General features: G+C 41.0%; 54 protein-coding genes (2 of these 54 cut by a window edge). 50 read left to right on the forward strand and 4 right to left on the reverse strand.

Going from position 1 to position 57,671, the window contains the following annotated elements; all coding sequences use genetic code 11:
• The 3 genes in view from ACSQ8O_RS07330 to ACSQ8O_RS07340 are tightly spaced (at most 56 nt apart) and all read left to right on the forward strand, a layout consistent with a single transcriptional unit that may run on beyond the window.
• On the forward strand, positions 1-484 hold the final stretch of the coding sequence (locus ACSQ8O_RS07330) for a histidine kinase (RefSeq protein ID WP_436241967.1). Its footprint begins 1,820 nt before the window's first position; 484 of the gene's 2,304 nt are visible here — the last part of the coding sequence; the start codon falls outside the window, past its left edge; its stop codon occupies positions 482-484.
• A gap of 5 nt (positions 485-489) precedes the next feature.
• Positions 490-2,004 (forward strand): DUF4118 domain-containing protein, encoded by a 1,515-nt coding sequence (locus tag ACSQ8O_RS07335; RefSeq protein WP_436241034.1) that lies wholly within the window; start codon positions 490-492, stop codon positions 2,002-2,004.
• A gap of 56 nt (positions 2,005-2,060) precedes the next feature.
• Positions 2,061-2,759: a response regulator gene (locus tag ACSQ8O_RS07340; RefSeq protein ID WP_436241035.1), complete on the forward strand. Its 699-nt coding sequence runs from the start codon at positions 2,061-2,063 to the stop codon at positions 2,757-2,759.
• A 253-nt stretch (positions 2,760-3,012) separates the two neighbouring features.
• On the opposite strand, the gene ACSQ8O_RS07345 is transcribed toward ACSQ8O_RS07340, so the two are convergent.
• Positions 3,013-3,729, reverse strand: coding sequence for a hypothetical protein (locus tag ACSQ8O_RS07345; RefSeq protein WP_436241036.1), 717 nt, complete (start codon positions 3,727-3,729; stop codon positions 3,013-3,015).
• Positions 3,730-3,981: 252 nt separating this feature from the next.
• On the opposite strand from ACSQ8O_RS07345, the gene ACSQ8O_RS07350 reads away from it, so the two are divergent.
• The 31 genes from ACSQ8O_RS07350 (at position 3,982) to ACSQ8O_RS07500 (ending at position 33,719) form a co-directional block, all read left to right on the forward strand.
• Positions 3,982-5,004, forward strand: a complete 1,023-nt coding sequence (locus ACSQ8O_RS07350; RefSeq protein WP_436241037.1) for an HD-GYP domain-containing protein — start codon at positions 3,982-3,984, stop codon at positions 5,002-5,004.
• The gene (locus ACSQ8O_RS07355; protein ID WP_056608875.1) at positions 5,001-5,303 is read left to right on the forward strand and encodes a helix-turn-helix domain-containing protein; all 303 of its coding nucleotides are present in this window, start codon (positions 5,001-5,003) and stop codon (positions 5,301-5,303) included. The genes ACSQ8O_RS07350 and ACSQ8O_RS07355 overlap by 4 nt, the downstream gene beginning before the upstream one ends.
• 213 nt (positions 5,304-5,516) lie before the next feature.
• Positions 5,517-6,278 (forward strand): YveK family protein, encoded by a 762-nt coding sequence (locus tag ACSQ8O_RS07360; RefSeq protein WP_436241038.1) that lies wholly within the window; start codon positions 5,517-5,519, stop codon positions 6,276-6,278.
• A complete protein-coding gene (locus ACSQ8O_RS07365) occupies positions 6,259-6,930 on the forward strand; it encodes a CpsD/CapB family tyrosine-protein kinase (RefSeq protein ID WP_338113413.1) in 672 nt (223 codons plus the stop codon). The genes ACSQ8O_RS07360 and ACSQ8O_RS07365 overlap by 20 nt, the downstream gene beginning before the upstream one ends.
• Before the next feature lie 46 nt (positions 6,931-6,976).
• A complete protein-coding gene (locus ACSQ8O_RS07370; protein WP_436241039.1) occupies positions 6,977-8,260 on the forward strand; it encodes an efflux RND transporter periplasmic adaptor subunit in 1,284 nt (427 codons plus the stop codon).
• Between the two features lie 21 nt (positions 8,261-8,281).
• Complete coding sequence (locus ACSQ8O_RS07375) at positions 8,282-9,994, forward strand: hypothetical protein (RefSeq protein WP_436241040.1); 1,713 nt, start codon at positions 8,282-8,284, stop codon at positions 9,992-9,994.
• A 12-nt stretch (positions 9,995-10,006) separates the two neighbouring features.
• On the forward strand, positions 10,007-10,201 hold the full coding sequence (locus ACSQ8O_RS07380; protein ID WP_436241041.1) for a hypothetical protein: 195 nt from the start codon (positions 10,007-10,009) through the stop codon (positions 10,199-10,201).
• Between the two features lie 77 nt (positions 10,202-10,278).
• Entirely contained in the window at positions 10,279-11,061 is a 783-nt protein-coding gene (locus tag ACSQ8O_RS07385) for a hypothetical protein (RefSeq protein WP_436241042.1), read from the forward strand.
• Entirely contained in the window at positions 11,061-11,330 is a 270-nt protein-coding gene (locus ACSQ8O_RS07390; protein ID WP_436241043.1) for a PqqD family protein, read from the forward strand. Before ACSQ8O_RS07385 ends, ACSQ8O_RS07390 begins: the two co-directional genes overlap by 1 nt.
• Positions 11,317-11,772: a hypothetical protein gene (locus tag ACSQ8O_RS07395; RefSeq protein WP_436241044.1), complete on the forward strand. Its 456-nt coding sequence runs from the start codon at positions 11,317-11,319 to the stop codon at positions 11,770-11,772. Before ACSQ8O_RS07390 ends, ACSQ8O_RS07395 begins: the two co-directional genes overlap by 14 nt.
• A gap of 24 nt (positions 11,773-11,796) precedes the next feature.
• Complete coding sequence (locus ACSQ8O_RS07400) at positions 11,797-13,620, forward strand: ABC transporter ATP-binding protein (RefSeq protein WP_436241045.1); 1,824 nt, start codon at positions 11,797-11,799, stop codon at positions 13,618-13,620.
• Positions 13,589-14,575, forward strand: a complete 987-nt coding sequence (locus ACSQ8O_RS07405) for a nucleotidyltransferase family protein (RefSeq protein WP_436241046.1) — start codon at positions 13,589-13,591, stop codon at positions 14,573-14,575. Before ACSQ8O_RS07400 ends, ACSQ8O_RS07405 begins: the two co-directional genes overlap by 32 nt.
• A gap of 149 nt (positions 14,576-14,724) precedes the next feature.
• A complete protein-coding gene (locus ACSQ8O_RS07410) occupies positions 14,725-16,665 on the forward strand; it encodes an asparagine synthase-related protein (protein WP_436241047.1) in 1,941 nt (646 codons plus the stop codon).
• A 12-nt stretch (positions 16,666-16,677) separates the two neighbouring features.
• The gene (locus tag ACSQ8O_RS07415) at positions 16,678-16,806 is read left to right on the forward strand and encodes a paeninodin family lasso peptide (protein ID WP_056608904.1); all 129 of its coding nucleotides are present in this window, start codon (positions 16,678-16,680) and stop codon (positions 16,804-16,806) included.
• Positions 16,807-16,895: 89 nt separating this feature from the next.
• Positions 16,896-17,813 (forward strand): aldolase, encoded by a 918-nt coding sequence (locus ACSQ8O_RS07420; protein WP_436241048.1) that lies wholly within the window; start codon positions 16,896-16,898, stop codon positions 17,811-17,813.
• A gap of 13 nt (positions 17,814-17,826) precedes the next feature.
• A complete protein-coding gene (locus ACSQ8O_RS07425) occupies positions 17,827-18,123 on the forward strand; it encodes a lasso peptide biosynthesis PqqD family chaperone (protein WP_056608908.1) in 297 nt (98 codons plus the stop codon).
• 10 nt (positions 18,124-18,133) lie between these two features.
• Complete coding sequence (locus tag ACSQ8O_RS07430) at positions 18,134-18,607, forward strand: lasso peptide biosynthesis B2 protein (RefSeq protein WP_436241968.1); 474 nt, start codon at positions 18,134-18,136, stop codon at positions 18,605-18,607.
• Positions 18,608-18,611: 4 nt separating this feature from the next.
• Entirely contained in the window at positions 18,612-18,737 is a 126-nt protein-coding gene (locus ACSQ8O_RS07435; protein WP_157256763.1) for a paeninodin family lasso peptide, read from the forward strand.
• A gap of 106 nt (positions 18,738-18,843) precedes the next feature.
• Positions 18,844-20,652, forward strand: coding sequence for an ABC transporter ATP-binding protein (locus ACSQ8O_RS07440; protein WP_436241049.1), 1,809 nt, complete (start codon positions 18,844-18,846; stop codon positions 20,650-20,652).
• Between the two features lie 56 nt (positions 20,653-20,708).
• Positions 20,709-21,902: a nucleotidyltransferase domain-containing protein gene (locus ACSQ8O_RS07445; RefSeq protein ID WP_436241969.1), complete on the forward strand. Its 1,194-nt coding sequence runs from the start codon at positions 20,709-20,711 to the stop codon at positions 21,900-21,902.
• Positions 21,903-22,047: 145 nt separating this feature from the next.
• Entirely contained in the window at positions 22,048-22,770 is a 723-nt protein-coding gene (locus ACSQ8O_RS07450; RefSeq protein ID WP_436241050.1) for a glycosyltransferase family 32 protein, read from the forward strand.
• Complete coding sequence (locus ACSQ8O_RS07455; protein ID WP_436241051.1) at positions 22,767-23,372, forward strand: acyltransferase; 606 nt, start codon at positions 22,767-22,769, stop codon at positions 23,370-23,372. The genes ACSQ8O_RS07450 and ACSQ8O_RS07455 overlap by 4 nt, the downstream gene beginning before the upstream one ends.
• Positions 23,362-24,558 (forward strand): glycosyltransferase, encoded by a 1,197-nt coding sequence (locus ACSQ8O_RS07460; RefSeq protein WP_436241052.1) that lies wholly within the window; start codon positions 23,362-23,364, stop codon positions 24,556-24,558. The genes ACSQ8O_RS07455 and ACSQ8O_RS07460 overlap by 11 nt, the downstream gene beginning before the upstream one ends.
• A 2-nt stretch (positions 24,559-24,560) precedes the next feature.
• Positions 24,561-25,595: a glycosyltransferase family 2 protein gene (locus ACSQ8O_RS07465; protein WP_436241053.1), complete on the forward strand. Its 1,035-nt coding sequence runs from the start codon at positions 24,561-24,563 to the stop codon at positions 25,593-25,595.
• Positions 25,596-25,611: 16 nt separating this feature from the next.
• The gene (locus ACSQ8O_RS07470) at positions 25,612-26,772 is read left to right on the forward strand and encodes a polysaccharide pyruvyl transferase family protein (RefSeq protein ID WP_056608919.1); all 1,161 of its coding nucleotides are present in this window, start codon (positions 25,612-25,614) and stop codon (positions 26,770-26,772) included.
• A gap of 23 nt (positions 26,773-26,795) precedes the next feature.
• Positions 26,796-27,986: a glycosyltransferase gene (locus tag ACSQ8O_RS07475; protein ID WP_436241054.1), complete on the forward strand. Its 1,191-nt coding sequence runs from the start codon at positions 26,796-26,798 to the stop codon at positions 27,984-27,986.
• A gap of 15 nt (positions 27,987-28,001) precedes the next feature.
• Entirely contained in the window at positions 28,002-29,183 is a 1,182-nt protein-coding gene (locus tag ACSQ8O_RS07480) for a glycosyltransferase (protein ID WP_436241055.1), read from the forward strand.
• A gap of 20 nt (positions 29,184-29,203) precedes the next feature.
• Positions 29,204-30,394 carry a glycoside hydrolase family 88 protein gene (locus ACSQ8O_RS07485; RefSeq protein WP_436241056.1) on the forward strand — a complete coding sequence of 397 codons (1,191 nt, stop codon included), beginning with the start codon at positions 29,204-29,206 and terminating at the stop codon, positions 30,392-30,394.
• A 2-nt stretch (positions 30,395-30,396) separates the two neighbouring features.
• Positions 30,397-30,948: an acyltransferase gene (locus ACSQ8O_RS07490; protein WP_436241057.1), complete on the forward strand. Its 552-nt coding sequence runs from the start codon at positions 30,397-30,399 to the stop codon at positions 30,946-30,948.
• Between the two features lie 156 nt (positions 30,949-31,104).
• The gene (locus ACSQ8O_RS07495; protein ID WP_436241058.1) at positions 31,105-32,175 is read left to right on the forward strand and encodes a glycosyltransferase family 2 protein; all 1,071 of its coding nucleotides are present in this window, start codon (positions 31,105-31,107) and stop codon (positions 32,173-32,175) included.
• Complete coding sequence (locus tag ACSQ8O_RS07500; protein WP_436241059.1) at positions 32,172-33,719, forward strand: lipopolysaccharide biosynthesis protein; 1,548 nt, start codon at positions 32,172-32,174, stop codon at positions 33,717-33,719. The genes ACSQ8O_RS07495 and ACSQ8O_RS07500 overlap by 4 nt, the downstream gene beginning before the upstream one ends.
• Before the next feature lie 990 nt (positions 33,720-34,709).
• Here the strand turns inward: ACSQ8O_RS07500 and ACSQ8O_RS07505 are convergent.
• Positions 34,710-35,897 (reverse strand): acyltransferase family protein, encoded by a 1,188-nt coding sequence (locus ACSQ8O_RS07505; RefSeq protein ID WP_436241060.1) that lies wholly within the window; start codon positions 35,895-35,897, stop codon positions 34,710-34,712.
• A gap of 1,021 nt (positions 35,898-36,918) precedes the next feature.
• On the opposite strand from ACSQ8O_RS07505, the gene ACSQ8O_RS07510 reads away from it, so the two are divergent.
• Positions 36,919-39,018 (forward strand): right-handed parallel beta-helix repeat-containing protein, encoded by a 2,100-nt coding sequence (locus ACSQ8O_RS07510; RefSeq protein ID WP_436241061.1) that lies wholly within the window; start codon positions 36,919-36,921, stop codon positions 39,016-39,018.
• Positions 39,019-39,075: 57 nt separating this feature from the next.
• Here ACSQ8O_RS07510 and ACSQ8O_RS07515 read toward each other — a convergent pair whose 3' ends face one another.
• On the reverse strand, positions 39,076-41,490 hold the full coding sequence (locus tag ACSQ8O_RS07515) for a right-handed parallel beta-helix repeat-containing protein (protein WP_436241062.1): 2,415 nt from the start codon (positions 41,488-41,490) through the stop codon (positions 39,076-39,078).
• A 476-nt stretch (positions 41,491-41,966) separates the two neighbouring features.
• Between ACSQ8O_RS07515 and ACSQ8O_RS07520 the strand changes: the two genes are divergently transcribed.
• The 14 genes from ACSQ8O_RS07520 to ACSQ8O_RS07585 all read left to right on the forward strand — a co-directional run bounded on the left by ACSQ8O_RS07520 (position 41,967) and on the right by ACSQ8O_RS07585 (position 56,446).
• Positions 41,967-43,793: a polysaccharide biosynthesis protein gene (locus ACSQ8O_RS07520; protein ID WP_436241063.1), complete on the forward strand. Its 1,827-nt coding sequence runs from the start codon at positions 41,967-41,969 to the stop codon at positions 43,791-43,793.
• A gap of 16 nt (positions 43,794-43,809) precedes the next feature.
• Complete coding sequence (gene galU / locus ACSQ8O_RS07525) at positions 43,810-44,685, forward strand: UTP--glucose-1-phosphate uridylyltransferase GalU (protein WP_056608942.1); 876 nt, start codon at positions 43,810-43,812, stop codon at positions 44,683-44,685.
• Between the two features lie 11 nt (positions 44,686-44,696).
• Complete coding sequence (locus ACSQ8O_RS07530; protein WP_436241064.1) at positions 44,697-45,851, forward strand: glycosyltransferase family 4 protein; 1,155 nt, start codon at positions 44,697-44,699, stop codon at positions 45,849-45,851.
• Positions 45,836-46,945 (forward strand): glycosyltransferase family 1 protein, encoded by a 1,110-nt coding sequence (locus ACSQ8O_RS07535; protein ID WP_436241065.1) that lies wholly within the window; start codon positions 45,836-45,838, stop codon positions 46,943-46,945. Before ACSQ8O_RS07530 ends, ACSQ8O_RS07535 begins: the two co-directional genes overlap by 16 nt.
• Positions 46,946-46,949: 4 nt before the next feature.
• Positions 46,950-47,834, forward strand: a complete 885-nt coding sequence (locus tag ACSQ8O_RS07540; RefSeq protein WP_436241066.1) for a glycosyltransferase family 2 protein — start codon at positions 46,950-46,952, stop codon at positions 47,832-47,834.
• 19 nt (positions 47,835-47,853) lie between these two features.
• Positions 47,854-48,927, forward strand: a complete 1,074-nt coding sequence (locus tag ACSQ8O_RS07545; RefSeq protein ID WP_056608952.1) for an EpsG family protein — start codon at positions 47,854-47,856, stop codon at positions 48,925-48,927.
• A gap of 23 nt (positions 48,928-48,950) precedes the next feature.
• The gene (gene galE, locus ACSQ8O_RS07550; RefSeq protein ID WP_056608954.1) at positions 48,951-49,988 is read left to right on the forward strand and encodes a UDP-glucose 4-epimerase GalE; all 1,038 of its coding nucleotides are present in this window, start codon (positions 48,951-48,953) and stop codon (positions 49,986-49,988) included.
• A 78-nt stretch (positions 49,989-50,066) separates the two neighbouring features.
• A complete protein-coding gene (locus ACSQ8O_RS07555) occupies positions 50,067-51,038 on the forward strand; it encodes a glucosamine inositolphosphorylceramide transferase family protein (protein WP_436241067.1) in 972 nt (323 codons plus the stop codon).
• Positions 51,039-51,054: 16 nt separating this feature from the next.
• Positions 51,055-51,651, forward strand: a complete 597-nt coding sequence (locus ACSQ8O_RS07560; protein WP_436241068.1) for a sugar transferase — start codon at positions 51,055-51,057, stop codon at positions 51,649-51,651.
• A 16-nt stretch (positions 51,652-51,667) separates the two neighbouring features.
• A complete protein-coding gene (locus ACSQ8O_RS07565) occupies positions 51,668-52,300 on the forward strand; it encodes an acetyltransferase (RefSeq protein ID WP_436241069.1) in 633 nt (210 codons plus the stop codon).
• 21 nt (positions 52,301-52,321) lie between these two features.
• Entirely contained in the window at positions 52,322-53,491 is a 1,170-nt protein-coding gene (locus ACSQ8O_RS07570) for a DegT/DnrJ/EryC1/StrS family aminotransferase (RefSeq protein ID WP_436241070.1), read from the forward strand.
• Positions 53,492-53,786: 295 nt separating this feature from the next.
• Positions 53,787-55,595: a glutamine--fructose-6-phosphate transaminase (isomerizing) gene (glmS, locus tag ACSQ8O_RS07575; RefSeq protein WP_436241071.1), complete on the forward strand. Its 1,809-nt coding sequence runs from the start codon at positions 53,787-53,789 to the stop codon at positions 55,593-55,595.
• Positions 55,596-55,603: 8 nt separating this feature from the next.
• Complete coding sequence (locus tag ACSQ8O_RS07580; protein ID WP_056608965.1) at positions 55,604-55,951, forward strand: helix-turn-helix domain-containing protein; 348 nt, start codon at positions 55,604-55,606, stop codon at positions 55,949-55,951.
• Between the two features lie 153 nt (positions 55,952-56,104).
• The gene (locus tag ACSQ8O_RS07585; protein WP_056608967.1) at positions 56,105-56,446 is read left to right on the forward strand and encodes a helix-turn-helix domain-containing protein; all 342 of its coding nucleotides are present in this window, start codon (positions 56,105-56,107) and stop codon (positions 56,444-56,446) included.
• A gap of 19 nt (positions 56,447-56,465) precedes the next feature.
• Here the strand turns inward: ACSQ8O_RS07585 and ACSQ8O_RS07590 are convergent, their stop codons facing one another.
• On the reverse strand, positions 56,466-56,639 hold the full coding sequence (locus ACSQ8O_RS07590) for an anti-repressor SinI family protein (RefSeq protein ID WP_436241970.1): 174 nt from the start codon (positions 56,637-56,639) through the stop codon (positions 56,466-56,468).
• A gap of 197 nt (positions 56,640-56,836) precedes the next feature.
• Between ACSQ8O_RS07590 and ACSQ8O_RS07595 the strand changes: the two genes are divergently transcribed.
• Positions 56,837-57,671: the 5' portion of a metallophosphoesterase gene (locus tag ACSQ8O_RS07595; RefSeq protein ID WP_436241072.1), read on the forward strand. 32 nt of this gene lie beyond the right edge of the window; only the first 835 of its 867 coding nucleotides appear in the window; it begins with the start codon at positions 56,837-56,839; the stop codon falls past the right edge of the window.

Consider the following 57,671-nt stretch of genomic DNA (forward strand, 5'->3'; position numbering starts at 1 on the left):
TTTGCGTGAATTGGCGCTGCGTGAAATTGCGGATGATGTTGATGAACGCTTGGAGTCGATGGAGCGTAAGAGCTCTCTGCGTGGTCCATGGCGGCGGAAAGAAGTCATTTACGTGTGTGTGACGGAAATTTCGCAGGCGGATCGCTTAATTCGGCGGGGGTTTCGCATTGCGCATCGGCTTAAAGCAGCTTGGCATGTAACCTTAATAGCGGCTCGGCCTACCTATGAAGATTGGAAGCCAAAGCAAGAAGCGTTAGAAAAGCTGACCATTCGCTTGGGAGGCGAATTCTCCTATCAAGAGGTAGTGAATCGCAACCAAATTCCCCGTGTTTTTGCGACGAAAGCAAGTAACGCCGGAGCTACACAAATCATCGTTTGGAAAGATGCTATCGTCCAAAAGCTTTTGCCGCATGCAAGCACAATGGATGTACTCATTGTTGCCGATTATGATTCGTGTCAAATTTCGAGAAATAAGGTAAACTAAACCTTATGGAAACTCCAAAAAAAGAACATGCAAACTGGCAATCGTATGCTGTAACTGCACTTTTTATCGTCCTGTTGACGATATTTTTAAAAGGTTTTGATTTTTTCTTTGATCTCGTCAATATATCGCTTCTCTACTTATTTCCAGTTCTGTTTAGTGCTGTTCGATGGGGGAGAGGACCTTCTTTTTTTGCTGCGGCATTAGGTGTTTTAGCCTTTGATTTCTTCTTTGTTCCACCGCGACTCAGTCTTACAGTCGCTGATTTGCGTTATATCCTAACCTTTGTAGTGTTCTTATGTGTGGCTGGCCTTACGTCAAGCCTTGCTTCAAAGCTTAGAAATCAATTCCAACAGGCGCAGCAGAAAGAAGCGAATACCGCTGCGCTGTATGCATTAAGCCGCAAGATTACTGCGATTTCAGACCTAGACATTTTGCTAAAGCAGATTCTACAGCATGTTGCCGATACACTTGATGCGAAGGCTGCTATCATTTTGCCAAATCAACATGGCGAACAGCAGGTAGAAGCTTCTTCGAAGGATAGTGGAGATTGGTCCAATGATGAAGCCCACCTAACTATCGCTGGCTGGGTGAACCGTAACAATACGATTGCGGGTAGAGGGACTCGTACATTGAGTGAATCATCGGATCTGTATGTCCCCTTAGCGACAGATCAGCAGGTACATGGCGTGCTCGCTGTACAAGTTCGCGATCGATTAATGTCCGAGATGCCAGAGCTTATTCGGATCATCGAGGCTCTCTCGGATCTAATGGCTGTTGCGATCTCGCGAGTCAAACTGGCGGATGAGGCCAAAGTGGCGCAATTGACTGTTGAGTCGGAGAAGCTACGCACAGCTTTGTTGGATTCGCTCTCCCATGAATTGCGTACGCCACTGGCAACAATTATTGGGTCCGTAACAGGATTGCTCGAGGGAGAGGACGTCTTTAGTCCCGATGATCGGCGAGAATTATTGCTGACGACGCGTGAGGGTGCTACGCGCATGAATAGACTTGTGGGGAATTTGCTCGGCATGGTTCGGATTGAAAGCGGTATGCTGCGCTTAAATAAAATGTGGTGTGGGATCGAAGATGTAGTCGGCGTCGCCTTAACACAGTTGAAGGATGCTCTGCACAATAGAGTTGTGAACATAGCTATTGATCCGGATCTGCCTTCCGTTCCGCTGGATGAAGTTCTTATGGAACAAGTGCTGATGAATGTAATCAGCAATGCCATCAAGTACTCGCCTGAAGGAAGCGAAATTTGTATTGAAGCGGAGAAGGACGGCGATATGCTGAGTTTGACGATTGCAGATGAAGGGGCGGGCATTCTTCCAGCTGATAGGGAACGGGTATTCGAGAAATTCTATCGAGGTGATCGTACGAAGCATATTCCTGGCACGGGGCTTGGGCTTGCGATCTGTAGAAGTATTGTGGAAGCACATGGCGGTTCAATTCGCGCTAGCGCGAGGAAGGATGGTCATCAGGGTACAGTTATTGAACTGAGCTTGTCTTTATTACAGTAGCGCAGGTAAGTTTCTGACTATATGTCTGCAATTCGCTAAGAGGGACGGAGAGAAACATGACAACAATGGGCGCGAAAATTTTAGTTATTGATGATGAGGCGCAAATACGAAAATTATTGCGTGTCACCTTAACCGCCCACGGATTTGAAACGGCAGAAGCTGCAACTGGGCAGGAAGGCTTGCTGCAGGCGGCAATGTTCCGGCCGGATCTCATCGTGTTAGATTTGGGGCTGCCGGATATGACCGGTATGGAGGTTCTGGATGGCATTCGAGAGTGGTCGAATGTGCCCATCATTATTTTAACGGCGCAGGATCAAGAGCATGATAAGGTCGCTGCCTTAGATCGCGGCGCAGACGATTATGTGACGAAGCCATTCGGCATGGGCGAATTCATGGCCCGCATGCGTGTGGCTCTTCGGCATATAGCCAAAGCACCCGATGAGCCTGTGCTGAAGCTCGACCAGCTTGTCATTGATTTGGCCAAACGCAGCGTCGAGCTCAACGGGGAGAAGCTGAAGCTAACGCCAACCGAGTATGACTTGCTCAAGGTGCTTGGGGTTAATGCTGGCCGTGTCATGACGCATAAGCAGCTGCTCAAGCAAGTGTGGGGCGGTCAGCAGTATGAATCTGACAGTCAGTACCTACGGGTATATGTAGGACATTTGCGGAAGAAGATCGAAACAGATCCGGCAAGACCTCGGTATATATTGACGGAGCCGGGGATTGGGTATCGGTTTGCTTGGCAAGAGAGCTAACGAAGTGGTGCTCAAGGAAAAAAGCTTCTACCCCCACGATGGTGTGGTGTTGGAAGCTTTTTTAGATATAAGAATCTAGATCTTTGAGGCGAATAGTTGGATTTTCTACAGTTAAATCGAATTTGCGAGGCAATTCCTAGAAAATAGCTGTATATTTTCCTGTTCATACAAATGTAGCAACGGGATGCACCAGCAAAAAACCAGTTAACATCCGGAAAACTCGATGTTAACTGGTTTAATTTGTCGTGATGAATTAACAAGTAAAGGCGTCAATAAAGCGCAAATCAATCCCAAAGAACATCCAAGAGAATCCGGTCCAACGGAATCCAGAAACCGATGTCCGTCCAACGAACACTGGGAAATACCAGTATTGTTGTCCGTTGCTTTGCCAGATATATGTGAATCTGAACAAGCAGCGGGAGATGCCGCCTGGATCTACGGCGTAAACACCAGGTGCTTTAAGCGGCTTTTGCGGTACATGGGACGGTGGCGCAGAGGTTGGCGGTTGATATCCGCCTTGCCCTTGCCCAGGTCCAGGGCCGCCAGGGAAACCGCCCGGACCGCCAGGGAATCCGCCTGGACCGCCAGGGAATCCTCCTGGTCCACCTGGGAAACCGCCAGGTCCGCCAGGGAATCCACCAGGTCCACCCGGGAAACCGCCCGGACCGCCAGGGAACCCTGGCCCACCTGGGAAACCACCAGGTCCACCGAAGCCGCCTTGCCCACCTGGGAATCCAGGTAGCATGCCGCCAGTCCCTGGGAAGCCAGGGATGCCGAAGCCTCCTAGGCCGCGTGGATCATAGGCTGGTACCCAGCCGTAGTATTGGGGTACGGGATAGCCGTATGGGTACGGCGTATTTTGTGTTTGTGGATAGTAGGCTGTTGGATAGTCTGATTCCGTGGCTGCGCTTTTTGAAATCTCCGTTTCAAGCTCTACGTCGCGCAGTTCTTGTTTTTTGTTCGATGCCATTCGTGAAGTCCTCCTTAGGTAAAAGCGGATTGTCGATACTTACTATATGCAGGGGGATAGACGGATGTCACGGATAGCAAATAACAAAAGTAAAGGATCGCTAGTCCTATATGGAATGCAATAATATAACGAACTGGGAAAATTAACCTAGATTAATTTGTCGAAATATAGGTTGTTTCTCCCATATATGCGAAGGGGCATGTCGTATATAATAGAAATTGGTATGATTTTGAAATAATGGAGCGGGATATCTTGAGAGACCTACTGGGTAAAAGATTAAGATATGATGTGACAACAAGTTATGGGCTAGTCTTAGTTCCTATCCATACCGTTCTCAATCAAGAGCATTTGGACTTATTTAAGCAGCATCGCATTGACGCGATGGATATCGTAACCACGACTATGCCTGATGGCCAGACGCAATCTGCACCTGCTCATGACGCGAACCGTCTTGTTCAAAAAGCGACGGAATATGCCAAAGACTTATTCGAACGTATTCAGACAAAAAAGAAAATACCACTGCTTGAGATTAAGTCAGAATTAATTCCTATCGTCCAGCAAGCAGCCGACAATCCGGATCTCTTTCAATTATTCCAAGCCGTTAAGGCCAAGGATGAATACACCCATCAACACAATATTGGCGTGGGCATTCTTTCGACACTTATTGGCAAATGGATGGAGCTCGCAGAGACAGAAGTGGCGCTTTTATCTTTAGCAGCAACCATGCATGATGTGGGTAAAATCAAAGTTTCTCAAGAAATTTTAATGAAACCGGGCAAATTAACGACGGCAGAATATGAAGAAATTAAAAAACACACCATTCTTGGCTACAATATGCTGCGAGAAACGGTAGGCATTAACTATCGAGTAGCTTTGGTTGCCCTTCAGCATCATGAGCGAGCAGATGGCACGGGATATCCCCTGCAGCTGCAAGATAGTCAACTCGATAAAATGAGCCGTATCGTAGCTGTTGCAGATGTATTCCATGCGATGTCATCGAAGAGGCCCTATCACGAAATGATGCCTTTTCACGAGGTCGTCAGCCGCTTAAGGAAAGGATTCTTCGGTGAATTAGATCCGCATATTGTTTCCGTTTTTTTACAGAATATCATCTACAATCTAGTGGGCCGGCAAGTGCTTCTCACGGATGGCCGTTGGGGCGAAGTCGTCTATATTAATCCAACGGATGATACGAATCCACTCGTGAAAATCGAAAATACCTTTCTTGATCTTAGTCGAGAAAGACACATTCATATAAAGGAAGTTGTCATATGAAGCCAATAAATCCAGAAAAGTCAGACGTTTTACTTCAATTTTATTCCAACTATGGTCTAACTCAACGTGAAACCGAAATCCTTTCTTTACTTGCTACATATGGATATACCAACAAAGAAATTGCCGAAAATTGCTGTATCAGTGAGAAAACAGTGAAAATTCACCTTGCCAATATTATGGGTAAAATCGGCATTGGCTCCATGCGGAAGCTGCTAGCGTTACTGCTGCAGCAAGCTCTGCTAGTTTCAAGATTAGGTGCGGGTGAGTCAGTCCGCGTAGCATCGATGGGAATGAGATAAATAAGGGAGTTTTACCTAGTAAAAGCAGCCTATCCTCTAGGGGGAAAGTGCTGCTTTTTGCATTCTATAGCTCGCTTAATTTCGATACGATTTGGAACTAAAAATCAATAATATTGTGTTGACATGATACGAAAAGTATCTTAAAGTAAGAGTAACAATTAAGATACAAATAGTATCATAGGAAATCGAAATAGACTTCTATGGAGGGGAATTATGGAAATTAATTTGAAGGAATATTTGATGGTTATATTAAAACGCTGGTGGATCATAGTTCTAGTTGTAGGTACTTGTACCATTTTTACAGCTATGTATTCGACATCAAACTATGTTCCAATCTATCAAGCTTCTACAAAACTAATAGTGAATAAGACTTCAGAGCAAGATCAACTGGGCAAAGAACAAATTGATTATGGAGCCATTGGTGTCAATATGTCCCTCATTAATACCTACAAGGAAATTATTAGAACACCAGCAATTATGGATAAAGTTGTTCAACGCTACCCCGATTTACACGTCTCCACAGACCAATTAATCTCGATAATCAATGTAACCAATATCAATGAAACGCAGGTTATGTCGATTGTTGCACGACATCTCTCACACGAACGAGCAGTGCGCATTGCGAACGCGGTATCTGATGTGTTCCAGTCAGAAATTCCTAACATTATGAAGGTTGATAATATTACGATTCTGAATCGAGCTAAGGTTCAAGATAATCCAACGCCTATAAATCAGAAATCGAATCAGTATATCATCCTAGGGTTTCTTGTCTCCTTTGCTGCTACAGTTGGTATCATTCTTCTATGGGATGCTTTGGACGATACGTTGAAAACAGAAGAGGACATTCGTGAGGTTTTTGAACTCTCGACCTTGGCTTACATACCTAAAGTAAAAAAGAACATGCAACGCGTAAAGCGGAAAAATAAAATTAGCAAAAAAGCAGAGGACATCTCATATGCCAAAACTAGCTACTAATTCTAATTCCCCCGTTATGATGCACATTCATCCCAACTCCTCAACTTCAGAAGCTTATAGATCGTTGAGGTTTAATATCGAGTGCTCTACTTTTGGTCGAGAGGCAAAATCGATTACAATCACGTCTTCAAGCCGAGGTGAGGGGAAGACTACAACAGCAGTTCATTTGGCTGTGGCCTACGCGCAAATCGGAAAGAAAGTGTTGCTGCTGGATGCGGATCTACGAAATCCATCCATTCATCAAGCTTTCAGTGATGAGAATAGACGGGGACTTACCAATTATTTGGAGGGTCAGGCACATGTAAGCGAACTCGTTCGGGAGACAATTGTGGAGAACCTTTCAATTATTACTTCAGGACCAAGCTCGCAGAATCCTTCTGGCTTACTAGCCTCGAAGCAAATGGATGCCCTATTAGCCACACTAAGGGAAATGTACGATATTGTGATCGTGGACACGCCATCTCTACTAACGATTACGGATGCTAAGATTATAGCGACGAAGTGTGACGGAGTACTTCTCATCGTTGAATATGGAAAGGTCAAACGTGATGTAGCTAAGAAAGTGAAAGAAGAGCTATTGCTTGCAAATGTAAAATTGATTGGGGTCGTTTTGAACGAAGTACGAAATCATGAGGCCAATGCTTACCTCTAATCCGTTATGTTGAAAAATCAAAGTAAGGGGAGCGAGTTTATAGCTAATGAGACAAAAAAGACGAAAGCCGAATCTACGAACCGGAAGAATCGTGTGCATATTGACGCTAAGCATTGGTATTTTGGCAGGCTGCTCAGACACAGCTGTCACTAGTAATGACGCAAAGTCTGTGTATAAAGATCAAGCCATCCCATCTGTGAAAGCATTTAAGGTAATCAAGCAAAAAATTGGAGATCCGCTGGAGCGTGCCGCCGAAGTGCAATCCTCCGCTCAATTTACTGTAGTCGCCAAGGCATCAGGCGATATTGAGCAAATTTTGAAAAAGCGTGGAGATATGGTTCAAGAAGGGGACGTTATCTTTCGGCTCAAATCGAGTGAGGCTCTTGTCCAAAGAGATTCGGCTGCGGCTGCAATAACGGCTATTCAGGAATCCATTGAGAAAGCGAAAATAAAGGCTCAACGAGAAACGGAAAATCAGAGACTAGAGATGAGCAATGCGATTCAAAAAATGGAGTTAAATATGACTACACTCCTACGGAGCTATAACAAAATGAAAAATGACTATGATATAGGACTAGCAACCAAAGCACAGTTGTTTCAGATGGAAACTCAAATGATGAATGCTCGTATGGATTTGGATCAATTGAAGAAAAAGCAAAGCCAATTAGAGCCTGTTGACGCTACCTCAGCACTTGAGTCACAGCTCAAAGGAGCCCAAGTTGCTTTGCAACAGCTAAATCAATCTATGCAAAACTTAGAAGTGAAAGCTACAGTTAGCGGATTACTAACCGAGATGCCACTAGAAACTGGGATGCCAGTGCTTTCAGGGTCTCAGGTTGGAATTATTCAAAGATTGGATCCTATCAAAATTAAAGCGCAGCTTACTGAAGATGAAACGAAACTAGTTAGTGGTAAGACTGAAATGGGTTATTTACTGACTGGCAATAAAACAAAATTTAAGGGACCTATCAGTTATCTCGCAAAGGTCATGGACCCTGAGAGCAAATCCTATGAAATCAATTTAGAGGTACCGAATAAAGATATACTCTTGAAGCCAGGGATGAAGCTCAAACTTCAAATGTCAGATGATGCAGACCAGATTGTTGTAACAGTGCCGACGTATAGCATCGTTAAAGAAGGCGAAAAAGCATTTGTCTTTGTACTTGTAGGTGATTCCGTTGAGAAACGCGGCATTACATTGGGCAGATTGAATGAACCCAATCAAGAAGTGACCTCAGGCCTTAAAGAAGGGGAACTTGTTGTTAAGACGAACCCTGGTGCGTTAGTCGATAAAACGAAAGTTCAAATGACGGCCGTGGAAGAGCAATAATTAAAAATGGAGTGACTCGACTTGAAAATAAATTGGAAAAAAACGACGATTATGTTCATCTTAGCGGCCTCCTTAGTCATTCCATCTGCCTCCTTTCATGTAGCAGCGGATGCGAAATACACACAAACCTCAACAGAATTGAGCTATCAACTTACAGATGCTATTAACGTGGAAGTGAAAAGTATTCTGAATGAACCAAGCCCAAATGGCGCTAGAATAGGTGCTGTTGTTCGCCTTTATAATGCTGGAGATCGCTTAATCGGTGTTCCAGAATATGAAGTTCGTGCGAAGACACAAGAGGGTTTGGAATATATTATGCGTCCGAGTCAAGCAAATCCTAGAAATGTACAACCGAAAGAGACGGTTGAACTAAGCTATATGAATGTTGTAGATCGATACGATGACTTCGCTTTAACTGAACTGTCTTGGTTGGATGTTGATGAATTCGTCTATCCCAAGCATGAAACAAGGATCATCTCGGTTCCGATTTCTGACATGGAGTGGAAAGGGGAAAAGGCTGCTATCTCTGATCCAGCGTTGATAAAGCAATGGGATAATACGTTTAAAATCCCTGTGTTATCAAGCAGTGTCGAATACAAGCCTGTGAGCTTGAATGAACAGATTACACCAGATGGCCCCGTTACAGTTGTTGGTTTTCTAGCTACCAATGTGGGTGACAAGGCAACTACGATAGCTGATTTTCGAGTCAACGGGAAAACATTGAATAAGACCGTTAACGGAAAACGTATAGATATAGACACGATCACATTGGATCCAGGTGAGAAGAATTATGTGTACTATGCGATTCCTGTAAAAAACAAAGCAGATTTAAGGAGTTTAGTCATATTAACGCCTGAAGATTTTGTAGGTGAGGATAAATCACATATCTCTTATCTAATCGGAAGATTGATGATCAATCTTTCTGGAGCTACCAGCACACAGCGTTTTATGAATCAACTGTCCATGTATGAGTTGAACAAGCCTATCAAGTTTGATCCATTAAGTGGTCTCATTCGCCCAGAGGTGGAAGTATCCATGATTGACTTGCAAATGAATGAGAGTACGGGTGGCGGGTTTAAAGCAGTTGTTGCTAAGTTTAAATTGCTTAATAAGAGTGAGGGACCTGTTCAAGTTCCGAAATTTCAAACCAGTTTGACAAGTAGTAGTGGAAATAAGTACTTGGGTAATAGGCAAGATACGAAAGTCGAAACTCTGATTCCTAATATCAGCTATGTTATCTACTACTCCTATATTGTTCCGAATACAGAAACCGGTGCTCGATTAGCAATGGAAATTCTGGATACGAAAAGAGTGGAGCCCTATAATTTCCCTGTGGCTGCTTTTCAAACCAAAGTGGCGGACGATTCCTCTGATAAGGCGTTCTATCCTTTTAAGACGACATTAAATAGTTGGTCGTTAACGGCCTATTATAATATGGGCCCAGGAAACTCGTATTCCTATAAGTTAAATGTTGATTTTGACATTAAACTCCAAGATGAGGTTGTAGCGGATCAAGGATCGTCTAAATTGAGACTGGAGCTTGTGGATTCATCGAATAAGATTATGACCTCCAAGGTGCTTTCATTCACAGGTGAGAATAAGATTGTTAGCGGCCCGCAGACACTGAACTTTGATTATGATAGACAAGAAACCACGGTAAAGTTGAACATGTATGAAATTATTGATACACCATTTGGTGAGGTAAGAAGACTCATTCAATCATGGAACCGATAGGAGAGATGAACGATGGAAAATGAAACAGCAATGAAACCAAGAAGATATTCGCGTCCCCGCGTTTTAAGCCAACAGCCAGTTCGCTTTGAAACAGCTCAAAGCTGGAATAAAGGCCAAGGCAATACCAATCACAATGGGAATGGAAATGGTGGCATTCATTATCCTAACCCACCATATAGTGGACCTCATCATAATGGGAATCATTAATTAGAAGTTGATGGAGGTCAATATTCTGTATACTTGACCTCCATGATTGCTTTATATAGAAGTCCGAGGTGATGAACATGGAACTCATTTACACGAGAATTGGTGAGCATACGATTGAAGTGCAATGTCAATCAACTATGATTCTAAATTGGATGTGCAACAATTTCTTGATCACCCAACCTCCTAAGGTTACGCCTCATATCAGGCTTCAATTAAGTGATGGCTATGGGGAAGCATTTGTTGACTATGAGGTAAAGATATCAACAGAAGCAAATAAGATTTGCTATCGTAGGGCGGACTACTTCATTGAAGCCGAACATGATTATCGTAGTGCTACAATTGCTGTTTATAACGAACTGGCGTTGAAGCATGCATGGATGAACTTATATAGCTCTTATTTGGTGCATGTTGGATGGGGGTTATTAATCCATTCTTCCTGTGTGGTCGATCATGATAAAGCTTATTTGTTCGCCGGGTACTCTGGCGCTGGTAAATCAACTGCTGCCAAGCTGTCATATCCTCGCGAGCTTCTATCCGATGAAGCTACAATTGTCAAAATAACTTCCAGTCATGTGACTGTGTTTGATTCTCCGTTTCGAAGTGAACTTTCCCGAACTGGATCCAAAGAAATCAGTCCGCTTGCCGGTATTTACTTATTGAAGCAGGCACGTACGAATCATGTTGCTTCTCTTAGTCAATCAGATGCTTTTCTACATCTCATGGACAAAGTTTTTTATTGGACGCATAGCCCAGATGAAACAATTCGTATCCTCCAAATGTTACGACAAATGGTTCGTTCTATTTCGATCAGTGAGTTACAGTTTCAAAAAAATAATACATTTTGGGAGCTGATTTCGTAATGTCCCAGTACCTCCGGATGAATGACTATGAGTCCATTGAATTGGATGTGGAATGGATAATTTTGAACACAGATGAATACACCTTAACGAAACTAAATGGCGTGGGCGGATTTTGCTGGTCATTGCTAGGGGTAGCACAAACGGTGAGTTCGATCAGTGAAGCTGTGCGAAAGGAGTATGAATTGGTGGATGAACCAGTTGAAGCTGACATTGAAGCCTTTTTGCAGGATATGATCAGACGAGGTCTGGTACAACATGCAATTTCCTAAGGAATATAGGCAGCTAATTGTACAAACTATGGATAAAAACGGTTGGATTGAGCTTCCGGCTCAAGGTACAAGTATGTATCCTTTTATTCAAATGGGGGATATATGCAGGTTTGTACCCGCCCAAGCTGATCATATCAAGAAAGGCGATGTCATACTATTTTTTACGCGATATGGAAGTTTAGTTGCTCATCGCTTGTTACGGAAGGCATGGCTAGAACAGGGGATCATCCTGCATTGTAAGGGAGATACGAATTTGGCATGTGATGAAGGCATTGATCAGGAGCTGTTGATAGGTAGAATGGACTGGATACAGCGGAATGAACGAATTATTCATGTAGATGGTTGGGCAGCTCAAGCCTGGGGATACATCGTGTTAGGAGTTCCTCCAATATCATTAGTTCTAAATCACTACTTAGCACGCAGGAAGCGTATACAAGGATAGATTCTGCAATGGAGCGTCGATGATATGACCGAAATAGTTAGAAGCTTCTTATCTACGATTAGAGAGTATTTGACGTTTAGAGATATTCGGAGAACACTCACCTTGTTAACTCCCTATATGCTGAAATACTGGCAGGTATATGTTGTTCTTATTATTTTATTATTCGCTGATATCTTGCTAACCTTGGCTTTTTCATGGTTCTTTGGGAGTTTAACGGATGCTGCTATTCAAAGTGAATTTAAACGTATGCAGCTATTAATTCCTATTGGCATCATCTTGCTAATTGTAAGTTTAATTTCGACGTATCTGAATACGGTTTATGAAACAAAGGCGACGATCGGTGTGAAGAGGGATTTTTCATTGCAGCTCTATAAGCACATTTTGCTAGTACCACACAGTGATATTTCTAAACATCACTCGGGTGAATTAATGTCGCACTTTACGAATGATATTCATAGTATTGACGGTGTGATAGGCAGAAGCTTAATGAATCTCATTAAACTCCCATTGATCTATACAGCTGTCTTTGTCTATCTGCTGCAGATTCATTGGAAATTAGCACTTCTCTGTGTCGCGTTAGCTCCTTTAGCGCTTGGATTTGGTATTGTTTTCGGTGTTATACTTCGCAATAACGGTAGAATGGTGTATCAACTTATGGGGCAGATGAGTACACATCTGAATGAGACTTTCCAAGGGTTATCGACTATTCATTCTTTTATCATGGAGAGAATCATGCTTGGACGCTATACTCGTAAAAATCAAGAGATCTACTCGTTGGAAATGCGCAACGCTAAATTACGTGGATGGTTTTACGTAGGTGGTCAAGCTGCTTCGACGATAACATTTCTATTGAGTTTGAGTATGGGTTCCTATTATGTTTCAATCGGCGTATTAACGGTAGGGTCCTTGCTGACTTTTGTAAATTTGGTTAATCATTTGGTGTATCCGCTGACAGAGCTGGCAGGTCAATGGGCAGGCTTCCAACGGTCTGCAGCCGCGGTAGAAAGAATTCACAATATCTTGACACTCCCGCTGGAAGCTAAGGAGCTACCGATCGCCAATGTGCCTAAACGGCTACATACATCCATTCGATTTCAAGACATTACGTTCAGTTACGACGGGGGTCCCCCTATATTTGAACATTTGAATTTGCAGATTCCGGCCGGTAAGGTCGTTGCGATAGTCGGTTTAAGTGGAGCAGGTAAAACAACGTTATTTCATTTGCTTCAAGCCATATATAAACCACAAAAAGGTGAAATTTATATCGATGGCCGATCTAGTAAAGAGCTGCTTCCCTCCGAGCTACGGAGTTTGTTTGCTCATGTCTCCCAAGATACTTTTTTATTTGATCGAACCATTAGAGAAAATCTATTGCTTGCTCGAGAAGGTATTACGGAAACAGAAATGAGACAAGCGGCAACAATAGCCAACATTCATTCCTATATTGAGAGTCTTCCGAATGGGTACGATACTGAAATTGGGGAAAGAGGCGTTCGATTATCTGGTGGACAGAAGCAACGACTGGCTATTGCCCGAGCTGTGCTAAAGAATGCGCCTATCCTCTTGTTAGATGAAGCAACTTCATCTTTAGATAATGAAACGGAGCAACAGGTCCAAGGAGCTTTACACAAGTTGATGGTAGGGCGCACGACAATCGTCATAGCGCATAGACTGTCAACGATCCAACATGCAGATGTCATCTATGTTTTAGATAAAGGGAGCATTGTCCAGATTGGACAGCATCATGATCTCATGCAGGTAAATGGCAAATATCAAAGTTTAACTAGGCAAGCATTTCAGAAAAGGGGGGACCGCGTTGATTATCTCTTTGATACAAGCGTTATATGATCGACGTGTGGCGATACCCCAGGATCGCTCCTATTATGAACAAGTTCTTGCCGATATTGAGTTTTTTGATATATCACCACAAATGTATTGGCTATTGAAGCAAGCGGGGCAGTTAGAGAAAATGCCTGATTTTTTTCGAAGTAAAATTGAAGAAAAGTATCGTGATGCGCTATATCAAAATATGTTTATTCGTAATCAAATGAATATTGTGTTGGAACATTTCGATGCAGCTGAAATTGCTGCTATTCCGCTTAAAGGTACAAGGTTTGCCGAAAAATACTTCGGGCATTTGGGAGCACGTGCAACTTCCGATATTGATCTTTTAGTTCAGCCATCTGACCTCCAACGGGCAATTGCGTGTGTGAAAGCACTTGGATATTCCTTTGAGCAAGAGCGAATCCCATCTCATTTTCATTGGAGCTTTAGCAAAGAAATACCAGGATCGCCTATTCCACTGACCATAGAGATCCATTGGGATTTGTTAAAAGAGAATACCTCCAATTTAAGTATGGAGCAATTTTGGAAGCAGGCTACTCCTATGGGGACGTATCGGTATATAAAGGAATTATCCGACTACCATACGTTCTATATGATTTGTTTGCATGGCTGGAGGCATAATTTAAGCTCGTTGAAATACTTTATTGATATTATTCAGTTGATACATGTTGTGCAAGATAGCTGCCGTTATGAGACCTTATTTAAGGATGCGCATGTTCATAAAACATTAAAAAGAATCACAAGGACACTTGCGATTGTTTATCATCAGTTTCCTCATTTGAAAGAAATCAAGGAGCTCTCTCTGCCAAATCGAACCAAGCTTTGGTGGGATTATAGTACGATCAGGAACCTTCATCAACGCACGATTCGTCAGTATATCAATTGGGTTTATTACCAGTTGTTTGACTATGACAATGGCAAACAAAGTATTCAAGTACTACTAAACTGGAAGAAATAGAAAAGTTTAGAGAAATGGTTGACAGGTAGAAAATAAGATGATATTCTAAAAATGTTCTTTATAAAGAACAAACAAACGAAAATGTTTCTTTAAGAGAACGATAGTTAGGATTAAAAGAAATTTAATAGAATGAATGCTGGAGGCACTAAATGAGCGCTATTACTGGTATTTTCCAAATGAATAATCAACCTGTTTCTTTAGCGCATGGGGCCCTCCTAATGAAGGTGCTAGAAAAATTCCCAGCGGATGACAGTCAAGTTTGGAGTAATGATTGCGTACTCTTTGGATGCCACGCGCAGTGGATTACACCTGAATCGGTTGGCGAGCGGGTTCCCTACTACGATCACGAAAGGCAGCTGGCGATAACGGCAGATGCCATAATTGATAATCGTGATGAGTTATTCGATCACTTGCAGGTCGAGCAGTCACGAAGGGCTGAGATACCTGATAGTACACTCATTCTTCTTGCCTATCGCAAATGGGGGGAAGATGTTCCAAAGTACTTAATTGGCGATTTTGCCTTTATGATATGGGATGTCCAAAAGCATCAGTTATTTGGCGCAAGAGACTTTACCGGAAGCAGAACCTTGTATTACTACCAGAATCCCGTGAACTTTGTATTCTCTACCATTATAGAACCGCTGCATGCGTTACCTTATATTGAAAAAAAGTTAAATGAAGAGTGGCTTGCTGAATTTCTAGCCATTACCAGTGTTATTGATACGGTTGATGTGGAATCAACGGTGTACAAGAATATCCAGCAAGTACCTCCTTCGCACAGTATTTCAGTTAAGGATGGTAAAGTAACACTTACCAAGTACTTCACGTTCTCTGCTGGAAAACAACTGAAGTTAAAATCGAATGAAGAATACGAAGAAGCATTTCGCGATGTTTTCCAAAAGGCAGTGACAGCCAGGCTGCGAACGCATCGCAACGTTGGTTCCCAATTGAGCGGAGGCTTGGATTCGGGATCCGTAGTAAGCTTTGCGGCAAGAGCGCTGCAAAAGCAGAAAAAACAATTATATACGTACAGTTCAATTCCCGAGGAGAATTTCTCTGATTGGACCAAGAGAAACACTATCGCTGATGAAAGACCGCTTATTAAATCCACCGTTGCCTATGTAGGTAATATCCATGACCAATATTTCGATTTTGCTGGGAAAAGTGCTTTGTCGGAAGTAGATGAATGGCTCGATATTATGGAAATGCCTTACAAATTTTTTGAGAATTCCGTCTGGATTAAAGGGATATATGAAAAGGCTCACCAGCAAGATATCGGGGTTCTCTTAAATGGAGGAAGGGGAAATTTCACAATCTCTTGGGGACCTGCTATGCAGTACTATGCCTCACTCATGAGGAAATTGAGCTTGGTCCATCTGTATGATGAGGTATGCAAATTCAGTGTGAGAATGGAATCTGGTAGAGCCCATATTCTCAAGTTAGCTGCTCAAAAGGCATTTCCAGGGATCCATCAATTGTTCTCAAAAGGAACCCAACAGGAGCCTCCTCCACAGCTATTAAATCCAGAATTAGCAAGGAAGACAAATATTATTCAAAAGTTGGAAGCGAAAGGCATGTTAGCTGGTGTTCAGCTTACTAAAAATTTGGATAAAGAAAGAATCATGCATTTTCAACAGTTAAATTTATGGAGCACAAGCAATACAAGCACATCCAAGCTATCGCTTCGATATAAGTTGCAGGGACGAGACCCAACGAATGATTTAAGGGTCATCAGATTCTGCCTATCCTTACCGATGGAACAGTATATACAGAAGGGTCAGGATCGAGCGCTAATCCGAAGATCGATGCATAATCTTTTGCCAGACGATATTCGGTTAAATCAACGTCTTAGAGGGATCCAGGGAACAGATGTGATTCATCGTATGACGCCTTCCTGGTCATCTTTTATTGAAGAGGTCCAGCAATTAAGCAAGGATCCAATGGCTTCTCAGCTGCTGAATGTACCTGTGCTACAGTCAGCAATTTCAAATATTCGCAATGCCCCTCAAGCGAATGCTGCATTTAGTCCTGATTTTAGGATACTCATGAGAAGTCTTATTGTTTATAGGTTTCTCAAGAAACTTTCATAAGGAGGTGATATTATGCAAAAACAGTGGAATAAACCTGAATTACAAACACTTGATCTAAGTATGACATTGGCTGGTCCAACCTCTGATTATATCGATGCTACTTACTCTGATCAAAATGAAACTGTTCATCTTCATAGCTAATTTAGGAAAAGTCGTAGGCAACCAACCCTTATATGCAGTTCGTATAAGGGTTGCTTTAAAAATTTTGAAGCATATCTGGAGTGAATGAGATGATAAAAACGCAAGAGAGAGTGATTTTTCAAGCATTTGGCTTAAGCATTCGCAGCGACCTTCATCTGCCCGAACTAAGCCTAATAAGTGATATACAAGGAGATGCTGATGTAGAGGTTGTGATAGCTGACTTATCCAAACTGTGGTCAGAACTAGTACCTGATAATCAAAGTATCCTCTTTCATGAAGATAAGGTCATATTTCGGGTATACGATACAGCCATTTTCTTAATTCAGGATGGGAATAGGATTACAATCTCACCGGTTAATCATGCTGAGGAATCCAAAATTCGCCTTTATCTACTTGGGACTTGTATGGGTGCGATATTGATGCAGAGGCGCATATTGCCTTTACATGGCAGTGCAATCGCAATTGATGGTAAGGCCTACGCGATTGTTGGGCATTCAGGTGCTGGGAAATCGACGCTCGCCTCAGCGTTTATCAATCATGGTTACTCCCTGTTAAGTGATGATGTCATTCCAATCACGTTTGATTCTTCAGACAAGCCAATGGTGACACCAGCATATCCACAGCAGAAACTTTGGCAGGAAAGTTTAACTCATTTTGGGATGGAAGCAAGTCATTACGATCCAATATTCCAAAGAGAAACGAAATATACGATTCCGGTGCCTGCAAATTTTACAACGGAAACACTTCCATTAGCCGCAGTATTTGAGCTTGTGAAGTATGACGGTGAGCAGGTAAGTATTCAACAAATTCCGAAACTTACAGGCTTATCTAGGCTGTTCTATCATACTTATCGTCAATCTTTTCTAGCGCCGCTTGGCTTGATGGACTGGCACTTCACGACATCGGCCCGCATGGTAGAACACATGGATATTTATCAGTTAAATCGCCCGACTAATGGCTTTACCGCTCATCAACTTGTCTCATTAATTTTAGATACAATCCATTAGGAGGCGTACACACATGATTAAACAAGCTACGATGACAATCAGTGATATTGTTGAGCAAGGTAAAGGGAACATTGTTAGTAATATGGGCGAAGATAAGGTCATGCTCAATGTGCAGCATAATAAATATTATAATTTAGGCGAAGTAGGCGGCAGGATCTGGGAGCTTATTGCATCACCAGTTGTCGTTGCAGATGTTATTCTTACTTTAATCTCGGAGTATCAGGTAGATAAAGAGCAATGTGAAGAACACGTTATTGGCTTTTTGGAACATTTACTGAAAGAAGAGCTTATTCATGTTCGTGAAAAATAAGATAGTCCCCATGCGATTCGTTCGCATCTTCAAACTCATTTGTTCCTTGGATATGAAAACAATGCTTTTATTTATGGAAGCTTATATGTATCTGGGCTGGGCCCGTGTTCTTAAATCAATACGTTTCACAAAAGTGATTCAAATGTTTGACCTTCAGATGGGTGAGACGAGCACAGATCCACTCCATATGAATAGAAGGAAGGTTTCAAATGTTGCTGGAGCTATTCAAACCATGAGCCGCTATACCCCATGGGATAGCAAATGCCTGGTGAGAGCACTTGCGGCGATGAAAATGCTGGAAAGGCGTAAGATCGATAGTACACTTTATCTTGGAACTGCGAAGGACGAAACAGGGAGCATGGTCGCCCATGCTTGGCTGCGTAGCGGCCCCTATTATGTCTCCGGAGCAGAAGAAATGAAAAGGTTTACTGTTGTTGGTACTTTTGCTAAAAAGTCTAAACCAGAGGTGCATGGAGGGAGGTGATTCTATGCAAAAACAATGGCAAAAACCGGAGTTGGAAGCCCTTGATCTTAGTATGACGATGGCTGGAGAGCCAGACGAGCGTGTTGACCTATCTTTTTTCGGTATTCCTCTTGCACTTGGGCCTAGCTAGGATCTGAATACTACATAAAGATTTAAAGCCCTTATACGAGACTGTGTATAAGGGCTTTGCTACACATTCGCATAAGGGGAGATCAGGTTATTTAGGGGGATTTGTGGTGAAGCAACTCTTATATTTTGCAAGAAAACTACACGTATTTGCTGGAAAGATTTTATATATCAATGTGATAGGTATGGTTCTGGTTAGTTTGCTGGAAGGGGCAGGAGTTTTACTCTTAATCCCGTTGATCAGTCTAAGTGGTGTACTTAGCATAAGTTCAGGTTCCAGTACGTTACAGCATATTTTTGGCTTTCTGCAGGATTTGCCTGCGAAATGGAGTTTACTCCTGCTGTTAGGTGCTTACGCGGGGATGATCATCTCACAAACGCTCATTCAGCAAAATTTAAATCAACGAAACTTGCGTATTATTATGGGCTTCACCAACCAGATTCGTATGGAAACCTATCGCACTTTAATGCAGGCGAATTGGGCCTTTTTTGTTAGTAAGAGAAAATCAGATCTCATTAATTCCTTAACGGAAGAAATTTCACATCTTGTGAGAGGGACGAATCTCTTGCTTCAGCTACTAACATCTGTAATTTTCACAGCTATTCAACTGGGTATAGCTTTTTGGCTTTCACCAAAGATTACAGTATTCGTCTTAGCTGCTGGTTTTATTATAGCTTTGTTCTCAAGGCGTTTTATTAAGAAGTCAAGAGTGGTTGGTAATGAGACCATCGAAATTGCACAAAGCTATCTAGGTGGAATTACCGACCAATTTAACGGAATTAAAGATATTAAAAGCAATTCTTTAGAAGCATCCCGCTATGCTTGGTTGCGGACTTGGTGTGAACGCGTTGTGGCAGAACAACTCAAAATGAACAAATTAAAAAACACTTCACAAACCTTCTACAAAATTACATCCACCTTGTTGATTGCCTCTCTTATTTACGTTTCGATCCAATTATTTAAAGCACAGCCTAGTCAACTCTTATTAATAGTTTTGATTTTCTCGAGATTATGGCCGCGATTTACAGGGATTCAATCTAGTTTGGAGCAAATTGCTTCTTGCGTCCCAGCTTTCCAATCGATTCTTCGCTTGCAAGAGGATAGTAAGAATGCTAAGGAGTTTGAAGATGCGGAGAAGTCGGCAAAGTACATCGTACCCATGTCGGTTAATCAGGGCATAGAATGTAAGCAAATCTACTTCCGCTATAATAAGCAAGAATCTACCTATCAGCTTGAAAATATCCAAGTGCATATTCCGGCTAACCAAACAACAGCCATTGTGGGACGTTCTGGTGCAGGGAAAAGCACATTGATTGATATCGTCATGGGGCTCCTTCAGCCAGAGAAAGGTCAAATCTGTATCGACGGGGTACCACTCACCAGCGAAAACTTACTCTCCTTCCGGCAAGCCATTAGTTATGTTCCGCAGGATCCATTTCTGTTTAATGGCAGTATCAGAGAGAACTTATTGATGATTAAACCGCAAGCAACGGAAGAAGAAATCTGGGAGGCGTTAGAATTTTCAATTTCTGCAGAATTTGTGAAACGTCTACCGCAAGGATTGGATACGCTGATCGGAGACCGCGGTGTTAGACTTTCTGGTGGAGAGCGGCAACGTCTTGTTCTGGCGAGAGCCATCCTGCGTAAAACGTCCATCCTAGTTTTGGATGAAGCTTCCAGTGCGCTCGATACGGAGAATGAAGCGAAAATTCTAGCAGCGTTAGATCAATTAAAGGGTAAAATGACGATCATAGTCATCGCGCATCGCTTGTCGACAATCCGTAATGCCGATCAAGTCATTGTTGTCGATCAAGGAACTGTTGTTCAGAAAGGTAAGTTTAATCAACTGGCCAATGAAAAGAAGAGCTTGCTGAATCATTTGCTAGAGCAACAAGTTGTCGTTATGCCTCATGGTTAGCGTGAGGGGATCGCATGCGGGTATGAGAGGAATAGGGGGCTAAGGTGAGTCATATGGTGGATACCGATTTTCAATTAGAAGTGTCACAGTTTCCTAAAGAATTAAAGGTACTTCTCATGCTTCTAACTAGTAGACAAAATGAAGGGGGATGTACCGCCATCCCAGAAGATTGGCTTGAGGAGCTGGACTGGGATTTGTTCCTTCAGCTAACCTTGCATCATCGGGTGTATCCTGATCTGTACAGGAGACTCCAGGATAAAAAAGAAATCGGGGTTCCGGTCTTTGTCTTAGAAGCTTTGCGTAAGCAATATCAGATAAATGCCTTTCAAATGCTGCATTTAAGTGCAGAGATGGAGCAATTGAGCAAATCTTTTGCAGCTCAAATGATTCGCTCACTCGTGCTGAAGGGGCCCGTTCTTGCTGCGGACTTGTATGGTGATCTGTCCCTTCGAACCTCGCGCGATCTTGACATTATGGTACCTATGGACGATTTAGAGCGAGTAGAAGAACTACTCTGTAAGCTTAATTATGTGAAAATTGAATACCCACTAACCATACTTAATGATTGGAAGTGGCGGCATCATCACATCACATTTTACCATGCGGAGAAACGCACTACGGTAGAAGTACATTGGCGACTAGGTCCTGGCCCAGCGAAAGAGCCAAGCTTTAATGAACTATGGGAAAGGAAAAGGATAAGCACGATCACGAGCAGTCCTGTCCATTATCTAGGGAGAGAGGATTTATTTTCGTTTCTGGCCACCCACGGCGCACGACATGGCTGGTCACGACTTCGATGGTTAGTCGATATGGATCGTATGCTGAGGCAAGATATAGATACGGCCATCCTGTTCAAGCAACTCCAGACCAATGGTATCCTTCAAATAGGGGCTCAAGCACTAACGTTAGCAGCGCAGTTGTTGCAAACACCGCTAACCGAAGAACAGGGAGTGCTCACCAAAGGAAATCGCGGAAGGCGTTTAGCCCAAGGGGCTATCTTCTACATTCGCCAGATGATCAATCTCCATACCGATCCTGTACCCGAGGATGTGTCTAAATATCATAAACGCCATTTATTCGCGCTTATGTCGAATTGGAATAAAGTATTGTTCGTTCTGAGCTTTATGTATCCCTATCCAGAGGACGTAGAAACCTTACCGTTGCCTAAGTATGCGCAGTTCCTGTACTTCCCTTTGCGTCCCTTCCTATGGGCCTGGAGAAGAACGAAGAAGCAAACGGCGCCGACGTAAATAGGAAGAAAGTCTTATGTTGACATGTTCTCTATAAAGAACTATTATTAGAATTAAGAGCGAATAATTTCGAATTACTTCGCCTTTGTTGTTCTTTATAAAGAAAATTTGTGATTATTCTTTCTATAACTAAGGAGCTTGCGATATGGGCATTCCTAAAATTATTCATTATTGTTGGTTTGGCGGAAAGGAAAAACCGGAAATCGTGAAGCGATGTTTAGCGAGTTGGCAATTGCATCTTGCGGACTATCAGATCATAGAGTGGAATGAACGAAATTTTGACATTTACCGGCATCCATATACCAAAGAGGCGTATGCTGCTGGCAAATTCGCGTTCGTAAGTGATTATGCGCGCGTGCATGCTCTGTATCATATGGGGGGAATTTATCTGGATACAGATGTGGAAGTATTTCGACCCTTCGATGATTTGTTGCATCATGAATCCTTCTGGGGTTTTGAACAGGCGAACTTTATTGCTACAAGCACGATTGGCGCGATGAAGGGGAATAAGCTTATCCAGTTGTTCTTAGAATCTTATGAACAGAAAACATTTATTCGTGCCAATGGGGGTTTCGATTCTCTGACCAACGTAGCCGTGATCACGCGACTATTAACGGAGAGGGGATTAAAGCCTGATGGACTGTTTCAGGAGCTACCGAATCTAGGCACATTTTACCCTCAAACGTACTTCTCCCCCTACGATTATATTAACTGTCAAACATTCAAAACATCAATTACCTATGCTATGCATCACTTCTACAAAAGCTGGCTTCCTCCTAAGGAAAGACGAAAAGGCCAGTTGAAAATGTTGCTGGCTAGACTTATCGGCGGACATAATATTGCCAGGATAAGAGGGTACCTCAAATGAGTCTATTGAAAAAAGTAGTGAACACGCTTATAGCAGAGTGTCGCGGCCGAGGGGTGTATCATACGTTTCTCATGTATGCTTCACATCTCATGGGTATCCTAAGAGCTGTTGTGAACACAGTTCTCTATTGGAATAATATGAAAGTTTCCATCTTCGTCTTGCAATCTAATAGTCGAATTGAGGCGTACAGTAAGCATGCTAAGATCCATATTGGCAAATTCGTCTTTATTCGAAAGCATACGAGCATACGAGTTGACCATCATGGTGAGCTTCACATAGGCGAAAAGGTGTTTATCAATGATAGCTGTCATATCAACTGCGCGAGTCGTATAACCATTGGCAGATTCTCTAAGATTGCTCCTCATGTGAGTATTAACGATCATGATCACAATTATAGGCATCTCGGTGGAGAGCATCTTTTGAAAGGCGAGGTTATTATTGGGGAAAATGTGTGGATTGGCTCGAATGTCGTGATTTTGAGAGATACATATATTGGTGATAACGCGGTAATTGCTGCAGGAAGTGTTGTGAAAGGGCGAGTACCCGCGAATACCGTTTTCTTAAATAAAAGAGAAAAGAGCTACATTCCCTATGCGAACTAAAATTTTTATTTCATTGTTTGATATGGAAATTGGTGGTGTTGAGCGCAGCTTAATCAATATGCTGGAAAGCTTTAATTATGAGAAATATGAGGTTGATGTCTTCATCTGTCACCATTCCGGTGATTTGTTAAAACTAATACCACCTGAGGTTCATGTACTGCCAGAAGTACCGGCCTATACAGTGTTTAGGAAATCCGTTAAACAATGCATGAAGGAAGGTCATTTCTCCGCATTGCTGATTAGGGCGCTGAGCAAAACAGTGGCTGGTCTAAAGGCGAGAAGGAGAAAGCTGAAGGAAGGACCAGGGTACATCCAAATGCAGTTAGATTTGAAATATACAACTTTCGTGTTACCCCCCATTCAGAAGCACTATGACCTAGCCATCAGCTATGCTTGGCCTCATGATATTGTAGCCACGAAAGTCATTGCTGCGAAAAAGTTAGCTTGGATCCACACAGATTATAGCGAGCTTGAAATTGATAATCACATCGACCTTGCTGTATGGAATAAGTTTGATGCGATCGCCTCCATCTCAGATGCCTGTACAGCTGCATTCCTCAAAACTTATCCTACATTATATGACAAGGTTACCTTGATCGAGAATATTACTTCTCCTGACTTCATCAAGAAAATGGCCGATGCTTCATTGCCAGCATTTGAAGCTGACCAAGCGGCGTTCACCCTCGTATCTGTAGGAAGATTATCCTACGTAAAGGGATTCGACATGGCGATTCAAGCTTTACGCCAATTACATGATAAAGGCCTCACGAATATTCGCTGGTTTGTAGTCGGATATGGTGGATATGAGGCAGAGCTGCGGAAGCTGATATCCGAGAATAGGCTGGAAGAAAGCTTTCTTCTACTAGGTAAGCAAACAAACCCTTATCCGTATATCAAAGCGTGTGATGTGTATGTGCAACCTTCACGCTATGAAGGAAAAGCGGTCACAGTGACGGAGGCCAAGATTCTCGGTAAACCGATATTAATAACAAGCTATGCGACAGCTAGCAGTCAAATAGAGGATGGTACGGAAGGATTAATGTGTGAGCTGAGCATAAAAGGAATCGCTGCTGGTATTGAGACGATGTATCGTAATTCGGAGCTCAGAGAGCGATTCGCGAATCACTTGCTTGAAAAAAATTTCAGTAATTCATATGAGCTGGAGAAGCTATACGGGGTGATTTAAGAATGGCCAACCATAAGATAAGTGTCATAATTCCTGTGTATAACGCGGAGAATTATATTATTTCTTGCTTAGAGTCTGTAATGAATCAGAGCTTCTCAGATATTGAGGTTATCTGTGTAAATGATGGTTCCAAGGATGGCAGTAAAGAGTTAATTGAAGCTTATATGAGATCAAATCCTCGAATAATGCTGATTAATCAAGCTAATCAAGGTGTAAGTATGGCTAGGAATATTGGGCTGCAAGCAGCATCTGGTGACTACATCGGATTCGTTGATGCGGATGATACGATAGATGCAACCATGTATGACACGTTATATCGTGCAGCTGTTGAAGGTGATTGTGATGCGGTGATCACTAACTTTGAGTGTGAGCTCGAAGGTTGTAAAGTGACAACGAAGTTTCCTTTTCCTCTAGGAATTGTACTCATGAGAGATTATATCGAGAGAGAAATTATGACCTATTTCTTGAAGTCAGATCAGCTGAATACGGTTTGGAATAAGCTATACAAGCGCAGTGCCATCATTGATTTCGGAGTAAAGTTTCCAAGGAATGTTGCATTAGGCGAAGATGGCATGTTTAATATGCAATTCTTTAAACATGCAGAACGGGTAACCTATCTCGACTATTCCGGTTATAACTATCGTGCAGTAATCGGAAGTGCAACTCGGAATATGAAGGAGAAAGATTACTTCCAGAGAGCACTTGATGTATATAGGTTAGATTTAACAGGTGTTTACACGAATGAGATCGACCCGCTAAAGCTAAAACAATTACGTTCATTTAAGCTTATCACGAATGTAATAGCTACGATAAATATGTATTTAAGAGCATCCAAGGACGTAGGTCTTGCTGAAAGGTTACGTTATGTGAATAGAATGATTAAAAATCCTGATGTGAGGGAAGCTTTGCCCTACTACTATCATGAGGCTTCCGGAACATTAAGCCGCTACGAGCGGTTTATTGCGGAGATGATTCGGAGGAAATCCATACTAGGCTTATATTGTGCTACAACGTATAGCAAGTTGAGAAATACATAATGGAGGAGCATGAATAATGAGAATAATGATGTTTGCACACAATGGCAGCTTGAATCGTGGTTGCGAGGCTATCGTCCGTTCCTCGACGAGTTTAATCAAGGAGAAAATCAACGGTGCTCAGGTGTACCTAGCTTCAGCAAAACCAGAGACGGATCAGCTTATTACGAAATTAGATGGGATTTATGATGGTTCTTCCCGAAGAATCAAGAAGTATTCCTTCACATGGCTGCGCTCCTCTCTCCATGTCAAGTTGTTCAACGATGAGTCCTACGCGCTGGGTAAAATGAATAATAACATCGTGAAACATATTCCTTCGATGGATATATGCCTATCCATCGGTGGAGATAACTATTGTTATGGCGAACAGCCAGGCTGGTATGAAATTAATCGAAGAGTGAAAGCACAAGGGAAAAAGCTAGTGCTTTGGGGCTGCTCCATAGGTGCAGAGGACATGTCAGAGCGAAAATTGGCAGATTTGAAGTTGTTTGATCTGATACTGGCAAGAGAAACATTAACGTATGAAATGTTAAAGAGCAAGGGGTTGAATAATGTTAAATTGTGCGCTGATCCGGCTTTTACTATGGAAAAAGAAGAATTAACCTTACCAGACGGTTGGCAGGCGGGGAACACAGTAGGGCTTAATTTTAGTCCATTGGTTTCAGACAAGAACCCACAATCACAACAAGCGGTACGAGACCTAATCCGCCACATTATTGAGACTACTGACATGACGATTGCACTGACTCCCCATGTTATTGAAGGGGGAAATAATGATTTCGAGATTTTACAGAAGTATTACGAGGAATTTAAACAAACAGGTCGAGTCATCCTATTGCCGAATTATCTTAACGCTACGCAATACAAGGGATATATCGCAAGAATGAGGTTCTTTATTGGAGCAAGAACCCATGCAACAATTGCGGCCTACTCCAATTATGTACCTACACTTGTTCTAGGTTACAGCATTAAATCAAAAGGGATTGCCAAAGATCTTTTTGGAGAAGAAAAGCTGGTTCTGAATCTTCAGGAACTATCAAACAGTACGAAGTTGATTAGCGGATTTAAAGAGATGGTTGCTGAAGAAGATGAAATTAAGCGGAAATTGCAGGTTGCCATCCCCCATATGAAGCAAATGTCTTATAAAGCGGTGGAGCACTTAGATGAATTATTCCAATAATGCTGGCCTATATGAGGGATACGATGAAGAAAAAGTTATTATTTGTTATACCCAGCTTATTGGCTGGAGGCGGGCAGAAAAGTCTAATCAATTTGCTTTCGCAAATCGATTACCAACGGTTTGAGGTAGATTTATTGTTATTTAGCCAAACGGGTGCCTTTATGAATGCAATACCCAAAGAAGTGCAGGTTGTGGCGCTTACTTATCATCACCCAGCTTTTGCTGAGCATCTTGCGAAATCAGTAACAACCTTGATAGCGCATCGCCAGTTCAAGCTTGCTTACGCCAGGATCATGTTTGCAGCACTTAACCGTTTTGTGAGAAATACGGCAAGCTCCGAACAATATTCTTGGGAATATCTGAAAAGATCATTCGGTACGCTGGATCGAGAATATGACGTTGCTATCGGTTACTTAGAGAAGTCATCCATTTATTACATCGTTGATCGTGTGAAGGCTGCTAAGAAAATTGGCTGGATTCATACGAATTATGCAGACTCTGGGATGATCGCAAGTATGGATGAGCCCTACTTTAAGCAGTTAGACAAGCTTGTCACGGTATCAGAAGAATGCGCAAGGTCACTGAAAGAAACTTTCACGAAGTTAACTGATAATATCACGGTGATTCAAAATATAGTTTCTCCACGGATTATCAAAAGCGAATCTAATCGTGAGCCATCTGCCTTACAAAAATTCGATGGTGAATTCACGAATATTATTACTATCGCTAGATTAAGCCATGAAAAAGGGATCGATATGGCCATAAATGCTTGTGCCTTGCTAGTAAAAAAGGGCTACAAGGTGAGATGGTACATTTTGGGCGATGGTGCGGAAAGAGAAGCGTTGGAGAAGCAGATTGTGGCGCTGCAGCTTCAAGATACTTTTATTCTGCTTGGTATCCAAGAGAATCCTTATCCCTTCATCAAAAATGCAGATATGTATGTTCAACCATCTAGATACGAAGGGAAATCGATTGCTATCGATGAGGCTAAGATTCTGAATAAGCCCATTGTAGTAACAAATTATGAATCTGCTAAGGATCAAATTACGGATGGTGTAAATGGCCTGCTTGTGGAGATGTCAGACGTTGGTATTAGCAAGGGCATTGAAGTGCTTATCAATCAATTCGAATTAAGGGAATCATTCATGCAGAGTCTTGCTGAAGAGCAAATGGGTACAGAGGAAGAAGTATATAAACTTTACGATATTATCTAGTAGGATGGTCTAATAATGAAGAAAAAAATACTGTTTATTATGAACAATTTAAACTGCGGTGGAGCTGAAAAGGCGCTCATTTCTTTATTAGAGACCATAGATTACTCGATGTATGATGTGGATGTTTATCTCCTCAGACATACGGGGTTATTCTTATCCAAACTCCCCCCAGAAGTGAATTTACTGCAAGAACCAGTTGAATATAAATACTTCGACATGTCGATGAGAAAGGCTGTCTTTCAATGCCTTAGAAAAGGCAATTTGAAGATTGCATTACTTCGACTACTGGCGGGCAGTATTTATGTAAGTGAGAAGAACAGAATCAGATGTGAGCAGCGTGTCTGGAAGTATTTAGCGAAGTCATTACCTAATCTCGAAACCCACTATGACATAGCTATTGGATATTTAGAGAAGAATCCTATTTACTTCTGCATCGATAAGGTGAAGGCTTCCAAGAAAATAGGCTTTATTCATAATGACTATGACAAGCTGGGAATGGATCCAAATCTCGACCAGGTCTATTTCAATCAGCTTAATCACCTCGTAACCGTATCGGAAGAATGTGGTCATATTCTAAGAGAACGATTTCCAACCCTAAGTCAAAACATCGAAGTTATGCATAACATCGTTTCTCCAGCTGCAATTCATAAGCTTTCTATGGAAACCGTCAACCTCAAAGAAAAAGACATTACTATTGTATCCGTAGGCAGGTTGAATTACCAAAAGGGCTTCGAGCTTGCTGTTGAATCATGTAAAGGTCTCATTCAAGCTGGCTACCCAATCAAATGGTATATCATTGGGGAAGGTGAGGAGAGAGCATCCTTAGAAAGGCTGATCGAAAAGCATGATCTGAAAGATAACTTTATCCTTCTGGGCATTAAAGAAAATCCGTATCCTTACATAAGAGAAGCTGATATTTACGTTCAACCCTCTAAATTTGAAGGGAAGTCCATCGCCATCGATGAAGCGAAGATTCTTCAGAAGCCGATTGTTGTTACGAACTTCAGTACCGCCAAGGATCAAATCAGAAACAAAATCAATGGACTCGTTGTTGCGATGACGCCTGCAGCTGTATGTGAGGGAATTAGAGAAATTATCGATAATGATGCACTAAGAAAACAATTAATTGTAAATTTAAGTGCAGAAATGCTTGGTACAGAAGCGGAAATTTATAAATTATACCAATTATTTGTGTGACTGGGGAAAGGGGAGATGAAATGATGTTGCAATGGATTAGTCTGATTATTGTGAGTGTTATTATTGTGATCGCGCTGATCGATCTTATTCCGATGGGCTTAGACTGGATAAATAGAATTCATATTGGGCGATATGAGGATAAGCAGAAATGGAATCAATCCATAACGATGATCGGTGTGAAATGGTTATCAAGAACGCCAAAAATTAAAGTGACCGATCAAACTCGGTTAGTAGCGATTGATATGCTGCAAGGTAATTATACGAAGCATGCGATTCAGCATTGGCAAGAAGCAGCGTTGCTGCTTGGCTTGGGTGAGTATGTGAAAAGTAATGACAATCCAGCAGAGATTAAGCAAAAAATAAGGGAATATGTTCATACGAAAATGGATGAGCAAGGCAATTGGGCTATGAAACCAGAATACGTCGATGCTGCTATACTAGCGTACGCGATTATGAAGCTGGACTTTCTTGAAGTAGAACGATATAGAAATGCATTAGACGAGACTTGGCATCTCATCCAAGATCATATTGGAAATGAAGGTTCTGTTGCATATCGCAAGTTCATGGGCAAATACCGATACGTGGATACGATAGGGTTTATCTGTCCCTTCCTCGTCGCCTATGGAATCCGCTATGGGAAAGAGGAATGTGTTGAACTCGCCGTAAGACAGATTCAACATTACGAGGAGCACGGTATGTTGGATGGGCATCATATTCCAAGCCATGCTTATCAGATTGATAGTAAATTACCACTTGGGCTATACGGTTGGGGAAGAGGTTTAGGTTGGTTTGCAATCGGATTGATCGATGCCTGGAATGAGCTGCCTCAGGACCATGCAAGCAGACCACTATTGGAAAAGAGCATCATCCAATTCGCCAAGTCTGCAATAGTATTTCAACAAAAGCAAGGAAATTGGAATTGGACTGTCACTCGTGAGGAAACCATACCAGACTCATCAACTACAGCAACACTAGGTTGGTTTATGTTGAATGCTTCACAAATTGATGAGATTTCGGACATTTGCAGGCAGAGTGCTAATCAGGCCATTCGCTATTTAATGAAGGCAACAAGAAGAAATGGAGCTGTTGATTTCTCACAAGGAGATACCAAGGATATTGGTGTGTATTCCATGTTGTTTAATGTGTTGCCTTTCACGCAAGGCTTTTGTATCCGATTGATGAATGTCAAAGTTGATTCCAAGGTTGTGTGAATATGATGATGAGAAGGATACTTACCTCTGTAACAATCCGCATTAAGAACAAGCTAAACCCACCTAAATCAGAATTAGAACAACTAAGGGATAGGGGCCTGAAATACGGTAGAAATTTCGAGTTTTACAATAGTTTGATTGATCAAGGGCACTGCTGGCTCGTAGAAATTGGGGATGACGTCACGATTACGAATAGTACAATTTTGGCCCATGATGCAAGTACGAAGGCTTATATTGGTAAGTCCAAAATAGGCAAGGTAAAGATTGGTGACCGCGTATTTATCGGTTTCAATAGTGTTGTGTTATGCAACGTGACCATCGGCAATGATGTAATTGTGGCAGCGGGATCGATCGTTACCAAGTCAATTCCTGATAATAGCATCGTAGCCGGCAATCCGGCACGTGTTATTGGTAAAACGTCAGAATACATAGAGAAGCATAGAGCGAATTTAGCTGTTAAACCCGTGTTTGATACGTATTGGCCATATAAAACACAGGATCAAATTAAAGAAATCCAGGAAGGACTTAATAACGATTACGGCTATGACGAATGAATGGGTAAAAAATTCGAAAGATACAAATGTCAATCATCTCTATATTATTTATTTGTTGGTTTTACTAAATACAGCCATTCCTTTTTTGTTTACTTATAATTAGGAATTGAAGATTAATAAAACAAGGAATATAGTGTTCTTTATAAAGGACGTTAAATGAATTTAAAATACAATACAACGAACGGTAGGCGATATCATTTGAACTATATTAGCATTATTGTTCCAATGTACAATGTAGAGAAATGGATTGAGAGTTGTATAAGCAGTATCCTAAACCAATCCTTTTCAAATTTTGAACTAATTCTTGTAAACGATGGATCTCCTGATAAGAGTGGCGAAATAGCAGATGAATATGCAAAAAAAGATAGCCGAATAAAAGTAATTCATAAAAATAATGGCGGATTGAGCAGTGCAAGAAACACAGGAATTAATGCTGCTACTGGAAAGTATATCGCTTTTGTTGATTCAGACGATCAAGTCTCAACAGAATATTTGAGTCATATGATTCAAGTTGCGGAAGAAAATAATTGCGATACAGTTGTGTGTGGATATCAAACAATACCAAATAACGTGCAAGTGGTTCCAAAATATACACTCAATAAGGTCGTGAGTGGAAAAGAACTCATATTAAGTTCGAGCAAAGTTCACTCAAATAATGATTTGTGTTTCTCGCCTAGATTTTTATTTAATTTAAACCTAATGAAGAAAAAAAATATAAGATTCAATGAAAAAGTATTAATAGCTGAAGACACTATTTTTAATTTGGAGTTTTTACTTGAGTCAAAACGTACTTATGCAACCTCAAAAATATTATATTATTATACGGTTAATAATCCAGACAGCATTATGAGAACACCGTACAAATCAAACCTTGAAAGCAACCTAGTGCTTCAGTATCAGATTAAGAAAGAGTTATCAATTAAATTCCACCTGTTTGAACATAAACACTATAGGAATGATATGTCCGATTACTACATTAAATCCATACTGCCTATGATGAAAAATAATCTTCACAATAGTAAAGACACAAATAAGATAGCAGGTCTTACAAAGATTATTAATTATGACATGTTTAGGGATAGTACAAAAGAAATTGGATTCTCATATAAAAGTGAAAACATTAAAGAATACCTGTATTACTTGGCAATAAAGTTTAAGCTAATGTTTTTATTGAAAAGGGAGTTTCAAGGTGTGAATTCACAGTTGGGAACAGTGGAGACCCAATGAGATCAATTAATTCAATAATTAATATTTCAACTGGGTTAGGAAGTCAAATAATAATTAACTTGCTGAGTTTTTTCTCTAGAACTGTATTTATTGGTGCATTAGGTGTTCAATATCTAGGTATTAACGGCTTGTTCACTAATGTTCTAGGAATGCTCTCATTAGCAGAAGCAGGAATAGGGGCAAGTATTATCTATGCTCTCTATGCTCCTGTAGCAGAGAAAAACTATGATAAAATAAGTTCACTAATGAAAATGTACAGGAATGCATTCAGGGTAATTGCAACTGTGATTTTTATATTAGGCCTTTCTTTGATGCCATTTTTAAAATACTTTGTTAAAAACACAAATCTTGATAACTTACACTTAATTTTCTTTTTATTTTTGATAAGTACTGTATCCACGTATTTTTTTTCCTATAAAATTTCATTACTCAACGTGAACCAAAAAGGCTACATTTCAACTGCTGTCTATACAATTTCATCAGTGTTATCTACATTAATAAAAATAGGCATTTTAACCTATACAAAAAACTATATTCTTTATCTAATAATCGATATTCTTATTACGCTAATAACTTCGATCATACTTTCATTAATCGTGAATAAGATGTATCCTTTTCTTAAAAACAAAGTTACGAGCAAGTTAGATGGTGAGACAAAAAAAGGCATTATTAAAAACATGAAGGCGTTAGTCCTTCATCAAATAGGAAGTTATGCAGTATTTGGAACAGATTCCATTATTATTTCTAGTTTTGTGAGTGTTGCCGCGGTAGGATTGTATTCCAATTACTACATGTTGATTAATATTTGTAGGACATTTATTAACCAAATATTCGATAACGTTGTTCATAGTTTAGGAAACTTAGTTGTAGAAGAAAGTAAATCAAAAGTACATAACGTTTTTAAAACAACGATGTTCATGAACTTTTGGATCTATTCTTTCTTTACGATTTTTTTGTATATCATCATTGAGCCTTTTGTTATTATTTGGTTAGGCAAAGATTTTTTGATGGCACGTAGTGTGCTTATAATTGTCATGATCAATTTCTATGTTACTGGCATGAGAAGATCTATAAATATGGTCAAACAAACCTTTGGTATTTTTCATGAAGATAGATATGCTCCATTAATTGAAGCGGCAATAAATCTTGGTGTATCTCTTATATTAGTACAATATATGGGAATCGCTGGAGTTTTCATTGCAACTTTGATTAGTACACTTGTTATTCCATTCTGGATTGCACCTTACTTAGTTTACAAGAAAGCATTCAACCAGCCTCTTCGAGAGTATTATTTTATTTATGTATTCTATGCCGCAATTGGGTTTGGAGTACTTATGATTACTGAATTTGTCTCAAGCCAGATCGAGACAAATAGCATTGTCTCATTGTGTTTAAGAGGGCTTATTGCTTTAGTTATTCCCAACTTAGCTTATATTTTAATATTTTATAAAACAGAACATTTTAAGTATCTTATTGGAATAGTAGAACAATTAAAGATAAGGTTAGTGGGTATTAAAAGAAGAAAAATAAGTGAGTCAATATAAGATTCCCTTTAATCTCCTAAAGCCTAACATACACCATTCATTGTAAAATTACATTTTTATTATGATAATTACTATTGTGATTATGCTGACTAAGATAGATGTGATACCTAGATTGATGTGGTTGGCAGAATGTATCCGTTTCTGAGGAAGGTACTAAGTAACTCGATTCAAAGTCCAAAGGCAATATTTTCCTCATGGATAAGATCGTGTTGATTGTTCTGGTAATTACTTTTTACGAACGAGGCATGCGGAATTCCATCAGTGCGGTGAAGACAACTGCAGGCATTTTTCACGAGGATCGGTTTGGGCCATTATGCCAGGCTGTAGATTCGTATTGCAGGTTTTTAGGTACCTTGATAAGCGCAATGCTAGTTCCTTTTTGGACGACGCCGTACTTTAGAGCCTACAGGACTCCCTAAGTCGAAAAAATCGAGTTAGGGAACTCAGACCAGCCCTACGGGGCTTTTGTGCGTTTATCGGGGCTCAATCTTAATAAAGTCATTCGTTTGAGGACTCCTAGTATGTTTCAGATTACCTATTTTCTATTCAGGAGATAAGTGAGCCAGTCGTCTGGGGAAAATGAGCCTTCTTTCCAGAAGAAGGAGCCACCTGTTTGTGGCGGCCCCCATTAAAAGAACGATTGGATAGTTTTAAGAACTTTGCGTTTCCGTATGGTGTTCATGCCTTCAATTGTGATCGTGTAAGATTCACATAGTTGCAGCGTTTGAAATTAAGATGCACTGCTGATAATGATAGCTGAACTGAGGATATATAAGGGGGATACGATATTTGATCATCGTATGAACTCCTCACGAATGATTTGCATTAGAGTATTTCGATAGCGCATAGGAGTCATTCCAACAGTGGGTAAATGTGGTGGCTCTCACCCGCCGGAACGATGGCTCAATTTGCTTCTAGGTTCTTCCATTTGCCTGCTTTTTCAGCCTCAATCTCCCTATGAAATTGTAGTTTTGTTTGCACTTGTTAGGGTTACAATCTTATTGGATAATCACGCTTCACATTTTTGGATTCTTCATTAATATTGTTTCCATCTTTATTGCGTGAAATTAATAGTCTTCCTAGCATAATAGATGGTTTCTCGATATAGAAGAACATCAGACTAGCCACTACAAATGAAACTATTAGTGATATAACTAAAATAACACTTGTGGGCACACCATGACGATGAAGTAACTGAATCATTGTCAATAAAACTACTACATGAATCAGGTATAGGCTATATGAGATCTTTCCAAGAAAATTAATGAATTTATTACGCAAGAACCCTGATATGACAGTGGAATTTAATGCGAAAATTATGATAATTGATGCCCCAAAAGTTACAAACCAAGAATCAATTACAGTTCTATAGAACGGTGAAATGTCACTATAAATAAAAGTTTTAATTACAAACGAAGGATGAACTAGCAGGTATACTCCCAATCCAAAACAAAAAAGTAGAATCTTATGTATACGAGTGAGTTTTATAAACTTATAAGATATTTCATTTCTATACTTTGCAAGTAGAGCCCCAACAATAAACATCCCAGTGTAATTAAGTGTAGCTGCATGTTCTGTACCAGTACTTTCAGAAGTAAATAATTGATAAGCAAGAATAGAGATCAGAGTAAGTACTGAACAGAGTACAAGACTTTTTTTCCAATCAAATTTCACAATCAAAATCATAACAATTGGAAAGATAATCGAAATTCTCATTTCATGAACTAGTGACCATACGACAGGATTTAAATTGCTCAGAAAAGTACCTAATAATAGAAAATGGTCCCACAAAATATTGATATTCAGTGAATCTCCCCAAAACGAGTTAATCCAGTCACTTAGGTCACTTTGATTTCCTCTATAGAACAATTCTCTGGAAGCAATTGATAATAATACTGCTGCTAAGTATGGTAAGTAGATACGACAAAATCTCTTAATCATAAATGTAACATATCGAGACTTGTTTCCCTTAAAGTACTGTAATGAGAGTACAAATCCGCTTAAAACAAAGAATAATATTACGGACTCGCCACCTGAAATAAACAAGCGGAGAGGACTAAGTTCGAAAATCATCTTTGTCATGCCTGAAACTAATAATACTTGGTAAAAGTGAAAGAAAACAACAAATAAAGCAGCTACTCCTCGTAAGGAGTCCAGTTCCTCAAATCGCTTATTCATGATAACCCCCGATAAAACGTATTAAGAACTAGAAGATTTGTTCTTAATAACGAATATATCAACCGTAACGTAGAATATCAAGAACTATTTTAACAAATATATCCAAACGTAATCTCAATTAGAAGGCTATAGATGATAAGTTGATTATTAAATAGTCATTGTAGAGAAAAGGAAATAGTGATAAAATCAATTATTGTTCTTTATAAAGAACAAGTTATTTAATATGGTTGTTTGCGAAGTTAAAGGTCAATAAGCATATTATCAAAACAATTGTCACTTTTATTATGATATGGATTATCTTATTAATTTTAAACATTAATCTTAATAACGAAAATCAATTATCGGTATGGGCACTACTATATGAGTGAAGGACTAGTTCGTGGGTTTTACTTCAATCCAGTTTGGTGCACGTGTATTTACATTTTTGCTCATCAAGCGGTATTATCTCTAAACTACTGTCTACTAAATACTTAGTATATCTAGGAGAAATTAGTTTTTCATTTTACGTGATACACCTTTTGACGTATGGATACTTCGAGTACCTACACTTAAATAAAGCAATAAATTCAATTATTTGTCTTTTTATTGCTCTAATCCTAAGCGCCTTAATGTACAAGTTCTATGAAGAACCAATTCGTAAAAGGATTCGCTTTGGTCGCTCAATGAGGAAAGAGAAAGTGCGATATATCGAAACAGTTGTATGAAAACAATGTATTCTCCACGCCGACTTTCCTGCACAATCAGAATACATAGTAATCCCACAAATCTACAATTTGATCCGAATAAAAGTTAAAACGAGCCGAGAAATATCGCTCTTTTTTTTAATTCTTGATAGGGAACAATATTAAGAGCGTTATTACCTGAATTCAAATATTTCTGAATTTTTTAAGTTCAATTTGTTCATTATAAAGAATTTTTTCTTTTATAAAATCCATATTATGGTATAATTTAAATGTTGTGCTATCTCAAGGTGATGTCTAAGGAGTGCAAAAAATTTAAAGTGAAGGATTGAAACCACCTCATGTTAAGATTATTTTTACTGTTTTATGCAACTTTCCAATTATTTCTCCAATCTTCCGCAAATCATGTAGATTCTCAGAATACATCTTCTCCCCCTAGTTATGAGCAGCCAATCATTTCCCAACAAGATCAGCAATCTACTTCCCAACCAAGGCAGGAATCTACTTCCCAACCAGAGGGAGTTTACCAGCTTGAATTAGATCGATGGCAAATTTACAATGATAATTCTCATGCTGTTGAAACAACAAATGGTTTTAATAAAGCTCTTCAATGGGCTCATGAGAAGGGTTTCACTGTATTTAAAGTACCAGCAGGAACGTATCTTATTGCCAAAGGTAAAAATGGAACGGATGATCCTGAAGGGCGAATTAATATGGTCAGTGATATGACATTCATGCTTGACCCACAGGCAGTCATTCAGAAAGAAACCAATAGTTATCAGGATTATTCAACGTTATTGGTTGGTGTAGGGATGAAAAATGTCATCATTACTGGAGGTACTTATCGGGGCGATCGGGACACGCATGATTACTCGAGTGGCGGCACCCATGAAAGCGGGTATGGCATCTTATTTCAAGGAGCAATTAATTCAAGGATTGATGGGGTGAAGGCATTAAACTTCACTGGGGATGGCCTTTGTGTTGGTGGAGGAGGAGGGTTTATGCAAGATGTTTATGAAGATGGTTTTGAGTCAGGAGGCTTAGACGATTATGGCAGTCCAATTGCGGATTCCACAAAAGTTAGAACCAAGATGAGCTATAAACTTACCCACGCTTCCTTTGATCTGACACATGCTTTCATTGTTGATAATGGTCAACATCTCTCATACGTATACGATATTTATTTTTATAAAGAGGATGGCATATTCCTTTCGAAGATCAAACAACATAAACAAGGTCAATATGTTCAAATCCCTCAGGGGGCGCATTCAATTCGCCTAGCATTTAGTGGTAAACCCGAGAGTGGGCAGTATGTAGAAATTTGGAATAGAGTGCAGTCTACGAATGTGATTGTGCAAAATTCAGAGTCTTCCTTCAATCGTAGACAAGGGTTGACGATTAACGGGGGCAAAGATATTCTTATCCAGCACAATTCCTTTCACGATATAGGGGGAACTGGAGGTACAGCGCCAATGGCTGGCATTGATGTTGAAGGTGGAGCTGGAGATAATGGCTTTATTAACGAAAACATTATGATTAAAAACAATGAATTTTACAATAATAGTCGTTATGATGTTATTTTCTATGACGGGCATAATGGCACGTTAGAAAACAATCATTTGGCTTCCAAAGGAGCCATCGGCCTCGCTGTATCGGATCCTTTCACGGGCGCTGTAATCAAGGATAATCACTTTGATGGAACAAGCATTTATGCGAGTCATGATGTAGCATTCATCGGGAATGTCATGAACGATTCTAAGACACACTTTGAGGGACCGCGAGTCGATATCAAGGGAATGACATTCAAGGATGCGATTCTCTCTATTAGCAGTACCATACCCTATGGGGTTACTGCATCGGATATCCAAATTCAAATAACAAAGAATACGGCAGAAGCAGGTTTAACCATTTGGAAAAACCCTGTTCACCTTACGAATGTAACTATACAAGGGGCACCTGCTCTTCGCTCTGTAACAGGAGAGGCCTTGGACGGAAACATTTTCGATAACCTGAAAGTTCTCGGATATAATTCCAAGTATGGGTTGGAATTGCCGCCCGGCACTTATAATCAATGTGTGTTTGAAGCCCCTCAAGATCAAGGAATGATTGGACCAGGTATAGGATACGCAGGAACTTACCAATTTAATGAGTGCTCCTTTAAGGGAATTGGCTTGCAAGCAGGCAACGCCGGGTTACATCTAACCGTTCAGAATTCAATATTCGAAATTACAGGTAATAGGTCTGCCATCGCCATAGATGCTGCAGCTTCGGTTGAAATCTCTGGTAGCAGATTCGACGCCATGCAGCTCTCTACGGAATATCCTGCGGAAACCATCCGATTAAAAGATGATGATCAAATTCAGAAAGTTTCAATAACTGGTAATACAATTACAACGAATATAGAAACTGCAGGTGTAACTGGAGATTATGTGAAAAAATAAACCTAAAAAAAGGAAGTTCATAGGGTATACCCCCTTGACTTCCTTTTTGCTCATGGGTTAAATAGTAAGATTTTCGAGCATGCGTGTATTTGCATTAACATCAACGACTACGTTACTGAATATACTTCTTGCAACAGTCATAGATTTTGGTCGCGTTAGCCAATGCATATTGATATTCGTGTTCTCCAAATAACTGTTCGTAATGACAGCAATATTGGTATTATCTGACTTGCCAATATTTGAATTTAGGAAAGTGCTCCTATTATTGGTTACATTGCCATTGTAGTTAACCCCAACATTCTGAAATAAGCACTGATCTGCAATGATCTTCCTCGTATACTGCGTGTCTGTTGATCCCAGATTAATATCCCCACCAAGGATACCGGTTTTAACACGCTGAAATGTGCAATTGCTAATTTCACAGCTTTCAAAGTTAGCTCCGCCCTCAATCACGGTTACGCCATCTACCAGGATGGGTCTTCCTACGTAGTTTGCTGGTGATACAATTTCAAGCTCATAGTTTTTAACGGTAATATTTCTAAGCACACCACCACTTAACAACAAGGCGAAATTTTTGGTTAATGCGTTATCATTTCGCCAATCTCTTTCAACGGTAATATCTGAAATGTAGCATCGGCCATAATTGTATCTACTAATGTTATACCCACTTGCTCCGGCGTCTGTTAAAGTAATTGCTGTTCCATTAGCAGACTCTGATACTTTGAAGCTATTGTCGGTCACGCTTACGGTGTAATAAATCTTTTCTACACTAATGCCAGTAGGCACTTTACCAAGCCATTGTTCGAAAGTAATCTTGGCCCCATTCCCCATACCGTGAGGAGCGTTATAGGAGAATGTCGAAGTAGCAACAGTGACAGTTGGCATGCCAAAATATCCAGTCAAACTAGCTCCTGTGAACGCACCGTTCTTGATTTGACAGTTCGTAATGACGGCTCCAGCAAGATCTGCAATCGTAATATTCGCATTATTACACACTGCGCCATTCAGGAAATTATCTCCTTTGACGACAAGCTCACATCCGATTAGTGTATTATTCAAATATTTCACATACATGTTGGATGGATAAGAGCTAATACCGCCAACATTGTAACCTTCAAATGTGTTATTCTCTAAAGTGACATTATACCCATCGGCGTTAACGAAATGCCCGCGGCTATTGTAAGAGATATAGTTATCTTTAATATAGATGCGTGTATTAAGCTCTAAACCAGGTTGATTAAATTCAGGTCGGTAGGTAGGAATATTAGTCTCTGACCACATGGATTCAATATCTATGCCGAACATGGGGGAAATGCCATCTTCGGTTACGCCATCATCTGCTTTACCGATATGATGAATTTTATTGTTGATAATCGTAATGTCTGTTGATCCGATTAGGGAAATGCCTTGACGTCTGCAATGGTGGAGGTTGCAATTTTGAACGGAAATGAAGGAGCCCATTTGATCTTGTTTATAATCGCCTGGGTTTAGTTTATATTCTAACCAGGTCGTCGTAATTGCGTCTCCTGTGCAATTACTAATATCCACATTGAATATTTGGACGTTATTAGCACCATAGAGATCTATGCCATGTCCCCATTCATGGGTATAATTCTGAGCATCTAATTTAGCATTAATTTGCGCAATTTGGGCATCGGTTAAAGGTGAGGAGGTGATGTCAACGGTAAAGATCATTTTGTTGGCATTGGCGATATCTGCCACCCAACCCCGTCCTGCTGGCGCAGCTGGAGCGAATAACCCATTCGTCCGATAACCAGCCAATGTACTGCTTGAAATCGTATCTTTATATTGGTAGAAGTTGTATCCGGGATTGCTGATACCAGGTATTGACCATAATCGAAATAGTTGCAGCATACCTGGATTACTATAGCGATCAACAACCTGGCTACGAATAAAATTGGGGTTCGAATTCAAAGATCCATCCGTATTTACGCCGCCTCTTACGAATTTAATACCTAATTGATAAATATGCGTTTTCTTATCACCAATGACAGTGCCGCCAGAAATGATGACATCATTAACACCCTTCATATAGAAGATGCTATACCAAGGGGATGAATTCGTTTCCAATTGTAAGATACAGCCATCAACCATTTCAAAATGCATACTACTTTGCATAATAATACAGGCAAAGGTCGTACTATCCATTTTCAAGGCATATGTGCCTTTAGGCAATACACAATGCGTAAACCCTTGCGATTTAGCCCAAAGTAGGGCGTCATTTATGCCTTTAGTCGTGGCCGCCGAGTTTGTTCCATCATTCTTAATCGACCATTTGACCAGATCAATTACATAGGATGCTGAAGTAGTTGAAGCAGATGGAGCGGGGGAAACCGGTTGTTTCGGAATCCAACGCACGGTTGATGCATCATAAGTTAATACATCATTGTTGGCAGGCAGCTTGGTGGTTAAATTAACATCATCTAAATCACTAAGGTTTGCTCGTATCATCCATGTTCACCTCTTTCTATTTTTTTTTGTTTATATTAAGGTATGAGTTACTAGATAAAAGTGATCGGGTGTAAGACTAGAAGGCTCGCCATTATTTTGTTATTGACATGTTCTTTATAAAGAACTACAATGAAAATAAGTCAACACAGCTATATTATGGCTCTTTTTTTTCATATAATTGTTCTTTATAAAGAATAATTATATGTGAAATGTTCTCTATAATAGGAACAAGGCGAATTAATAGAGTGTCGTTCTTTATAAAGAACGTTCTTTTAGCCCATTCCGGTGATGCCTCCTTACCGTTATCAATGGATGCACTCGATCATGCTGTGGGTTTGACAAAACCTTAGACGCGAGTCGTCAAAAGTGTGGTGCGAGGCAGGGTTAGATGCCCTATAGCGTATTAAAGGATTTAATTATATGGTCTTTTTCCAAAGGCCTTATACTTAAGTACTTTAGTGAAAGGGTGAATTTATTTGTCATATCGCCAACGATTATCCTTATTAGTCTTTGTTGACTCTTTTATTGTCTTAACATCGATTTTTGTAAGCCGATTTCTATTGAGCGCAGATCTTCATGTCATAACATTACCTATGGTTGTCAGCTCAATTACATTGCTGCTAAGTCATCATGTGTTTTCATTTCGATACAAGCTTTATAAAAAAGCTTGGGAGCATGCGAGTATTGCCGAATTAATATTTATCGTAAAAGCAGTTAGCTTTTCAATTGTTGTGGTTGCGTGTATTCAGGAAATCATGGCTCAGGATATTTCTTTTCGTTTGCTCGCTGTAACTTGGATGATTCACATTTTGCTCATTGGCGGATCTCGTTTCTGCTGGCGGCTATTTCGGAGTACCTATATTAAGAAAACAGGAAAGAAGCGAACTTTGGTTGTAGGGGCTGGTTCCGCAGGACTAATGGTTGCCAGGCAACTCATTAAGAACAACGATGCAGAGCTAGAACCGGTTGCTTTTATTGATGATAATGCTCGCATTCACAATCTGGATATTCTAGGCATACCTGTTGTAGGCGGGATATCTCAGATTGAACGAACCGTGAAAGAAATGCAAATTGAGAATATTATCATTGCAATTCCTTCTCTAGGGAAACGGGATCTCAATAGTATCGTACAGGAATGCGCCAAAACGACAGCCAAAACTCAAACCCTGCCCATGTTAGAGGATCTTGTAACAGGTAAGCTTTCAGTCAATCAATTCATGGACGTTCATGTTGAGGATCTATTGGGTAGGGAGCCAATCGAGCTCGATATCGCAAGTATTTCTGAGTTTGTTACGCACAAGGTGGTCTTAGTAACCGGTGCAGGAGGGTCCATTGGCTCTGAAATTTGCCGTCAGGTTTCTAAATTCCAGCCTAGCAAGCTTATCTTACTAGGGCACGGAGAAAACAGTATTTATTCCATCGAAATGGAATTGAAGGACATATGTGAGTACGCCCAAACGGAATTCATTACCGAAATTGCTGATATTCAGGACTCTCGTAAAATGATGGCCGTTATGAATCGACATCGCCCTGATGTCGTGTACCATGCGGCAGCTCATAAGCATGTACCGTTGATGGAACGCAATCCCGAAGAAGCGGTTAAGAACAACGTGATTGGTACGATGAACGTCGCGATTGCAGCAAGCAAGTATGAAGTGAATACCTTCGTCATGATCTCCACGGATAAAGCTGTGAATCCAACGAGTGTTATGGGAGCCACGAAACGAATGGCCGAAATGATTATTCAAGACATGGATAGAAGCAGCAATACGAAGTTCGTAGCCGTCCGATTCGGCAATGTGTTGGGAAGCAGAGGCAGTGTCATTCCAAGGTTCAAGCATCAAATTGAAAAAGGCGGTCCCGTATCGGTCACTCATCCGGATATGATTCGCTATTTCATGACGATTCCGGAAGCATCTCGACTCGTTATGCAAGCTGGTGCATTAGCTAAAGGGGGAGAAATTTTTGTCCTCGATATGGGTGAACCTGTGAAAATAGTCGATCTGGCCAAAAATCTAATCAAACTTTCAGGTAATTCGGTGGAAGATATCGGTATTGAATTTACCGGAATGAGACCCGGAGAAAAGCTTTATGAGGAGCTTTTGAAGGCGGATGAAATCGAAGAACAACAAGTATATCCGAAGATTTATATCGGCAAAACGGCGGACCTATTTATGGAGGAAATCAAAGAAACCATTTCCATTTACAACACATTAGATAAGGATAGCTTAAGAGAGCATTTGCTTAATATTGGAAATAGCAATGTTCTTCTTTTATCCAAGAAACTATCATCTGTAGGCTGAAAAGGAGCAATCATTTATGAAAGTTAGAAAAGCCATTATTCCAGCTGCTGGTCTGGGGACAAGATTCCTACCAGCAACGAAAGCAATGCCGAAGGAAATGCTGCCCATTGTTGATAAACCGACCATTCAATATATTGTTGAGGAAGCTATCGAATCGGGCATCGAAGATATTATTATTGTCACGGGTAAAGGGAAAAGAGCGATCGAAGATCACTTTGATAACTCCTTCGAGCTTGAGCAAAATTTATTAGAAAAGCAGAAGTTCGAGCTGCTATCGGAAGTGAAAAAGTCTTCGAATGTAGATATTCATTATATTCGTCAGAAGGAGCCTAAGGGCTTAGGGCATGCGATCTGGTGTGCACGTAAATTTATTGGCAATGAGCCATTCGCGGTTTTGCTTGGGGATGACATTGTTCGAGCGGATAAGCCATGCTTGCAGCAATTGATGGAACAATATGAGTACCACGACGCATCCATTATAGGCGTGAAGCACGTACCAGACGAAGAGGTGTCCAGGTACGGGATTGTGGATGGCTTTGAGTTAGAGAACCGACTACATAGTGTCAATCATCTTGTTGAGAAACCGCTCAAAGAATTAGCACCCTCCAATTTAGCGATCATGGGGCGATATATTCTAACACCCAAAATTTTTGAGATTCTCAATAATCAGCAACCCGGAGCTGGAGGCGAAATCCAGTTAACGGATGCGATCGCACAACTCAATCGGATCGAATCGGTGTATGCGTACGAATTTGAAGGTACCCGTTATGATGTTGGGGAGAAAATGGGCTTCATTCAAACGACAATCGAATATGCGTTGCAACGTAAAGAGTTACGATACGGTCTATTGAAATATCTTTCCGAACTAATGGAGAAAGAATTAATTAAATAGGTGATGCCACGATGTCTAGAAAAGTATTGTTTTGCGCAACGGTTGATTATCACTTTAGGGCTTTTCACCTGCCTTACTTGAAATGGTTCAAGGATCAGGGCTTCGAGGTTCATGTTGCTGCGAGTGGGAATATTGAGCTTCCTTATGTTGATGCTAAGTTTGATATTCCGATTCAGAGGTCGCCGCTCCACCGAACGAATCTAGATGCTTATGTGGCGTTGAAGTCCATCCTTGATGAGAACAAGTATGATATTATCCACTGCCATACGCCAATGGGAGGTGTGCTGGCTCGTCTAGCCGCACGGTCTGCCCGTAAGAAAGGGACTAAAGTTATTTATACCGCGCATGGCTTTCATTTTTGCCAAGGTGCTCCTTTGTTTCATTGGCTAGTTTATTATCCATTAGAGAAATTCTTATCTTATTTTACGGATTGTTTGATCACGATTAATGAGGAAGATTACCTGCTTGCTAGGAAACGTGGGTTCCGTGCGAATCAGATCGAGTATGTGTATGGAGTTGGCGTTAATACAACACGGTTTCAACAGATCAACGAACTGCATAGAGCTGAAAGAAAAGTATCCATGGGTTATCAACCAGCGGATATTCTTTTATTTTATGCGGCAGAATTTAATCAGAATAAGAATCAGCAGCAGCTCATAAGAGCATTAGCTCATATTCGCAATGAAGCGCCTCATGTCAAACTGTTGCTTGCTGGAGAAGGAGCGCTACAAGTGCAATGTCAAGAGCTTGCTAAAGAGCTTCAGGTTGCTCAACAAGTGGATTTTCTTGGTTATCGAAAAGATATAGATCACCTGCTTCCTATGTGTGATATTGCTGTTGCATCCAGTCTGCGTGAAGGTCTGCCCGTGAATATTATGGAAGCGATGGCCTGCGGACTCCCAATCGTTGCAAGTGACAACAGGGGTCACAGAGAACTTGTACATGACGGTAATAATGGTTGGCTGACTTCTCCACATGATCATATAAGAATGGCAGAGAAGCTTCTGCTCTTAGCTGGCGATAGGGAATTGCGAACCCAGTTAGGCTCGAATGGGAGACAAATGGTTGAAGCCAAATACGCCATTGAGCAAGTGTTACATCAGAAAAGCGCAATATATTCTCGATTTATGGACGAAAAGGTGGAGGTCATGTGGGCGATGCAATAAGAATTCTGCATGTCGTTGTCAATATGAATAGGGGGGGAGCAGAGACCCTTCTAATGAATTTATATCGAAATGTAGATCGAACGAAGATTCAATTCGACTTTCTAACTTGCAAACCAGGAGCCTATGATTCGGAGATTACCGAGATGGGAGGGATTATTCATAGAATCCCCTACGTGTCGGATAGTGGACACGCGAAATATATCCAAGCCTTAGATCAATTCTTTGTTAATCATGCAAACTACAGGATTGTTCATGCTCATATGGATAAAATGAGTGGTTTTGTATTACGTTCAGCCAAGAAGGCTGATATTCCCATTCGCATTGCACATAGTCACAATACAAGCAGTGAAGGCGGCGTAGCGGCTAAAGCTTATAAATGGTTTGCAGGTACATTCATCGCTTCCTGTGCCACTCATTTCCTGGCTTGCTCGAATATGGCAGCACAGTGGCTATTCGCTAATCAGCGAAGCAAAGTGATGTTGATGAAGAATGGGATTGAGAGTGAGCAATTTGCTTATTCGCCATTGGTAAGAGAGGAAATAAGACGAGAACTGCAGCTTCCTCCTGAGGCATTCGTGCTCGGACATGTTGGTAGGTTCAACCATCAGAAGAACCACGCTTTTCTCATCGACGTATTTGCCCAATTGAATCGAGAGAAACCCAATACGATGCTTGTACTAGCAGGTGATGGACCACTCCGAGAAGAGATGGAGAGAAAAGTGAAGTCTCTTGCTTTGCAGCATAAAGTCAAATTTCTTGGTGTGCGTAGTGATATTGCACATTTACTCCAGGGACTAGATATGTTTGTATTTCCCTCTTTACATGAAGGCTTGCCGGTGACACTCATTGAGGCACAGGGAGCAGGACTACCTTGCATGATCTCGGATGAGATTACGCAGGAAGTGGATATGGGTATTCGATTGGTAGAGCGATTGCCGCTAGCTGATAAAGAGATTTGGGTTCATCAAATGAAGGTAGTGATGGCCAGAAACAAATCAAGACGCATACCTGCTTCATCTTTATCTAACCAGGGGTATGATATCCGCAATACGGCGGCTTGGACCGAAGGTTTTTATCTAGGTATTTCGAGGTGATGAGATGACCAAGCTTACTGTTTTTACACCAACATATAATCGTGCGTACTGTCTTCCGATCTGTTATGAGAATTTAAAAAAGCAAACCTCTAAAGATTTCGTATGGCTCATCATTGACGATGGCTCTACAGATGACACAGAGCAGGTAGTAGCCGGCTGGATCGCAGAAAATGTGATTCAGATCCGATACCACCGTCAGGATAATCAAGGTATGCATGGTGCGCACAATACAGCCTATCAATTGATTGATACAGAACTGAATGTATGTATTGATTCGGATGACTATATGCCACCGAATGCGGTAGAACACATTCTCACTTTCTGGAAGGCACATGGCAGCGAGCAGGTTAGCGGTATTATCGGGCTGGATTCCTTTACGGATGGGCGAATTATTGGTACTAAATTGCCAGTAACACTCAAGCGATCGACGCTTTTTGAGTTGTATAGTAAGCACGGCGTGACAGGTGATAAGAAGCTGGTGTATCGAAGCGAGTTAACACGAGCTTATCCGTACCCCATTTTCGAAAATGAGAAATATGTGGGTCTAGCGTACAAGTATTATAAGTTGGATCAACAGTATGAAATGCTTCTTTTGAACGAAGTACTCTGCTGTGTGGAATATTTACCTGATGGCTCTTCCATGAACATGTTGAGGCAGTATTTGAAAAATCCAAAAGGCTTCGCTTTTTATCGTAAAGAGCTTATGAAACTCCCCCTAGCAAGTGTAATGTTTAAATTTAAACAATCCATACACTTTGTATCCAGCAGCATAATGGCAGGTAATCGCAGATTCATGATGGAATCACCCGCTAAACTCCTCACATTGCTGGCTATCCCTTTTGGTATTCTACTTTATTGGTATGTAAGCAGGAAAACAAGGATCTCATAAGATTCGAAAGGAACCTCTCATGGCAATTATTTGGCTTAACTTAGTCGTTGTCTATCTCGCATCTTACTTTTCCAGACACATAGCCAAGCCTGTTCCTACTGGGTATGGTCAGCTATGGATGAAGCCTAATCAATGGCTGACGGCTATTGTGATGGTAACTTTCGCATTGATAGCGGGACTTCGTAATAACATCGGCGATACGGTTTTTTATATTCACTCTTATAGGATTAGTAATTTTACTTGGGCAGAAGTCATGGCTGAGAAGGATATTGGCTTTGGCATTTTACAAATGATCTTGAAATCAATAACGGATAATCCCCAACCGCTCATTTTTATTACGGCATTGGTAACTAACGTACTTATTGTCTATGTCTTGTACAAGTATTCTAAACTTTTTGAATTAAGCGTGTATATCTACATAACATCAGGTCTCTATATCGTTTCGATGAATGGAATTCGGCAATTTTTGGCTTCGGCTATTGTATTCGCAGCCACTAAATATTTATTCGAAGGAAATTGGAAAAAGTATTTCCTAGTCGTAGTGTTTGCCTCTTTTTTCCATGGAAGTGCCCTCATCCTGATTCCCATTTATTACATTGTCAGAAGAAAAGCTTGGACATCCTCAACCATCGTGCTTCTCGCAGGTTCAGTCATTTTGATAGTTGGTTACAGTGTGATTTCGAATGCAATTTTCTCGGCTATTGCAGATACCCATTATAGTGAGTATCAGAATTTTCAAGAAGGCGGCGCCAACATCATTCGGGTAGCCATAAGTGCGGTGCCGCTGGTATTTGCCTTTTTAGGAAGACACAAACTTAGAGAGATATTTCCATATGGTGATTACGTTGTTAACATGTCGCTATTAAATTTCGTTGTTATGGCTATCGCGACACAAAATTGGATCTTTGCGCGTTTTACGATCTATTTTGGCTTATACAATGTGATCTTAATGTCATGGGTAATTAGTTTATTTGCTAAGAAACAGCAGAAATTAGTCTATTACTTGGTCATCGGTTTTTACTTCGTCTACTTCTATTATGAAAATGTTGTTACCTTGGACATTATTTACAAAAGCGATTTTCTAAAATTCTAACTATTTAGTAGGAGGGTATCTGAATGTCGATTCTTGTAACAGGTGGAGCTGGTTATATTGGGAGTCACACGTGTGTGGAGTTATTGAATGCGGGGTACGAAATCGTTGTTGTTGATAATCTTAGCAATAGCAGTTCGGAATCATTAAGTCGAGTAAAAGAGCTAACGGGAAAAGACTTTGAGTTCTATCCCATTAATCTGTTGCATCGACAGGACTTGGAGAGCGTGTTTAAGCGGCATTCCATAGAAGCTGTGATTCATTTAGCTGGACTGAAGGCAGTCGGCGAGTCGGTTTCCTTGCCATTACGCTACTACCATAATAATATCTCTGGTTCCATTGTACTTTACGAGCTTATGCAGGAGCATGGAGTGAAGAACATCGTATTTAGTTCTTCGGCTACTGTGTATGGGACGTCTGGAAGTGTTCCCATTACAGAAGACTCTCCACTAGGCGCAACTAATGCCTATGGGCGAACAAAGCTGATGATCGAAGAGATGATGAGAGATCTTCATGTATCAGATCCAACTTGGAGTATCGCACTTCTGCGATATTTTAATCCAATTGGGGCACATAGCAGCGGGCGATTAGGTGAAGATCCCAATGGGATCCCTAATAATCTGATGCCTTATATCACGCAAGTAGCCGTAGGTGCGCTGAAGGAACTACAGGTATATGGCAATGATTACGCAACATCAGACGGTACAGGTGTAAGAGATTATCTCCATGTGGTAGATCTAGCTCGCGGACATTTGAAAGCGCTAGAGAAGGTCATCGCAACCACAGGGGTTGAGGCGTACAATCTGGGAACGGGGCAAGGATATAGTGTATTGGAAATGGTCAAAGCTTTCGAACGCGTAACTGGAAGGAACGTTCCTTATAAGATAACTTCACGCAGGACTGGCGATATCGGTGTATGTTATTCAGACCCAACCAAAGCGGAACGAGAGTTAGGATGGATTGCATACAAGGGTATTGATGAGATGTGTCTGGATTCGTGGCGTTGGCAAACCTACAATCCACAGGGCTATCTAGAGGCGAATGAAGTGGCAGCAAATCTATGAATAAGCAGATTACGAACCAAACTACCCATCAATTCTGTCATATCCGCTACATGAGGATGATCTTAAGGAGGAACAGTTTTGTCAATCGCTAGTGCATGGAATCTAAAGAGATTTCAAAGTTGGATGGCTCTGTTGCGCCAAGGAATGGTTGTGTCTACATGGTCAATAAAGGTATTTCGATCAGACCATTTTATTTCAACAGAGCCACAGTATCAACAATTAACCATTCCTAGTTTGCAAGCTTCCGATGTAACGGATGTGCCCGCGGAATTTGTTGCTGATCCATTCATAATCCAGCATGAATCTGACTATTTTCTTTTCTTTGAAATTTTGAATAAGGCATCTGGTCAAGGGGAAATTGGCGTTGCTACGAGTACAGATGGAATGACATGGAAATATGGTCGTGTCGTGCTGCGTGAGAAATTCCATTTATCGTATCCACAAGTATTTAAACATAATAACGAATTCTTCATGCTGCCTGAAACTGCCGAATCGGATCGGGTAATTTTATATAAAGCCAAGAATTTCCCATTTGAATGGGAGGTACATTGCGATCTGTTGAAGGGCAATTACTTGGATCCATCCCTTGTGCAATATAATGGCAAGTGGTGGATGTTTACAGGGACGGATGAGGACAATCTTCATGTGTTCTATTCGGATCAGTTAGAAGGACCCTGGACGGAGCATCCTCAAAGTCCAATCATTTCAAATAACGATAAGATCAGTAGACCGGGAGGAAGACTCATTATTTCGGATGGATGTGTGCATAGATATACGCAAGCAGATTATCCACATTATGGTGAGTCAGTCCGAGTATTTAAAGTGAATAAGCTAACTGAGCAGGAATATGTGGAAGAAGAGGTTTCCCTTATTTTGAGTGGATCCAAGGAAGAGAAAGATTGGCGCAAGGATGGCATGCATCATATCGACCAACTTTTACTAAAGGATAATAAATGGCTAATTGCCGTGGATGGTCATACGTTTAAAAATATGAATTATATCCTTTGGAAGCTGGACCGAATGAAATCAAAGCTTTTTAGTCAAGTTTAATAGGAGTAGATCCATTATGAAAAGAGTGTTTGATGTCTGTGTTGCTATCTCATTATTACTGCTATTTCTACCGATTATCGGTATCGTTGCCCTTCTAATTAAGCTGAAGCTTGGATCGCCGGTCATCTTTAAGCAGCAAAGACCAGGCTTACATGAAAAGCCAATCAACATATTAAAGCTGCGATCCATGACGGATGCTAGAGATAGTGAGGGTAATCTATTGCCGGATTCAATGAGATTGACTCCCTTTGGCAGTTTTCTTAGAAAATTCAGCCTGGATGAATTGTTACAATTGGTCAATGTGATCAAAGGTGATTTGAGCCTAGTCGGGCCAAGGCCGCTATTGATGGATTATTTATCCCTGTATTCCGAAGAACAAGCGAAGCGTCATCTTGTCCGACCTGGGATTACAGGGTGGGCGCAGGTGCACGGTAGAAATGCAATTTCGTGGGAAGAGAAATTTAAACTCGATATTTGGTACGTAGAGAATAGAAGCTTTATGTTGGATCTCAAAATATTGGTGTTAACGGTTGGCAAAGTCGTGAAATCAGAAGGCGTCAGTCATGGGAATCATGTAACGATGGAGAAATTCTCAGGATCAAATTTGTCATGAAGCGATGTGGACTTGTGTGAATATTGTTGTGATTGGTGAAGGTGGTCATAGCAAGGTTATCAGGGAGATTATTCGATCAAAGAAAGAAAATCAAATTGTAGCAATTCTAGATGATAAGTATACGGAACTCATGTCCAAAGATGGCTTGTATCAGGGGCCAATTTCCTCAGCTCATCAATTGATTGATCTCGGTTATGAGTTGAAATGGGTGGTTGCCATTGGCAATAACGAACGAAGGAAGTCTATTTTTATGCAAATAGGCCTACCTCATGAGAACTACGTAACCCTTGTCCACGAGTCAGCCGTCATTAGTCCAAGTGCTTCTCTAGGTCATGGTTCCGTCATTATGGCTAATGTGGTTATTAATGCAGACGCTCATGTTGGTCACCATACCATTATGAATACGGGATCCATCGTTGAGCATGACTGTCAGATTGCTGACTATGTTCATCTTGCACCTAAGGCAACATTGACAGGAGCTGTTGTGATCCAAGAAGGAAGCATGATAGGAGCAGGAGCAACAATTATCCCTGGGAAACAGGTTGGCGAATGGGCTACAGTTGGAGCGGGAGCTACGGTTATCCATGATATTCCCTCCTTTCGAACAGCGATTGGGACCCCAGCAGTACTTATTCCTAAAAAAAAGTGAATGAAAGGTGTGGTTGAATTTATGTTTACCAACAAAAAAAGAATCTATCTTTCTCCCCCGCATATGAGTGGTAATGAAATGGCGTTTATCCAGGAGGCTTTTGATACAAATTGGATCGCTCCGCTAGGCCCGCATGTCGATGCCTTCGAGAAAGAGATAGCAAGCCATGTTGGTCTTGTTGATGCGGCAGCAGTTAGTTCGGGTACAGCGGCCATACACTTAGCATTGCGACTATTGGATGTTGCTGAAGGGGATACCGTCTTTTGTTCAAGCCTAACGTTTGTTGCTAGTGCTAATCCGATAGTTTATTTGGGCGCAACACCAGTATTTATTGATTCAGAGCCAGAAACGTGGAACATGTCTCCGTTGGCCTTAGAACGTGCGTTATTTGAGGCAGCTCGTAATGGGAAATTGCCCAAAGCGATTATCGTTGTTAATCTATATGGTCAAAGTGCCAAAATGGACGAAATCGTGGAGCTGTGTAAATTATTTCATGTACCCATTATTGAAGACGCGGCAGAATCCTTAGGATCGACCTATAAAGGAAGAGCAAGCGGTTCATTTGGAAAGTTTGGCGTCTATTCCTTTAATGGGAATAAGATTATTTCCACATCAGGCGGCGGCATGTTGGTGTCGAACGATGTGGATGGGCTGAATAAAGCACGCTTTCTAGCTACACAAGCACGAGATTATGCCCTGCATTATCAGCATAGTCAGATGGGTTACAACTATCGGATGAGCAATATATTGGCAGGAGTTGGCCGTGCTCAGCTTGCGGTTTTGGAAGAAAGAGTGATCGCTAGACGAGTTGTATTTGAACGCTATTATCACGCATTAGCCCATTTGCCAGGCATTCAATTTATGCCGGAGTTACCGAATACAAGGTCGAATCGTTGGTTGACAGCATTGACAGTCGATGCGAAAGAAGCCGGCGTATCCGTGGAGACATTAATAGAACTCCTGGCGGTAGAGAATATCGAGGCTCGTCTCGTTTGGAAGCCGCTGCATATGCAGCCTCTATTTGAAGGGATTGCTTATTATCCACATAGTGACAGCGACAATGTGTCAGAGCGATTATTCCAATCAGGTTTATGTCTGCCTTCGGGTTCAAGTATGACGGAAGAAGAGCAAGATCGGGTCATTACCTGTATTCAGAAATCCATCCTTAAAGCCAAAAGTATTAGTGCTTAAACTAATTGGCTTATGAATTTTCGTCTATTTTCGTACGATGATGAATCATTTTCTGAAATAGTGTTATTTTCATTTGTGCGTCCAGGCAATCCCGATAGAGGATAAAGTTGTAGTCATGCATGAATTTATGGTACCTACGTATCACCTTTCTCCATACGTTTATCCAAAATGAAGTCATGGCATGAATTCCTCCCTTCTGTACAAACGTATGAATAAATAGACAAATCTATTCAGTTATTCCTAAATATTGACTTATTGTTCTTTATTGAGAATTAAGATTGGGGAGGTAATGCGAATGTGCGGAATTGTAGGATATATTGGCAGTCAGGATGCGAAGGAAATATTGGTTAAGGGATTAGAAAAGCTAGAATATCGAGGATATGATTCTTCGGGTATTGCTATTCTAAACGAGAGCGGCCTACATCTGTATAAAGAAAAAGGTCGAATTGCAGCGCTTCGCGAAGTTATTGATTTGGAGCAAGGCGCGCGGATGGGAATTGGTCACACAAGATGGGCAACGCATGGCAAACCAAGTAAGCGCAATGCACATCCTCATCAAAGTCACAATGGTAGATTCACGGTCGTACATAATGGTGTGATTGAGAATTATCAAGAGCTGAAGGAGAATTCCCTTGCTCATATTCCATTCTCCAGTGATACGGACACAGAAGTCATTGTACAAAAGATGGAGCAACTTGTGGAAAGTGGATTATCTGTCGAGGAGGCTTTTCGGCAATTGCTTCTAGCAATTAAAGGTTCATATGCTGTTGCTGTATTGGATAGTCAGGACACAGAAACCATTTATGTTGGCAAAAATAAAAGTCCTTTACTCATCGGTCTTGGATCCGATTTCCATGTTATTGCGAGCGATGCAATGGCGATGCTGCAGCTTACGAATCAATTCGTCGAATTGATGGATGAAGAGATGGTTATTCTTCGCCAGCATTCCAATACAATTAAAAACTTAGATGGTGAAACGATTCAAAGAAGACCTTTTCAAGTAAAACTGGATGCCAGCGATATAGAGAAAGGTTTATACCCGCACTATATGCTCAAGGAGATTGACGAGCAGCCAGTGGTTATTCGCAAGGTAATATCCAAATATCAGGATGGCCAAGGGGGGATCCTGATTGACCCTCAGTTGCGCGAACGTATGACAATGGCGGATCGCATCTATATCATTGCTTGTGGAACCAGTTATCACGCTGGTTTAGTTGGTAAGCAACTGATCGAGAAGATCGCTAACATCCCAGTTGAAGCACATATCGCCAGCGAGTTTCTGTATAACAGGCCTATCTTGTCCGCGAATCCGCTGTTTATCTTTATTTCGCAGAGCGGCGAAACGGCAGATAGTCGAGGTGTATTGGTTGCGATTAAACAGATGGGGTATCCTACCGTCACGATTACTAACGTACCAGGATCGACACTATCTCGTGAAGCGGATTATACGTTACTCACGCATGCAGGACCAGAGATTGCTGTAGCTTCAACGAAAGCCTACACAGCGCAAATTGCTGTATTAGCGTTGCTTGCCTTCGATAGTGTAAGAGAGAAAGGCATGGAGCAGTTGTATGGTATTAACCCTTTTCATGAGCTGAGTATCGCCGCGAACGCTATGGAAATTTTGATTAATAAGAAAGAGATGATGGAAGAAGTCGTTTGGAAATATCTCACTTCCTCCCGAAATTGCTTCTTCATTGGCAGAGGGGTAGATTATTATGTTGCATTAGAAGGCGCCTTAAAGTTGAAGGAGATATCGTACATCCAAGCTGAAGGGTTCGCAGGTGGGGAACTCAAGCACGGCACAATTGCCTTAGTTGAGGAGGGGACACCTGCCATTGCTCTCATTACACAGTCACTTATTCGTGCGAATGTTCGAAGCAATGTGCAAGAAATGATGGCACGTGGTGCCCATGTTTGTATGATTAGCATGGAAGGATCAGAGGAGAGAGGCGATCAGATTGTGCTGCCTGCCGTCCATGAGCTGCTAACCCCTTTGGTGTCAGTGATTCCATTACAATTAATTTCTTATTATGCAGCTAAATATCGGGGCTGTGATATTGATAAGCCCAGAAATCTTGCCAAAAGTGTCACTGTGGAGTGATGATAACGATGATTGGTCACAATATATCGAGTATTCGTAAGCAAAGGGGGTATACATTGTCCGAGCTCTCGGAACGGACAGGTATTTCCAAGTCGTATTTAAGCAACATTGAGAGGAATTTGAAACAGAATCCTTCCATTCATGTAATCGAGAAAATTGCTTTGGTTCTCAAGGTTGATTTGAAAATACTTTTGAAAATTGCTGTAGAAGTGGAAACCAATCAGCAACTTGATCAAGAATGGATGGATTTTATTGCAGACTTGAAAAAATCAGGCATTAAAAAGGAACGGATCCATGAGTTGAAAATATTGATAGAGTTTATGAAATGGCATAATGACAAAATAACGAGTGTCTGATGAGATCATTTGAACTTATTCATGATAGGGAAGTAAACACTAGCCCCTCAGGGGGCTAGTGTTGTTCTTTATTGGGAACAATATTTGTTCTTTAATAGGAATTCTGTTATACTTATAGGAGTAACTATTACATTTTAAAAGGGAAGATCTAATATGATTGGTAAACGCGTACAACAATTGAGGAAAGAAAAGGGCCTGTCCCTCACAGAATTAGCTGAGCGGGCAGGTGTGGCCAAATCGTATATTAGCAGCCTAGAGCGAGATATCCAAAAGAATCCTTCTATCCAGTTTCTAGAGAAGATTGCAGCTGTACTAAAAGTGCCTGTCGACAGACTTATTGATGATCAAGAAGAGATAGCTGTAGGTGAGCGAGAGTTAGATGAGGAATGGTATGAAATTATTAAAGAAGCAATGACTTCTGGTGTAGATAAGCAGCAATTTCGGGAGTTTTTGGATTTCAATAAATGGAGAATGAAACGGCCTAACGATGAATAGCTAGCATTGCTATGTAAACTTATGGGGACATGCAAGGATCATTTTCATTTGTGATTTGTGTTAGTTTCTTGGGTTGGAAGGGGCTTCTTAAGAATGCGCGGATATCTTCCATCGTAAGTCCCATCTTACGAGCACTCATAATAAGATTGATCCACTCTACGTCATACTCTTCTATTTCCATTTGCTTTAGCATATTCACAACCGACCCCTCCAAAACTTTCTGTGTAAGATACGCTTTGTATCGTTATATGTATTATCGCATGTTTTTTCTCCGAAATCAATCCCGTTCACATTAAAATTATACAAACTGTATCATGAATCGAGAAGGGGATTATGTATTATTTTGTATGTGATACAAGTCTTTAGACCTAGTTAGGAGGCGGACGCAGCATGGACGATACCCCCTTAAGTCGCAGGTCATTCCTCAAGCATAGTCTATTGGCGGTTGGTTCTCTAGGGATATTATCGGGGATGAGCGGTGCATATGGTATTTTCGGTGAGCCGAATTGGATCCAGACAACGACGGTCAAACTAGCATACAAGCGTTATCCAGCTTCGTTCGCGGGTATGCGAATCGTACAATTCAGCGATACCCATATTAGCAAGTATTATGGCTTATCTCATTTAACTAGATTGGCCCAGCTGCTGCAGCGACAAGAACCTGACATCCTTGTTTTTACTGGCGATTTATTTGATTCCAGACAAGGCGAAATATCGAATGACGTGATTCCCATTCTATCTCAGCTGCATGCGACGCATGGGAAATTTGCGGTACTAGGCAATCATGATCTGCGTATGGATGCGGCACGAATAACGGAGGTATTGGAGCAATCTGGTTTTAAAGTACTCGTCAATGGAAGCCAGAGAATCAGCCGAGGAGATGAAAGTATTCATATCGTCGGTGTGGATGAGATGTTCCATGGTAAACCTAATCTACCATTCGCCCTAAAAGGGATAGACCAAGATGAATTCGTCCTCTTGCTCGCACATGAGCCTGATTTTGCCGACTTGGCTTCGAGCTATGCCGTCGATTTACAACTTTCCGGCCACAGTCATGGTGGGCAGATTCGTATCCCTTTCTATGGAAGTGTATTCACACCAGACCTAGGCCAGAAGTACTCGATAGGTTTGTATAACTTTGAAGGAACGGAGTTCCATGTGTACACCAATCGCGGTATTGGTACAACCTTATTACCGATTCGATTCAATTGCCGACCTGAAATTA

Source organism: Paenibacillus sp. LjRoot56 (assembly GCF_964253335.1).
In the GTDB taxonomy this organism is placed as follows: domain Bacteria; phylum Bacillota; class Bacilli; order Paenibacillales; family NBRC-103111; genus Paenibacillus_E; species Paenibacillus_E allorhizoplanae.

Excerpts from the sequence above, each read along its gene's own strand:
- ACSQ8O_RS07335 (WP_436241034.1), top strand. The coding sequence starts at position 490 with ATGGAAACTCCAAAAAAAGAACATGCAAACTGGCAATCGTATGCTGTA.
- ACSQ8O_RS07340 (WP_436241035.1), top strand. The coding sequence starts at position 2,061 with ATGACAACAATGGGCGCGAAAATTTTAGTTATTGATGATGAGGCGCAA.
- ACSQ8O_RS07345 (WP_436241036.1), bottom strand. The coding sequence starts at position 3,729 with ATGGCATCGAACAAAAAACAAGAACTGCGCGACGTAGAGCTTGAAACG.
- ACSQ8O_RS07355 (WP_056608875.1), top strand. The coding sequence starts at position 5,001 with ATGAAGCCAATAAATCCAGAAAAGTCAGACGTTTTACTTCAATTTTAT.
- ACSQ8O_RS07360 (WP_436241038.1), top strand. The coding sequence starts at position 5,517 with ATGGAAATTAATTTGAAGGAATATTTGATGGTTATATTAAAACGCTGG.
- ACSQ8O_RS07365 (WP_338113413.1), top strand. The coding sequence starts at position 6,259 with ATGCCAAAACTAGCTACTAATTCTAATTCCCCCGTTATGATGCACATT.
- ACSQ8O_RS07370 (WP_436241039.1), top strand. The coding sequence starts at position 6,977 with ATGAGACAAAAAAGACGAAAGCCGAATCTACGAACCGGAAGAATCGTG.
- ACSQ8O_RS07380 (WP_436241041.1), top strand. The coding sequence starts at position 10,007 with ATGGAAAATGAAACAGCAATGAAACCAAGAAGATATTCGCGTCCCCGC.
- ACSQ8O_RS07385 (WP_436241042.1), top strand. The coding sequence starts at position 10,279 with ATGGAACTCATTTACACGAGAATTGGTGAGCATACGATTGAAGTGCAA.
- ACSQ8O_RS07390 (WP_436241043.1), top strand. The coding sequence starts at position 11,061 with ATGTCCCAGTACCTCCGGATGAATGACTATGAGTCCATTGAATTGGAT.
- ACSQ8O_RS07395 (WP_436241044.1), top strand. The coding sequence starts at position 11,317 with ATGCAATTTCCTAAGGAATATAGGCAGCTAATTGTACAAACTATGGAT.
- ACSQ8O_RS07400 (WP_436241045.1), top strand. The coding sequence starts at position 11,797 with ATGACCGAAATAGTTAGAAGCTTCTTATCTACGATTAGAGAGTATTTG.
- ACSQ8O_RS07410 (WP_436241047.1), top strand. The coding sequence starts at position 14,725 with ATGAGCGCTATTACTGGTATTTTCCAAATGAATAATCAACCTGTTTCT.
- ACSQ8O_RS07415 (WP_056608904.1), top strand. The coding sequence starts at position 16,678 with ATGCAAAAACAGTGGAATAAACCTGAATTACAAACACTTGATCTAAGT.
- ACSQ8O_RS07420 (WP_436241048.1), top strand. The coding sequence starts at position 16,896 with ATGATAAAAACGCAAGAGAGAGTGATTTTTCAAGCATTTGGCTTAAGC.
- ACSQ8O_RS07425 (WP_056608908.1), top strand. The coding sequence starts at position 17,827 with ATGATTAAACAAGCTACGATGACAATCAGTGATATTGTTGAGCAAGGT.
- ACSQ8O_RS07430 (WP_436241968.1), top strand. The coding sequence starts at position 18,134 with ATGCGATTCGTTCGCATCTTCAAACTCATTTGTTCCTTGGATATGAAA.
- ACSQ8O_RS07435 (WP_157256763.1), top strand. The coding sequence starts at position 18,612 with ATGCAAAAACAATGGCAAAAACCGGAGTTGGAAGCCCTTGATCTTAGT.
- ACSQ8O_RS07450 (WP_436241050.1), top strand. The coding sequence starts at position 22,048 with ATGGGCATTCCTAAAATTATTCATTATTGTTGGTTTGGCGGAAAGGAA.
- ACSQ8O_RS07455 (WP_436241051.1), top strand. The coding sequence starts at position 22,767 with ATGAGTCTATTGAAAAAAGTAGTGAACACGCTTATAGCAGAGTGTCGC.
- ACSQ8O_RS07460 (WP_436241052.1), top strand. The coding sequence starts at position 23,362 with ATGCGAACTAAAATTTTTATTTCATTGTTTGATATGGAAATTGGTGGT.
- ACSQ8O_RS07465 (WP_436241053.1), top strand. The coding sequence starts at position 24,561 with ATGGCCAACCATAAGATAAGTGTCATAATTCCTGTGTATAACGCGGAG.
- ACSQ8O_RS07470 (WP_056608919.1), top strand. The coding sequence starts at position 25,612 with ATGAGAATAATGATGTTTGCACACAATGGCAGCTTGAATCGTGGTTGC.
- ACSQ8O_RS07475 (WP_436241054.1), top strand. The coding sequence starts at position 26,796 with ATGAAGAAAAAGTTATTATTTGTTATACCCAGCTTATTGGCTGGAGGC.
- ACSQ8O_RS07480 (WP_436241055.1), top strand. The coding sequence starts at position 28,002 with ATGAAGAAAAAAATACTGTTTATTATGAACAATTTAAACTGCGGTGGA.
- ACSQ8O_RS07485 (WP_436241056.1), top strand. The coding sequence starts at position 29,204 with ATGATGTTGCAATGGATTAGTCTGATTATTGTGAGTGTTATTATTGTG.
- ACSQ8O_RS07490 (WP_436241057.1), top strand. The coding sequence starts at position 30,397 with ATGATGATGAGAAGGATACTTACCTCTGTAACAATCCGCATTAAGAAC.
- ACSQ8O_RS07495 (WP_436241058.1), top strand. The coding sequence starts at position 31,105 with ATGAATTTAAAATACAATACAACGAACGGTAGGCGATATCATTTGAAC.
- ACSQ8O_RS07500 (WP_436241059.1), top strand. The coding sequence starts at position 32,172 with ATGAGATCAATTAATTCAATAATTAATATTTCAACTGGGTTAGGAAGT.
- ACSQ8O_RS07505 (WP_436241060.1), bottom strand. The coding sequence starts at position 35,897 with ATGAATAAGCGATTTGAGGAACTGGACTCCTTACGAGGAGTAGCTGCT.
- ACSQ8O_RS07510 (WP_436241061.1), top strand. The coding sequence starts at position 36,919 with ATGTTAAGATTATTTTTACTGTTTTATGCAACTTTCCAATTATTTCTC.
- ACSQ8O_RS07515 (WP_436241062.1), bottom strand. The coding sequence starts at position 41,490 with ATGATACGAGCAAACCTTAGTGATTTAGATGATGTTAATTTAACCACC.
- galU (WP_056608942.1), top strand. The coding sequence starts at position 43,810 with ATGAAAGTTAGAAAAGCCATTATTCCAGCTGCTGGTCTGGGGACAAGA.
- ACSQ8O_RS07530 (WP_436241064.1), top strand. The coding sequence starts at position 44,697 with ATGTCTAGAAAAGTATTGTTTTGCGCAACGGTTGATTATCACTTTAGG.
- ACSQ8O_RS07540 (WP_436241066.1), top strand. The coding sequence starts at position 46,950 with ATGACCAAGCTTACTGTTTTTACACCAACATATAATCGTGCGTACTGT.
- ACSQ8O_RS07545 (WP_056608952.1), top strand. The coding sequence starts at position 47,854 with ATGGCAATTATTTGGCTTAACTTAGTCGTTGTCTATCTCGCATCTTAC.
- galE (WP_056608954.1), top strand. The coding sequence starts at position 48,951 with ATGTCGATTCTTGTAACAGGTGGAGCTGGTTATATTGGGAGTCACACG.
- ACSQ8O_RS07560 (WP_436241068.1), top strand. The coding sequence starts at position 51,055 with ATGAAAAGAGTGTTTGATGTCTGTGTTGCTATCTCATTATTACTGCTA.
- ACSQ8O_RS07570 (WP_436241070.1), top strand. The coding sequence starts at position 52,322 with ATGTTTACCAACAAAAAAAGAATCTATCTTTCTCCCCCGCATATGAGT.
- glmS (WP_436241071.1), top strand. The coding sequence starts at position 53,787 with ATGTGCGGAATTGTAGGATATATTGGCAGTCAGGATGCGAAGGAAATA.
- ACSQ8O_RS07580 (WP_056608965.1), top strand. The coding sequence starts at position 55,604 with ATGATTGGTCACAATATATCGAGTATTCGTAAGCAAAGGGGGTATACA.
- ACSQ8O_RS07585 (WP_056608967.1), top strand. The coding sequence starts at position 56,105 with ATGATTGGTAAACGCGTACAACAATTGAGGAAAGAAAAGGGCCTGTCC.
- ACSQ8O_RS07590 (WP_436241970.1), bottom strand. The coding sequence starts at position 56,639 with ATGCTAAAGCAAATGGAAATAGAAGAGTATGACGTAGAGTGGATCAAT.